42 protein-coding genes and 2 tRNA genes are annotated in these 40996 nt (G+C 47.5%); 13 read left to right on the top strand and 31 right to left on the bottom strand.

Going from position 1 to position 40996, the window contains the following annotated elements; translation table 11 throughout:
* Window positions 1–59 precede the first annotated feature (59 nt).
* The gene (locus METPAY_RS05650) at window positions 60–557 is read right to left on the bottom strand and encodes a pentapeptide repeat-containing protein (protein WP_048150124.1); all 498 of its coding nucleotides are present in this window, start codon (window positions 555–557) and stop codon (window positions 60–62) included.
* Between the two features lie 125 nt (window positions 558–682).
* A complete protein-coding gene (locus METPAY_RS05655; RefSeq protein ID WP_048150126.1) occupies window positions 683–1255 on the bottom strand; it encodes a diacylglycerol/polyprenol kinase family protein in 573 nt (190 codons plus the stop codon).
* A 116-nt stretch (window positions 1256–1371) separates the two neighbouring features.
* Here METPAY_RS05655 and METPAY_RS05660 point away from each other — a divergent pair.
* Window positions 1372–1443 (top strand) — tRNA-Ala (locus tag METPAY_RS05660).
* Window positions 1444–1519: 76 nt separating this feature from the next.
* Here the strand turns inward: METPAY_RS05660 and METPAY_RS05665 are convergent.
* Window positions 1520–1699: a hypothetical protein gene (locus METPAY_RS05665; RefSeq protein ID WP_157199012.1), complete on the bottom strand. Its 180-nt coding sequence runs from the start codon at window positions 1697–1699 to the stop codon at window positions 1520–1522.
* A gap of 259 nt (window positions 1700–1958) precedes the next feature.
* Between METPAY_RS05665 and METPAY_RS05670 the strand changes: the two genes are divergently transcribed.
* The 3 genes from METPAY_RS05670 (at window position 1959) to METPAY_RS05680 (ending at window position 4061) form a co-directional block, all read left to right on the top strand.
* Window positions 1959–2531 (top strand): PGF-CTERM sorting domain-containing protein, encoded by a 573-nt coding sequence (locus METPAY_RS05670; RefSeq protein WP_048150131.1) that lies wholly within the window; start codon window positions 1959–1961, stop codon window positions 2529–2531.
* A gap of 245 nt (window positions 2532–2776) precedes the next feature.
* Window positions 2777–3397: a PGF-CTERM sorting domain-containing protein gene (locus tag METPAY_RS14155; protein WP_052418691.1), complete on the top strand. Its 621-nt coding sequence runs from the start codon at window positions 2777–2779 to the stop codon at window positions 3395–3397.
* 112 nt (window positions 3398–3509) lie between these two features.
* Window positions 3510–4061 (top strand): PGF-CTERM sorting domain-containing protein, encoded by a 552-nt coding sequence (locus tag METPAY_RS05680; RefSeq protein WP_048150133.1) that lies wholly within the window; start codon window positions 3510–3512, stop codon window positions 4059–4061.
* Window positions 4062–4148: 87 nt separating this feature from the next.
* Here the strand turns inward: METPAY_RS05680 and METPAY_RS05685 are convergent, their stop codons facing one another.
* The gene (locus tag METPAY_RS05685) at window positions 4149–4766 is read right to left on the bottom strand and encodes a transglutaminase-like domain-containing protein (protein ID WP_245611536.1); all 618 of its coding nucleotides are present in this window, start codon (window positions 4764–4766) and stop codon (window positions 4149–4151) included.
* 150 nt (window positions 4767–4916) lie between these two features.
* Between METPAY_RS05685 and METPAY_RS05690 the strand changes: the two genes are divergently transcribed.
* Window positions 4917–5234, top strand: coding sequence for a hypothetical protein (locus tag METPAY_RS05690; RefSeq protein ID WP_048150135.1), 318 nt, complete (start codon window positions 4917–4919; stop codon window positions 5232–5234).
* 33 nt (window positions 5235–5267) lie between these two features.
* Here the strand turns inward: METPAY_RS05690 and METPAY_RS05695 are convergent, their stop codons facing one another.
* The 3 genes from METPAY_RS05695 to METPAY_RS05705 form a co-directional block, all read right to left on the bottom strand.
* Window positions 5268–6383 carry a serine/threonine-protein kinase gene (locus METPAY_RS05695; protein WP_052418692.1) on the bottom strand — a complete coding sequence of 372 codons (1116 nt, stop codon included), beginning with the start codon at window positions 6381–6383 and terminating at the stop codon, window positions 5268–5270.
* A gap of 41 nt (window positions 6384–6424) precedes the next feature.
* The gene (locus METPAY_RS05700) at window positions 6425–7240 is read right to left on the bottom strand and encodes an FHA domain-containing protein (protein ID WP_048150137.1); all 816 of its coding nucleotides are present in this window, start codon (window positions 7238–7240) and stop codon (window positions 6425–6427) included.
* 87 nt (window positions 7241–7327) lie between these two features.
* The gene (locus METPAY_RS05705) at window positions 7328–7804 is read right to left on the bottom strand and encodes a DUF6790 family protein (RefSeq protein ID WP_052418693.1); all 477 of its coding nucleotides are present in this window, start codon (window positions 7802–7804) and stop codon (window positions 7328–7330) included.
* A 54-nt stretch (window positions 7805–7858) separates the two neighbouring features.
* Here METPAY_RS05705 and METPAY_RS05710 point away from each other — a divergent pair, with 54 nt between their 5' ends.
* Entirely contained in the window at window positions 7859–8086 is a 228-nt protein-coding gene (locus METPAY_RS05710; RefSeq protein WP_048150140.1) for a hypothetical protein, read from the top strand.
* Between the two features lie 377 nt (window positions 8087–8463).
* Here METPAY_RS05710 and METPAY_RS05715 read toward each other — a convergent pair whose 3' ends face one another.
* The 11 genes from METPAY_RS05715 to METPAY_RS05770 form a co-directional block, all read right to left on the bottom strand.
* Window positions 8464–8907 (bottom strand): tetratricopeptide repeat protein, encoded by a 444-nt coding sequence (locus METPAY_RS05715; RefSeq protein ID WP_048150141.1) that lies wholly within the window; start codon window positions 8905–8907, stop codon window positions 8464–8466.
* A 32-nt stretch (window positions 8908–8939) separates the two neighbouring features.
* A complete protein-coding gene (locus METPAY_RS05720) occupies window positions 8940–9251 on the bottom strand; it encodes a hypothetical protein (RefSeq protein WP_157199014.1) in 312 nt (103 codons plus the stop codon).
* A 786-nt stretch (window positions 9252–10037) separates the two neighbouring features.
* Window positions 10038–10913 carry a hypothetical protein gene (locus tag METPAY_RS05725; protein WP_048150143.1) on the bottom strand — a complete coding sequence of 292 codons (876 nt, stop codon included), beginning with the start codon at window positions 10911–10913 and terminating at the stop codon, window positions 10038–10040.
* 50 nt (window positions 10914–10963) lie between these two features.
* Complete coding sequence (locus tag METPAY_RS05730) at window positions 10964–11266, bottom strand: hypothetical protein (RefSeq protein WP_048150145.1); 303 nt, start codon at window positions 11264–11266, stop codon at window positions 10964–10966.
* Complete coding sequence (locus METPAY_RS05735; protein ID WP_048150147.1) at window positions 11259–11873, bottom strand: hypothetical protein; 615 nt, start codon at window positions 11871–11873, stop codon at window positions 11259–11261. Before METPAY_RS05735 ends, METPAY_RS05730 begins: the two co-directional genes overlap by 8 nt.
* 13 nt (window positions 11874–11886) lie before the next feature.
* Window positions 11887–12324 carry a hypothetical protein gene (locus tag METPAY_RS05740; protein ID WP_048150149.1) on the bottom strand — a complete coding sequence of 146 codons (438 nt, stop codon included), beginning with the start codon at window positions 12322–12324 and terminating at the stop codon, window positions 11887–11889.
* 295 nt (window positions 12325–12619) lie between these two features.
* A complete protein-coding gene (locus METPAY_RS05745; RefSeq protein ID WP_048150152.1) occupies window positions 12620–14323 on the bottom strand; it encodes a hypothetical protein in 1704 nt (567 codons plus the stop codon).
* 149 nt (window positions 14324–14472) lie between these two features.
* A complete protein-coding gene (locus METPAY_RS05750) occupies window positions 14473–15606 on the bottom strand; it encodes a hypothetical protein (protein WP_048150154.1) in 1134 nt (377 codons plus the stop codon).
* Window positions 15607–15666: 60 nt separating this feature from the next.
* Window positions 15667–16905, bottom strand: a complete 1239-nt coding sequence (locus METPAY_RS05755) for a C39 family peptidase (protein WP_048150156.1) — start codon at window positions 16903–16905, stop codon at window positions 15667–15669.
* A 528-nt stretch (window positions 16906–17433) separates the two neighbouring features.
* Window positions 17434–18015 (bottom strand): winged helix-turn-helix transcriptional regulator, encoded by a 582-nt coding sequence (locus METPAY_RS14160; RefSeq protein ID WP_052418695.1) that lies wholly within the window; start codon window positions 18013–18015, stop codon window positions 17434–17436.
* 287 nt (window positions 18016–18302) lie between these two features.
* Complete coding sequence (locus tag METPAY_RS05770; protein ID WP_245611538.1) at window positions 18303–18752, bottom strand: hypothetical protein; 450 nt, start codon at window positions 18750–18752, stop codon at window positions 18303–18305.
* Window positions 18753–19219: 467 nt separating this feature from the next.
* On the opposite strand from METPAY_RS05770, the gene METPAY_RS05775 reads away from it, so the two are divergent.
* Complete coding sequence (locus METPAY_RS05775; RefSeq protein WP_048150161.1) at window positions 19220–19927, top strand: hypothetical protein; 708 nt, start codon at window positions 19220–19222, stop codon at window positions 19925–19927.
* 42 nt (window positions 19928–19969) lie between these two features.
* Here the strand turns inward: METPAY_RS05775 and METPAY_RS05780 are convergent, their stop codons facing one another.
* Window positions 19970–21166 (bottom strand): bifunctional 5,6,7,8-tetrahydromethanopterin hydro-lyase/3-hexulose-6-phosphate synthase, encoded by a 1197-nt coding sequence (locus METPAY_RS05780; RefSeq protein WP_048150163.1) that lies wholly within the window; start codon window positions 21164–21166, stop codon window positions 19970–19972.
* 82 nt (window positions 21167–21248) lie between these two features.
* Window positions 21249–21440, bottom strand: a tRNA-Trp gene (locus tag METPAY_RS14855).
* A gap of 115 nt (window positions 21441–21555) precedes the next feature.
* On the opposite strand from METPAY_RS14855, the gene METPAY_RS05785 reads away from it, so the two are divergent.
* Window positions 21556–23259, top strand: a complete 1704-nt coding sequence (locus METPAY_RS05785) for an AMP-binding protein (RefSeq protein WP_048150164.1) — start codon at window positions 21556–21558, stop codon at window positions 23257–23259.
* Between the two features lies 1 nt (window position 23260).
* Here METPAY_RS05785 and METPAY_RS05790 read toward each other — a convergent pair whose 3' ends face one another.
* On the bottom strand, window positions 23261–23833 hold the full coding sequence (locus METPAY_RS05790) for a TetR/AcrR family transcriptional regulator (protein ID WP_048150167.1): 573 nt from the start codon (window positions 23831–23833) through the stop codon (window positions 23261–23263).
* A gap of 105 nt (window positions 23834–23938) precedes the next feature.
* On the opposite strand from METPAY_RS05790, the gene METPAY_RS14860 reads away from it, so the two are divergent.
* Both METPAY_RS14860 and METPAY_RS05795 read left to right on the top strand, forming a co-directional pair.
* Window positions 23939–24184, top strand: a complete 246-nt coding sequence (locus tag METPAY_RS14860; protein WP_157199015.1) for a hypothetical protein — start codon at window positions 23939–23941, stop codon at window positions 24182–24184.
* Window positions 24181–26442: an efflux RND transporter permease subunit gene (locus tag METPAY_RS05795; RefSeq protein ID WP_048150168.1), complete on the top strand. Its 2262-nt coding sequence runs from the start codon at window positions 24181–24183 to the stop codon at window positions 26440–26442. Before METPAY_RS14860 ends, METPAY_RS05795 begins: the two co-directional genes overlap by 4 nt.
* A gap of 321 nt (window positions 26443–26763) precedes the next feature.
* Here the strand turns inward: METPAY_RS05795 and METPAY_RS05800 are convergent, their stop codons facing one another.
* The 3 genes from METPAY_RS05800 to METPAY_RS05810 form a co-directional block, all read right to left on the bottom strand.
* Entirely contained in the window at window positions 26764–27435 is a 672-nt protein-coding gene (locus METPAY_RS05800; protein WP_048150170.1) for a metal-dependent hydrolase, read from the bottom strand.
* Window positions 27436–27465: 30 nt separating this feature from the next.
* Window positions 27466–28407 (bottom strand): metallophosphoesterase, encoded by a 942-nt coding sequence (locus METPAY_RS05805; RefSeq protein WP_048150173.1) that lies wholly within the window; start codon window positions 28405–28407, stop codon window positions 27466–27468.
* Between the two features lie 141 nt (window positions 28408–28548).
* A complete protein-coding gene (locus tag METPAY_RS05810; RefSeq protein WP_048150176.1) occupies window positions 28549–29184 on the bottom strand; it encodes a helix-turn-helix domain-containing protein in 636 nt (211 codons plus the stop codon).
* Window positions 29185–29409: 225 nt separating this feature from the next.
* On the opposite strand from METPAY_RS05810, the gene glyS reads away from it, so the two are divergent.
* Window positions 29410–31128 carry a glycine--tRNA ligase gene (glyS, locus tag METPAY_RS05815; protein WP_048150178.1) on the top strand — a complete coding sequence of 573 codons (1719 nt, stop codon included), beginning with the start codon at window positions 29410–29412 and terminating at the stop codon, window positions 31126–31128.
* Window positions 31129–31130: 2 nt separating this feature from the next.
* Window positions 31131–33419: a DEAD/DEAH box helicase gene (locus METPAY_RS05820; RefSeq protein WP_048150180.1), complete on the top strand. Its 2289-nt coding sequence runs from the start codon at window positions 31131–31133 to the stop codon at window positions 33417–33419.
* A 419-nt stretch (window positions 33420–33838) separates the two neighbouring features.
* Here METPAY_RS05820 and METPAY_RS05825 read toward each other — a convergent pair whose 3' ends face one another.
* On the bottom strand, window positions 33839–34240 hold the full coding sequence (locus METPAY_RS05825; RefSeq protein ID WP_048150183.1) for an Sjogren's syndrome/scleroderma autoantigen 1 family protein: 402 nt from the start codon (window positions 34238–34240) through the stop codon (window positions 33839–33841).
* A 67-nt stretch (window positions 34241–34307) separates the two neighbouring features.
* Here METPAY_RS05825 and METPAY_RS05830 point away from each other — a divergent pair, with 67 nt between their 5' ends.
* On the top strand, window positions 34308–34571 hold the full coding sequence (locus METPAY_RS05830; protein ID WP_048150186.1) for a UPF0147 family protein: 264 nt from the start codon (window positions 34308–34310) through the stop codon (window positions 34569–34571).
* Between the two features lie 54 nt (window positions 34572–34625).
* On the opposite strand, the gene METPAY_RS05835 is transcribed toward METPAY_RS05830, so the two are convergent.
* From METPAY_RS05835 to truD, 6 genes are all read right to left on the bottom strand, one after another.
* Entirely contained in the window at window positions 34626–35042 is a 417-nt protein-coding gene (locus tag METPAY_RS05835) for a secondary thiamine-phosphate synthase enzyme YjbQ (protein WP_048150188.1), read from the bottom strand.
* 10 nt (window positions 35043–35052) lie between these two features.
* The gene (locus METPAY_RS05840; protein ID WP_048150198.1) at window positions 35053–35688 is read right to left on the bottom strand and encodes a hypothetical protein; all 636 of its coding nucleotides are present in this window, start codon (window positions 35686–35688) and stop codon (window positions 35053–35055) included.
* 56 nt (window positions 35689–35744) lie between these two features.
* A complete protein-coding gene (gene gyrA / locus METPAY_RS05845; RefSeq protein WP_048150201.1) occupies window positions 35745–38222 on the bottom strand; it encodes a DNA gyrase subunit A in 2478 nt (825 codons plus the stop codon).
* Complete coding sequence (gyrB, locus tag METPAY_RS05850) at window positions 38212–40134, bottom strand: DNA topoisomerase (ATP-hydrolyzing) subunit B (protein WP_048150203.1); 1923 nt, start codon at window positions 40132–40134, stop codon at window positions 38212–38214. The genes gyrA and gyrB overlap by 11 nt, the downstream gene beginning before the upstream one ends.
* A 212-nt stretch (window positions 40135–40346) precedes the next feature.
* A complete protein-coding gene (locus METPAY_RS05855) occupies window positions 40347–40655 on the bottom strand; it encodes a hypothetical protein (RefSeq protein WP_048150206.1) in 309 nt (102 codons plus the stop codon).
* 50 nt (window positions 40656–40705) lie between these two features.
* On the bottom strand, window positions 40706–40996 hold a 291-nt coding region (truD, locus tag METPAY_RS05860; protein WP_048150208.1), incomplete at its 5' end, for a tRNA pseudouridine(13) synthase TruD.

Raw genomic sequence — 40996 nt, forward strand, 5'->3', positions numbered from 1 at the left:
AGAGCCCGCGTGCTCGCTTCAATAGAAAATATGATCTGATTTTATTTTTCATTCTATTTTCAGATCGTATAATTTCCTGTTACCCACCTCAGGTCGGTGCCCTCGATCAATGCGTCCGTGAGGTCCGCACCGGAAAGGTCCGCTCCTCTCAGGTCTGCATACCGCATGTCGGCACCGGTTAATACGGCCCCTGAAAGATCCGCATAGTCGAATGCAGCGCCCACGAGATCAGCATCGGTAAGGTCAGCTCCCGTAAAGTCTGCAAGCGAGAATATACCGCCGTGAAGGTCTGCATTCCTGAGATCGGCCCCCTGGAAGACCGCTTTGTATGCATTTGCATCAGAAAGATCGGCGCCTTCGAGCATGACACCGCTGTAATCCATATAGGACATCTCCTTCAGGACTATCTCAACCTCTTCGGTATCGTCGGAAGTCGTGTTACAGCTGCACACTTCCCGGGAATTGTATTCTATGAAGAACAATACGTTTCCTATCGCGGATATTATCAGGAGTATTAAGATGACTATTGTAACTTTTAAAAGGGTCCGCTCATGCATAATATATCACTTGATCATAGCTTTTTTTTGATATATAGTTATACTTGAGGATACGAATCCGGAACTAATTGCAATCGGCCGGTAAAAATATTAGATATGTATGACTGGGGAATCCGGCAGAAAAACTACAGGATCATTCCTCCTGCCAAAAGCCAGAGCAGAACGCCGGTTACTACCGGAATCGTCAGGTTGTCGTCGACGGGAGACACAAGCTCAGTTACTCCCGCGGCTGTCGCGAGTATTATGGCATTCAGCGGTCCGGTAAAGAACAGCATGATTACAAAACCCGCACCGATCCCGCAGAGCGTTCCTTCGAGTGTCTTTTTCCCGAAGATCTTTCTTCTCCCGAAGTTTATCCCGGCAATCGTTGTAGCGCTGTCGAGGACGGAGAGCATCACTATGGCGATGATCGTGATTGTACTGCCGAAGAATGCAAGGCAGAAGAGGGTCGCGATAAAGAAATAAATCGTGCCTTTGCCCGGGAATGTATCCTTTCGTTCGAGTTTTTCGATAAGGAAGGAAAAGAGCGGGACATTTATCCCCCTGTCCACCGCGTCGGCGATGAGGACCCCGACGAATACTACGGCGATTAATGTCAATGTTGCATAAGCCTCGTTGATGAACTGAACATAGTATATGAACCCGGCAATGACAAGGCCGAAGAGCATATGCGCAAACTGCCTGTAGATCTCTTTCACGAATAGTTGTCTCCGGCGGGAAACTAATAATTTATGGGACGAAGCCCGATTCCGGGGAGAAAGAAAACATAACTATATTTATCCTGCAAAATCCAATATATTCAGGCAGTTGTTTCGGGCTGATAGATCAGGGGAAGATCGCTACCTTGGCATGGTAGAGGCCGCGGGTTCAATTCCCGCTCAGTCCATGAATTTTTGTATTTTTTTGTCCAAAAATTTACCTGATACCGAAAAGGGTTAAAGTCAGGTTTTCGGGAAAGAGGATCAGGGGCTATATTTACTGTTTTTTACAACTTCATCTAATTCCTTATTCACTCTCTTTGTAATAGCTTTGACCCTTGAATCCATTAGTTCACGCTCTAAGGTTTTGTTTATTTCTTCATTACCTTCCCTGAGGTAAAGCAGATCTTCATATAATTCATCGGAGATTTCTATGGTCTTCATTTGATCTTTTATCAGTTGCCCGGAATTAAATATTTTTTTGGTCCATATATCCTGCGTAAGAAAAGAATCCAACGATATTACAGAACGTTTTCTGAGTGATCTTCTCCGTCGATTCGTGAAGGTGTCTGTTCTGTGAATTTTCCTTACGGCTTCTTTGACACAACAATCGACATTTGTCACATTAGACTTTTTTATAATCAGATAAATAACAGAAAATATGAATCAAAACCGGTTAATTTTACCTATTTTTATTTTATTTTTGCTTGTATCAGCCGTATCTGCATCAACACCAGTAAAAGAAACAACAATTGATGGTGATTATCCATGGATCAGGGTCGATATGACCGGTGGCCATGAACACTACGTTGGCGAGCAGTTCACAATTTCAGGAACCACAAATCTTCCTGTAGATTATACTCTTATCTTTGAGACAATGTCTATGTCATACTCTCCGGGCGCATCAAATGCCGGAGAATATTCCGGCCTGTCTGAGACCCTCAAAGTCGTAAAGGGAGACCCCTACAACAAATGGTCCGTTGATATCGATACATCAACCTTCGAACCCGACGAATACATTGTAAACGTTGAATCAGTCGAGACCACTTCAACAGCAACAACATCATTCGACCTGCTGGAAAAAGGGGCAACAGCAACCACAACAAAAACAGCGGGGGAAACTGCAACTACTCCCGTACCTCCGACAATTTCCATAACAACAGCAGCCACAACAAATACGCAGACCCCGACCGCGACGGCAGCAGCACCCGGATTCGGGGCACTTGCCGCGTTGATCGCACTCGGTGCAGCAGCACTGATCCTCAGGAAGGAATAATTCCATCATTTTTTTAAAATCTGTCTGGTGACAACGCTTACGGGGTTTCTTTGCGAATACAAAAATCCATTATTTTTCTGTAACTTCAGACAAATTTAACCTTAATTTTCAACCTGACAATTCCCGAATATGCGATAATTTTTTGTCAAATTTCGCACAGAATTCATGTCAGATTTCATAAATTGACACAACAATCGACATCTCTCACATTAGACTTTTTTATATCCGAATAAATAACTGGAAATATGAAAAAAAATCGCTTAATCGTACCCATATTCGTTTTCTTTTTGCTTGTATCCTCTGTATCTGCAGCAGCGCCGTCAAAAGAAACAACCATCGACGGTGATTATCCGTGGATCAGGATCGACTCGATCGGCGATCACTACGTCGGCGATCAATTCACAATTTCAGGAACCACAAACATCCCGGTGGACGAAAGCTTCATCTTTGAGACGGTTTCTTCGTCAAAATGGCAGAACGGAGATTACTCCGGACAGTCACAGATCGTCACGGTAGTTAAGGGCGATACCAACAACAAATGGTCTGTAGATGTCGATGCATCAACATTCAAACCCGACGAATACGTTGTAAACGTCGAGTCAGTAGGTACCGATTCGACAGCGTTAACCACATTCAACCTGCTGGAAAAGAGAGCGACGACAACTACAGTCAAAACAGCAGCAACAACGGCAATTAAAACCACCACTGCAACCATAACCGTACCACCCCCCACATCTTCTGCAACGGCAAAGACCACAACAATCCCCCAGGCCCCGCCGGCGACGACAGCAGCACCCGGATTCGGGGCAATCGTCTCATTGATCGCACTGGGAACAGCAGCGACAATCTTCCTCAGGAAGGAATAATTTCATATTTTTTTCAAATTCCGCGGCGAAGTTATATCAGAATTAATAAATTGACACAAGAATAGTCATTTGACCACTATATTTTATTATATCCTAACAAAAAACTTGAAACATGAATACAAAAAATAGATCAATCATACTCGTATTCATTTTCTTTTTGCTTGCATCCTCTGTATCTGCAGTAGTGACAACAAAAGAAACAACAACCGATGGTGATGATCCGTGGATACGGATCACTGCGAACAGTTATTACTACACCAGTAATCAGTTCACAATTTCAGGAACCACGAATCTCCCTGCGGACGATAACCTCATCGTTGAGATAGTGTCCACGTCATTCTCAACAGAAAGCGGATCGGAAGGCAAAGAATACAGCGGACTGTCGGAGGTGGTCAAAGTTGTAGAAGGTGATTCCGACAACAAATGGTCCATAAATGTCGATCCATCAGGATTCATACCTGATGAATACGATGTCAGAGTTGAATCCGTAGAAAGAGATTCAACAGCGGCAACAACATTCGAATTACTGGGAGAAGTTACGGCAAGTAAAACTCCAACCACTACCTTACCCCCGCCGGCGACGACAGCAGCACCCGGATTCGGGGTAATCATCTCATTGATCGCACTGGGAACGGCAGCCGCACTGTTTATAAGGAGAGAATAAATTTACCATTTTTTTAAATCTGTCTGCAGGTTTCTCAGACAGGTGACCTGCCAAATTAACACCTGAAGCCATCGGCGGAGATGAAAATCATAATCCCGGATATATATCCGGCTCTCCTTCGAGAAAGTCCTGGAGATTATCGATTACATCCTGTATAGTTTTTGAAGAGTCCAGCATCTTCATGATATGCATCTGCGGCGAAGCATAGATCCCGTCCCAGGAATATTCATCATACTCTTCCCGGCACGGAAACGCCAAAACAGGCTCTCCAAGTGAGAACTGTGCATTTACTCCCTCTTTGTTGCCGCGTGCATCAAGGAAGATCCAGTGATCGTCGGGAAAAACCGCATTGTAGCAGTGCACGCAGTACCCATGTGAATCATCGTCTGCGAGTGTTAGGTGTTGGTAGCAGAATCCCGCAGGAATCTCAGCACTCCTGAGAAGGGCGGCAAGAAGATTTGCCTTCGCATGGCATATTCCGGTTCCCGCGGCAAGGACATCCGACGCCTTCGCAGTTATCACTGGAGTGTTGATATCGAAGCTGTGCGGGATCTCGTCGCGGACGAATTCATATGCGATCTTCGCTTTTTCGACAGGACTATTCGCCCCTGAAAAGAGCTCTTCCGCCTTCAACCTGATATTAGGGGAAGAAAAATCCACGTAAGGATGCTCTTCGAGAAAACGATCCATTCCTCCGCCATTCATAATTTCATATATGGAACCGATCGGTTCATATAATAAACCGACTGCATTTTGCCAATATAAAAGGAAAACGGGCCATAGTATAATTTGCAGAAACCGGAAAGGATAGCTGCCCTGAATCAGTGCAGAAATTTCCGGTTCAAAAACTAGGAGATGAAAAAGATGAAGAGAAAGATTGTATTGATTGCAGGTCTCGTGCTCCTTGCGGTGGCACTGGTGGCTATGCCCGCAAGTGCAGGTTATAACCAGGGAGGAAACACAGGCGGATGCCACGGAGCACATGCATGCTCCCAGGACTGTGCCGAATATTCGTATGTTAACGGCCAGTGCACCGGAAATTCATGCCATATCGCTGAAAACTATTGCTTAAGGAATTCCGGGGAGTACTGCCTGAACAACGGTACATGTCTTCTTAACGGAACAGGGAACTGTTACGGAAACGGCAACTCAGGCAACTGCCCCTGTATCTGAGAAGCAAAAAAGATCATTTTTTTATTTTTTCCGTCAGTTCAGGACGGTATTCCCGGAGACAGACATCAATTCGGACAAAAGCTCCTCTGCACTTTCATATCTTTCCCCGGGATCTTTCCGGATGCATTTTGAAACGACAGCCCTGAGTTTTTCATCTTTTATGCAGTCGTCCAGGTATGCACCGGGGTCCTTCCCCAGGTTTTTCTCGAATACCGTTTTCCCGCAGACCATCCTCAGGATGAGCATTCCTACCTGGAATATATCGGTCTTCCCGGTGCACCCGTGAACCCCGGGAGAAACCTGTTCCGGCGCGGCAAAAGCCGGGGTGTAGCCATGAAATTCCGTTCCGCCTCCCTTTTCGGATCTTCCCACCCCCCAGTCGGTGATCTTAGGAGTGAAATCATCATCTATCAGGATGTTCGCCGGTTTTATATCGCAGTGGACTATCCCTTTTTTATGTGCGTAGGAAAGCCCCCTCAAAACTCCGACTGCAACCTGAATCGCTACGTCGCTCTCCATCGGTTTTTCTATCGTCTCTAATGAATCGGGGATATATTCCATCTCGACATACGGGACAGGGAAGACATTGACCGATTTAAGGGAGACGATATTCGGGTGATCGAGCTCCTCCCAGATCTTTACCTCCTGCAGAAACACTTTGCCGGATCTCTCGTCCCTCTTCGCGGGGACCTTTACGGCCACAGTCTCTCCGGTCTCCTTCGACTTCACGGAGTAGACAAACGAAAGACCGCCTCTTCCTGTAAGAACAGCGTCGGAGTACTTTTCATTAAGCTCTGAAGGAAAATCAGCCGCAGAAACTTTTTCATTCCCCCCGGCAACTCCGCAGGAATCACTATCAACCGGAACTGCGGTGCATACCCCTTCATCGCCGGGTTTTTCGCGCCTGTGTCTTATGAAAACAATATAGACGATAATTAGGACAAGAACGACCACAACCGCAAAGAGACCGTATATTAACGGCAGTATTGCCTGAATGCCCGAACCGGAACCTGCATCAGATGACCACGGCATTTCATGAGATTCGTTCTCGTCGTAATGCCCCATCCCCATTGAGTGATCGTTAACGGACGACTGGCTGCCGTAAGCCGCCTGAACCGGGATAAAAATTACGGACAACAGGATCAACATCAGCAAAGCCGGCAATGTTCTGCCAATTAAACGATCTTTATTCATATCTCATCACCGCTATCGTGGTTATTTTCATTCGCGATTTCCGAATTCTTCAGGTGGAAGACAAACGAAGCCATACCTTCACCAGTCCCGAGTTCAATCATGTCACCGTCCGAAAGAACGGTCTCCACGGACTTTTCAACTGATTTGCCGTTTACCGAGGTCCCGCCCGTGCTTCCCTCATCACGGATACACCAGACGCCTTCTTCCAGGATTATTACGGCGTGCGGTTTCGAAATCCTTGTAACGCCCCTGTAATCGTCGTCCAGGACTATGTCATTCTCTTCGTCGAAGATTCCCTTTGCAGACGGATCATATCTCCCGAGTCTCACGGTATTCTTTCGGACCATATAGACCCTGCCGTCATCCGTCCCCCCGAGAAGGACAAGAACGGGCATATCCGACGACAATTCGTCATCAATCATCTTCCTGATCTCGACGAGCCGGCTCGCAAGTTCGGGATTTTTAATCTCCATATTACAGAAACTGCCGACATTCCGTGCAATAAGTTCAAGACCGCCCGGGATCGTTGAATACTTCCAGACTGCATGTATGCCCTTTGAAGTAGGCTTTCCGACACCGGCATCTTTTTTGATCAAACCGATTTTAAGAAGTTTGTTGAGGTGCTTTTTCGTGTTTTCGTAGCTTGTCCCGATCTCATTCGAGATCTCCCGGATGTCCTTCGGATTTCTCTCGATTATCTTTAATATCTTCAGCCTTGTCGGGTTCCCAAGTACGCTCAGGTAATCCGAGAGCCTTTCATAAAACAGGGGCGAGTCATCGTTCAGTATCGTCCTGTAGAGATCATCGGGCATATGTCATCGAAATTATCTTTATTTTATATTATTACATCTGCGGTATATTTGATATTCCGGGTTTCGGCAGTCGCGATCGCCCGCCCTTCAGGTGACAGACACCAGAATCCAGAGGGCGATCAGCACCACAGGCATCAGGATATCGAACGCGACAACAGCTCCGGTGTTATACTCGGATGCATTCTCATTCTTTTTTTGTTCGTATATATGCCCGAAGCCTGCTCCTATCGAGAACACCGAATACATCACGATCACCGCAAGCCAGAAACCGTCCCTAAAGAAGAAGCACAACACACCCGCAATTCCGATCCCGAGGTTCGTAAAGGCGATCTCACGCTGGAACGGATTTCCTTTGGGCCACCCGATCTTTTCGGCAATCTCATCCGCATTGAAAAAATGGCCGGAGAAAGCGATTATGCCTGTGACTCCTACCCCGATTACAAGGAGCCAGAAAAGGAAAACGTATGCAACGTAATGGACAGTCATCGTTCCGGCGAGCAGCAGGCTGATTATCGCGGCCAATACGCTGAGAAAAAGTGTCATCGCCCAGATACTGATCTTCATCAGTTAATCTTCCATATTAATCCTATATTGAATTTACCCGAAATCCGCCGCATAATGAAAAGGAAATTTTATGAGACATATTGCAACCAGACGGGACTGATAGTAAGTTATATAAAACATAATGTAAAATATATTTTACAAGGTGTGGAGAACAACACAACGGTTGTATCCCACCTTGCAAGAGGAGAATCAGAGAAGGAAGATGAAAGACAGCAAAGAGAACACGACCAGATTTTCTTGCAGTCCTTCGCCTTCCCGGTGCATCTTTCCGGTGATCCGTAAAGAATTGAAAGGGTCTCTGTCAAATTCCTGCAGGCAACCATAAATAACCCCCCACGAATGGTGCCTGATAAAAGATAAACGGAGCACTCTTTCACGGCTTACTGAAACCGGACGGAGCAAAATGATGAACTCGGTGCTTCAGTAATGAAATACTGCAGTGATTAAGAAAAGGATGTTTGATCCAAAAAGCAAATTTAATTGAAAGAATCGATAAACAGACAAACCAGACCAGAAAATACAGACCAGACCGAAATCAGAACCATATGAATGCAGCAATAAACGAAATCACCATGACATTCACAATATCAGGGGAAAGAACGGAATCCCCCGTTCCAATCTTTCTCCAAAACATTTTTTTCAACTGAAATTTTCTTAATTCAGTCTCTGACATAAGTCCGCAAATCTTTCTCGACGAGCGGTTTAAAATCAGGATTCAACTCTATCGCTTTTTGAAAACACTCTTTGGCTTCGTCATATCTCTTCAGGTTTAACAGGGAGAATCCCTTCTCGTAATAGACGAATCCAAATTCGAGATCGAGTCCGATTGCGGTATCGTAATATTCAAGCGCTCCTTCATGATTTCCTCCCCAAGCGACGGATGCCATCCCTTTTAATGTCCATTCAAACGGGTTTTCAGGATTGTGCATGTATTTATCCGGGTTTTCATCATGCTGACTGTACCACTGCTGGTGCGTCAGATTGTTGTCCGATATTCGCGTGCCACCGCCGACCGGAGCCATTACGCCTGTGCATCCCGCTGACATAACGACGACTGCAAACGCCAGGCATACAAGAGCCGCATTAATGTATCTTTCATTCATTCTTCAATCACTCGTTGGTTATTTCATCAGCCTTAAGCGTGATCCCGTGCTTCCGAAATCAGGCAACCTCTTTTCGTTTTCCATTCGAAGATCAGGATCAATGCAATAATGATAAGAAATCCTCCTGCGTCGACGAGCATATATGAAATCCCGGACTCCATCAAAAAGAGCCATATCACGATAAGCCAGATTGCAAATCCGATTAAAACGCATTTCAGGGCGATCATGCTACGGGCTGCTTCAACGCCCCCGAATTTCCTGTAATACAACAGGTAAACTCCCAGACTGACAAAGAACGGAATGAGTCCTATGTTTATCCACGAGACCAGGAGGTTATTTGCCATATTCTGACCCGGAAAAAACCATCCTTCGATCAAGATAATGACTGCAAGCCATATGATGCATAAGAGCAGGCCGAACAGGGGACCAATTATTCTGTCATTCTTGTCCGGTTCCATTTTTGATCAGATTCAATATCCGGTTCAATCGTTTATATGATTTTTTATAGCTTCATTTGATAAAAACCGGAAAAAGGAGAAAATTTGGGACTTGTGTGATCTTAGGGTGTTTCATAACTCCTTTGTCCGGTCTTCATGCGGGGACAAAGGTCCCCGGATTTCTGGCAACCGGCACCAGACACCACAATACGTACGATGCCGGCAAAGATGAAGTTGAATGCGTTTATGGGAGATTAATAAGGAGATACTCAGGCATCGGATTGATTGATCCGGCTTCTTCTCTTCCAATAAAGTCTCCGCATGGTTGTATTTAGGAAAGGTAAGAATGGAGGATCACTCCTCCATCCGGCCCCCAATTGAGAATAGGTGTTAACTCTTTAATAATAACTTTCACCATGCTCTTGAACAATGAAATATAATGATCGGAAAAAAACGTCATACTGAAGGATTTCAATTATTGATGCTAACAAATAACGATAAATTTCTCTTTATTGAATCAATTGTCTGTAGTATGCCGCAAAATTTTTCTTTGCGCTGTTGAACTACAGAAAATACCTGCAGCAAACAGTCAATAATTTCTGAGTAATTCCGGAAAAAAAGACGAATAATTATTGAATTAACTCTTTTAAGAACCTGCAACGATATATCCACCGTCCGGGGCGTGGCAACGTTTCATCCTGTGGATAAGATGGTTGTTGCAGACAACAATAGAGAAAGAAAAAAACCTAATACAAAGACTGAAACTTCAATCCATTTTTCAGGGAATTTCGATCTCGCACAGTAGACAGAACCGGCCGACACCAGCGAAACCGCAAGAACGGGAAGAATCCATAACGGATAAATGTTCCGTACACAGGGAAGAGATGCAAGTAACGGCCAGGGCATAATGAAAATGAGTGCCGCAAATATCATAATTACCAAAACCTGAATATCAGGTATTTTATGAACTCCCGTCTTCAGTTCGTTTAAGGATATGAATATTAATACCGAAAGCGACGCAGCGGCCACAGGAACGGCTAACCAGATAATTCCTGGGATCAAAAGAAGCAGGGGAATTAAAAGACGCCTGTCATGTTCAAGATTGTCATAATATCTTCTTAGAAATACCAGGAGAGCCATTGCCGAGAGCGAAAGAATGAGAGAGCCCGAAAAACTTCCTATGTTCCACAGGCCCGGGTATACGAAATCACACATGTATTGTGTTGTACGGAAATATGCAGGATACGTAAGAGCGACTAAGAAAACTGCCGGCAGGACGTCTTTTTTGTCCAGGTATCCCCTGAAGACTATAACAGGCGATATCATTACAAGAACTGCTCCTGCAACACCGACCGCGGAGCCCGCGAGTCCTCCGGAAGGAAAAACAGGAATTACGAGAAGCAAAAACCCCCCGGCAATCCCTATAAAAAGTTGAATTCTTTCGTTTTTGATCTGTGTTAATACTAGGTATACAAGAACCGAGAACGCTGCAAAGACAATTGAGGTCAAAATCAGGGAGTTCAGTACTAAATCCAAAATGCCGTTTGAAATCCCTACTACAAAATCCATTTCAACTCCAAAAATTATCAGATCAGGGCCGTGTATAAACGGCTATTGTACTATTTTCCGGCAATATCTTTTGCGAGCTCCTTAATTTCGGTGATCTCTTCTTTCATCTCGCTAACCGATTCTTTTAACGATTCAAGATCTGATGCAAGTTTCCTGTTTAAATCCTGTGATGTCCGGAAATGTTCCACAATTTTTTGTAAGATTATAAGGATCAAAAATATCGGTATAATAAGAGCGATGAAAGAGAAGATCATTCCCCACTGGAATGTAATTGCGCCGTAAAAAATTACAATGAGACAAAAAACAGCGAATATTATCAGACTATTCCTTTCCCCTGTTCTTAATTCAGTCATAAATCCCCTCCGTATTAATAACTGAATAGGAAGGGTACAGGTATAAGATGTTCGTATCATTGTAGATCATGGCAATTTTTGAATCGGAACTGTTTTCTTGTATATCGAACACATACCACCAGCCTTCGATTTTGTCTTTTGCTTTGTGAAAACCCTCAGGCAGGGGACCGGAGACAGGTCCCGAGATCCATGATACCGCATCGCTGTAGCCCCTGGCAACAGTCATGTCCTGTTCGTCGATTACTATGTAAAACGAAAGATTATCCTTCCTAAATTCCAGTTCTCCAAATTTTGTATCATTTCCCGCCTCATCAACAACTTTCGAAACTGAAACTATGTTCCAGCCGTCTTCAAGCAGTATGCCTGCACGTGAGTCATCCAGTGCGGCATCAATAACCAAGATCGGATCGACTGAAGAATTTTTCATGCCGGTTTTATCAATTGCTGAAATATCGACTGAAATCTGCGAACTGCCATTATTGTAAGAGAAAGTTATGTAACTTGTTTCATTTACCGGAATGTCTTCATGATCATCAGATGAACCAATACATCCCGCCGATATAACGAGCACCAAAAAGATACTAAATATCGGGAAGGATTTCCTCATTATCGTCTCTCCTTTATGAAATTCCCGATAAAAAAAATAAAATCCATGCTATGGATAACAGACCTGCCACAGCCTGGTACATTTTTTCTTTCCCTGAAGCCAGAAAACCGATCATTCCGAGGCCGATCAGCAGAACCAGATGATACCCGACGAATAAAATTATATTGTCTATGTTAAGAGAGTCCTGAAAAGAGATTGACGAAACTGCAAAGAGGATCAGGAACGCATATGAAACGATTCCGGCGAGAGGAGCACGGAACCTGTCGCCTGTTTTGTATCCGTAAAGGAAGGTCCCGACAGGGTATGAAATAATTAAAAAGATCCCGGCTATTCCTGAGTAAAATGAACCTTTCGAGCTTAATATATAGTATATTAAACAGAAAAAGGCAAAAAAAGAGATGTACGATATGAAAATAATATTTTTTCTCTCAAAGACTTCCTTACATCTCATCCTTTATCTCCCGGCAAATGATTTACTCTCCAGCGATAGAAAGGGCCGGCGATTCCTGTTTTCTGCTGCCGGTTTTCTCTCCGTCGCATTTTAAACTTTATATTGATGGTTTTTAGTCCTGCAGGATATATTTGTTATGACCGGATCATCGAAATGTCAACTTTCTGCCGGGAATCTGATATGAATCGGGTTTTAGGGCCGGATGAGTTATCCAGGAATTTTTACAGGAAAAAGAAGCTCAAAAACATGAAATATAGACTGAATCAATCAAAACGAAAAATAAGGAGACATATTATTATATTACCTCTTTTAAGACCCCTGCAACAATATATCCACCGTCCGGGGTTGGATTCAAAGAGAAAACCTGCTTGATACCCGATACATTCTCCGGGTATTCGATAATGAAAATCTTCTCCGATCCGTCCTCCTCTGCTGCAATTACCTGAATACCCTTTCCTTCAATTGGTCCTGCCTGGTATTTCATGGAAAGCGTCACCTTGTGGTCATTTGAATTCGTCTGTGACGAGAGGGATTTTTTGATCAGGACATTTCCTTCATTGTCGAGAATATACTTCCGTTCGCCCTGGCCGCGTAAATTCACCTCGATCGTCCCGTCGTCGAGAGGCTCTATAGAATAGGCTTCTCCGTCGATATTTTCGATGAATCTCGTCTTCCAGAGATAATTCCCCTGGAGATCGAGAGCAACGATCATGTCACCGCTCTGTTCCGGGTCGGAACATGCCGAATCGGGATCGTAACATCCGACAATACAGTCCAGCAGAATATATCCTTCCGGCGCCATCACAGCCTCCCTGCAATAGGGGAATTCCGTCTCTTTCTTCTCCCAAAGAGTGTTCCCTTCACTGTCTGCGCAGAGAATCCACCCGTCGAACTTCTTCCATCCATCGGCACCGTCCTCGTTCACTTCGCCGACCAGGAGATATCCGCCGTTGGGTAAGGCTATGCTGTCAACAATATGTTTCTCGTGAGGGTAGTAACGATGCCACAGTTCGTTCCCGTCTTCGTCAAGCCGGATTACGATTCCGTTGAGCATTATTATGGTATATTCATCTCCTGTTTGAAGTGCCCTTTTGACATCTTGAAGATCTACTTCGGGATAGGCGGAAACGCTCCGGTTGATATCCCAGATCACGCTGCCGTTGTTGTCGAATTTTATCACCCTAAGATTTCGGTTTTTTTCACCGAGAAAGAACATCCCGGCCATTATATAACCGCCATCGTTCGAAGAACATACTTCCTGCGGGTAGTCGCTGTAACCGTTTATCACGGTCTGCCATTCGGTGGTTCCGTTTGCATCGACTTTCGATATCAGCGAGTCTCCGGTTATGACAGGGGCGGGAGTGGAAACCGAAGAGGCCAGCCCGGAAAAAAACATGAAGAACATGGATACCATAAGCGGCCCGAATAGTAAAACAACGGCAAATGCTACCAGCCCGAGAATAAATAACTTTGCCACAAGATAATCGTCCTGTTTCTCGTCTTCAGGTTTAGATATTTCAGGTTCGGCCGCAACGGGTCCAGGTCCGAGTCCGGGTTTTTTTCCATCTTTATTGCCCTCGTCCGAATCCTCCTCCGGTTCATAGAACCGTGCGGCGATGAAGTGGACGACCAGGACAAACAGGAGGATCACCATCAGCACCGCATTAAATATGTTGAACGAATTCACTCCCCCGCTAAGCTCCCGGACAGTTGCCGACGAATCGATAAACCTGAAACTGAAATATAAGATCGACAAAAGGGCGATCACAGAAACTCTTCTAGGGTACCTGAAGAGAAGAAAGGCCAGAATACCAGGCACAAGGAAATAAACGAACAACAGAATTCCTGCATCCAAACCGTCCAGCTTCATGCCGAAGAACCAGGCTTCCCAGTTGAGGATGAATACAAAAAGATACATGAACGAACTTAAAACCAAAACAACCAGCAGAATATAATAAAACGCCTGAACGAGATCTTTTGCCGTTTTCTTAAGATCCATAATAATGATTGAAAATATGACCTTAACTTTTAAATAACGATTTTCACCATGCTCTTGAACAATGGATGAAATTCGCCGGAAAAAAAACCATGAGGGAGATAATAATGCAATTGCAATAAAAAAAAGGATTATTCCAACTAATTTTTTCCTTAATCGGAATATTCACGGTTTAATTTTCTGTTATGTAACTTAAATACCACAAACTGATAGAATATTCCTGCAGCTACTATACCCGACAATGCATTTGTCGCTATTGACAAGAGGGACTGAGGAAGAAGGTCAGGCTGCATGTATATCCCAGCAGAAATAGCAATACCAGCGACGGCGATTAGCACCCCTGCTCCCAAAACAACTCCGAAAATCGTGAGATTATGCAGTTTATCATTTATTTTCTGCATGAAATAAGGTAAGGGGACAAGCATTAAAAGTGCCATAAAGACAAGTGGAAAGACCCATATAGGGAAATATTGACCGACATCAGGTCCAATTGCTGCAAGATATGAACCGATGAACTCACAAAAGAGCCCCATTACGGCCAGGCCGGAAGCCAGGACAATCCGGTTGCCGGGGGCCGAAAATTTTTCTAAGAGGGGCAGGAATATGACGGCATAAACTGCAACTGCGGTTTGATATGTAAGAAAAATCACTGAAAAAGCCATAACAACGGTGAAAATTACACGATATGGCCAGGATTCAAACTGAACAAGAATTTCTGAGAAAACATAGAAATATCCAAAAATTGCAAATGCGATCGCTATCGATGCAATAAATGGGGAGGTTGCAGGAAACAGCCAAGGAATGCTAATATTACTGCCCGGTGTCATCATAACCGAGAAGATATATGTATAATGTAAAATTGTAGTCGCCATTAGTGTAAATAAAAGAAGCAGATATCTCCACATTTTCGCAAATTTAATATTAGGGAGAAGGATTAAGGCAGGAATCAAACCCCCGATAAGAATAGAAATGTATTCCAAAACTCCTGAAAGATCGTTCCTGAACATGTACCACGTCCCGTAGGGTCCTCCTGGAATGAAAAGATCAGGAAACCACACCTCCATAAAATTTTGAACAAGCCAGGCACAAACCGAAAATAACAAGCCGGAAATTATCAGGACAAAATAAAGGGATTTACGGGACTTCATCTGCGAAAGCAGGATAAATAATCCCACTGCAATCACCGCACCTGCCACAAAGACATCTGCAGCAATTACTAAGGACGGGACAGGGACGTTTATGGCATTTAGCTTTCCATCAAACACTTGGTTTATTAAAGAGTACATATAATTCTGTCTCCATGAGATTAAATAAACCCATAAAAAATATAATGGAATCTCCCGGCTTTAGGGCCGAATATACACAGGGTATATAGAATTCCAATTTCCAAAGGCGATATACCTTGTATCTGATGTTGACCAGCCGTCATTGATCTCTATGGCATCAAATGAACCATCAGCCCACCCGACAGCCGCGACGGAATGATTACCATATGCTGTTGAACTACCTATTGCAGTTCCGGCTCCATGCATAGCAAGATGCATCGGACGATCTGCCGTGACCTCTGATTTAACTTCTGAGAAATAGAAACCCCAGCCATCAGGTACAGCATCTATATCATATCCATAATCATCGCATACACTTTCTATACCCGGCTCGATATTAGAATCATATGTCCCATTAACAGGGTCCGTATCCATTGCAGAGTATAACTCAAGGATTAAAGTGTCTCCATTTGATGGGAAATTAGGATAACCATTATTTCGCCAATAGGATAAAATCATACCTGAAGCAGTAGGGGCACATGAATTAGTATAGCCTGTTGGCTGGTCAAAGAGAGGAACCCAATATATCGTATCGGCTCCGCGAACTGAAGTAGGGACTATTGTTCCTCTGCTTACAAGTCCAATGTTTTCATCGACAATCGTCCATTCATCCTCAACTGAAATTGCATCAGATTCTGATTTTCCATTAGTTGAGACCATGGAAGTATTTTCATCTTTTAGATCTACAACAGCATCGTTAAAGAGATCAACAATAACATCCTGCTTTGTATTTTTAAGTGGATCTCCAAATGTATATTGGGCATAATAGAATGTCGCTCCAAGATAGAGATATTTTATAGAATTCAGTTTATAATTAGTGTCTCCAATAGATTTCTCTGCACTGAGTTGTGCATTTTCTTTTGTTTTTCGGGGGATAATGTCCCCTTTCCCAAATTCCAAAATTGGATAATTATCTTTGTTTCCAGAAACTAGAATGAATCCTAAATAATCTCCACCTTTTATAATAGAGAATGAATACGCGGCAATATTTCCATCGAGATCATAAAAAGTCAGATCAGATTCAACATTAGCCCCACTCCATTCAGAAAATTCACTTATACCTTGAGATACATCATTAAGTTGTAATTGCGCTACCTTTTCAGCATAATCCGATGTAATTAAAGTACTGTCCTTTTGTTCATTTACAGAACTACTAGCACTAACAGCCGGAACGAAAATCGCTCCTGCGAGTGCCAATACTAAAAACAGGCTTAAGGCCTGCATACCTACAATTCGTTTCATTTTTTCACCTACATTCATAAATTAGAACCCGAAAAAAAGAAGAAAATTGGACTTGTGTGATCTTGTGGTTTCCTGAGACTTCTTCGAGATTCCGGGTTCAGGTGGGGGATTAATCCCTGAACAGAACAACCAGTATGCAAACCTTAATCTGCATTGATGTCGACAAAGATGAATGCCGGTCTTATTTGCCGGCGGACGATCGGGGAGAGAAAGGAACGAAGTTGACTCCTCTGACTTTTCTTCCCTAATGTCTTCAACTGGTTAATAATCCAGGAAAGGTTCGGGTGGAAGATCACTCCTCCACCTTAGACCCCCAATTGAAAATGGAGCTAGCTCTTTAATAAAAACTTTCACCATGCTCTTGAACAATGAAATATAATGATCAAAGAAAACGTCATTCTGAAGTATTTCAATTTTTGATATTATGTATAACGATAAATATCTCTTTATTGCATCAATAAACAACCATATTCCATAGAATTTTCTTCGCGCTTTCAACCTGAAAAGTATTACCTGCAGGAAATAATTCAATTCAAGTAATTAATTTTAGACAGAAAAACCGTAATTTTTCCTCATTTCTTCGGGAAGATTTTCAACTATGATCCTCTCAAGTCCCGATCTGATATAATAATGCCTCGCAGTCCCGGATTTCCTGCAGGAAAGGAGACCAGCACTTTCAATTTTGCCGACATGCCAGCTCACTGCACTTTTTGAGATCCCCAGTTCGTCTTTCAGATCTACGTTTCTTATGCCCGGATATTTCGTTATGAGTGCAAGAATCTTCAGCTGCGTAGGATTATGGCTCATGCTGATGATCTTTCTTTCAAGTCCGGAGAATGTGCCGTGATTGGGAAATACTCTCCTCGAATTATCGGTATTCTCTATGACAATGTAGTCCCCCTGGCTGAGGCGTTTTATATGATAGCGAAGACTGTCGCGCTTGATATCCATCGCCGATGCGATCTCTTCGAAACATCTCCCGGGATTTTCGCAGACGTACTCCAGTATCTCCTTTCTCTTTTTATTATCGAGAATCGACCCGATCCTTCCCGCAATAGGAGGGAAAAACTTAATTGCGGCTAAAAATCCACCGATTAGAGCAAGGATAAAGGATATTTTGATCCACATAGGTAAATCCTGAAAGGAATTGAAACCCTTTGCACCTGAATCATAAAAATATTGGTTATCATCATCACCGAAGGTTGTACTATATTCACATGAACCTGGAAATACACAATATATAAACAATAAAATTATGATTAGGCATACCTTGCGGCAAATTTTCATATAATTATTTTCATCGATTCTAGAATATAATAATCTTATGTAGTTTAAGATAAATTTTCCAGAAAATGCACATAATAAGATTAGGAAGAGATCCCTTCCAGAAAGAGAGAATCTTATTAAAAAAATAATTAAATGGTATAGCTTTGTGTTCCTGTCACGCTATATCCATAGATCTCGTAATACCATCTTCCTTCGGCAATACCATCGCCATTATTAATATTCACCGAAATATTTCCATCAATAATTCCATCAGAACCATCATAGTAATAGCCGAAGGTATGTTGATCAGGTGAATAGACCATCAATCTCAACGAATTAGAAGTGTCTCCCCAATGTAGGCGAACACGAAGCTGCGTATAATAACCACTAATATCGGCGTAAGCCCAATCAGTTTCACCCTGCGTTATGGTGCCGGACACGGTCTTTACTCCAACATTGCCTTCAACGATCTTGGGAATAGTTACGGTATAACCACCCATATCGATCTTTTCTGCGTCAAAGAGATTCATCGATGCCGAAGCACACGATACGAGCATAGCCAAAGCTATCGCTATTAGAAAAATTCCAAATTTTTTCATTGTTTTCACCATAGACCCCGGAGGGCCTATAATTGATAATATGAAAAAATGAGATGAAAAATACTTTCACCATGCTCTTGAACAATGAGCCCTTTGTTCAACCTGACAGTGATAAAATTTATATAAAACATACCCATCTCGCGAATAAATACAGATGTTATTGTAATATTCTTTCACCATGCCCTTGAACAATTTTCATGACAACGACAAATTCAACATTATTTGTTGTCATTGGAATTTTATAGAATTTAAATGAAAAGAACAGGTAATAATTGAACAGTCGACGATAATTATTTACTCACTTATGAATACTTATTCAATCAGGGAATATGATTTGTCTTTTAATTTACTCATCAGTTTTTTATTTATTTATTTTCACAAATCTATTATTAGCAATTGACTTTCTTCTTAATGAATGTAGCTTATCTGAAAAAATTAATTTATTTACATGTTTAGGCACGTTAGTAATGGCTTATTTCATTTATTTAACAGTTATAGAGATGAAAGAACAACGAAAAGAGGCAATAAAGCCTTTTATATCATTTCCATATAGTCAAATTTTTTTTATTGAATTTGAGAATTATGTTGAGGACCGATATTTCCCATTAATAAGGAATTTTTCTACAATAAACCAAAAAAATCAAAATGATAATACTATTCTTTATCCTTTTATTGAAATTGAAAATGTTGGAAGAGGAATGGCAAAACAAATTTCTTATTCTTGGGAATATGATTTTTCAGAATTAATTCAAGCAATAGGAAATGCAATTGAAAACTCTAAATTTAGATTTGAAAATAAGGACAATCAATTTATAATCTATTTAGATGAAGAAGAAATATATAACTGGGTAAGAATTACGAAAAGGGATTCTGGAGTTTTACCTCATATAGTAGAAGGATCAAAAGGAGCAAAAATTGAATTACCCATATCTTATACATTGGCATTAGCGTGTTTAATATATATTGCATTAAAAGAGACAACAGACGTAAATCAAACAATAGATTCTAATTCATTGACTCTAAATCTCGAATATCAGGACATTTCGAGAAACACATATAAGACGAAATACGAATTTAAATTATTATTGGCTCGTTATGATACTAATTCGGAAAAACAGCTTAAATCAGCTAGTGGAGAAATGTTTGTCAAAAATATAATTGATTTTGACAGATAATCGTGTATTTAATTATTTTTAATTTGATAAAAAAATGATTTATCAGAAATCGGTCATAATCCTGAACTGATCGATCTCAGGATTATTGATCTCTTCTATGAACTGCTCGGCAGCGTTCTTGATATTCTTGCTTGCAGTGATAGCACGTCCGACGACGACGATGTCTGCACCCGACTTGAGAGCGGTCTGGACAACATGCTGCCTGATTCCGCCAGCAGTCGCGACAATGAGCTTTCCGCCTGCCGCCTTCTTGATCGCCGGGATGTCTCCCCAGTTGTATTCGTCTCCCTCGGTGTCGATCGCACGGTGCATCTCGACGATATCCGGAGCCGCTCCCTTCTTCGCAAGCTCCTTGACCAGTTCGGCAGGCTTTGCAACGTTGAGCATATCGATGATCGAGTAGATTCCCGTCTTCCTTGCCTCAAGGATAAACTTCTCGATGGTGGATATTGGTGCAAGACCGGATACCACAACAGCGTCGGCGGATGCGTTTGCAGCCATCCTTGCCTCGAGGTTTCCTGTGTCGAGCGTCTTTAAGTCCGCAATGATGAACGCATCCGGGCGGATCTTCCTGATCTCGTCGATAACCGAAAGACCGAACTGTTTGATCGTCGGTGTTCCCGCCTCGATCAGGACATGATCGTTCTTCGGGACTTCTTCGAGAACCCTCCTGACCGCATTCATATCCACGAGGTCGAGTGCAACCTGCAGGTACGGCGGGTTCCAGAGCCTCTGGACCTTGAATCCCATAACCGCGTGGCTTGCACGATCCTTCTCGTCCATAAGTGTCGCTTTGTCAGGGAACTTGTCGAGCGCATGTTTTATTGCAAGCTTGGTCGACCCGTAGTTGTAGCGGTAGATGCGGTTGTAGTCCCTCGCTTCGGGGTGAAGGAATGCGCTTGCGAGAATTACAATATCCTCAGGATCATACCCGCAATCGTCAAAGACGCCCTCTTCGTATGAGTCTGCGACAGCCTTCGCAATTGCCGCCTGGACCGCTCCGAACATCGCATTTACCTGACCCTCGGTCTTCAGTGTGACTTTAGGAATAATGAGCGTTGCGGGCTTTGTAAGCAGATTCGGCCTGATTACCGCAAGAAGCGGGGTGTGGCCCGGAGCCAGCTGGGATGCTGCGTTTGCAAAAGCCATTCCCACAGGGCCCATCTTGTCTCCGATTAAAAGATCTATGTGCGCAAGTTCTGCGCCTTCTCCTTCTAGTGCTTCACCAATCAAATACATGGAATATTTCCTTCCTGCCTTATTTATTGTTTTAATGATAAAAATAGATGCTTACGACACTTGTGTAGATGTCAAAAATCAGTGGGGTCGGTGAGATTTGAACTCACGATCGACGGGTCTCTCCGAACATGCGTTTGAGCGCGATTAAGAGAAATCAAGGTTTTGCATCAGCGCTCCAACGGATCATCACTAGGTTTCCCTTCAGCAGACCCATTGTTCATCATACGCAAAGACCGCTGGAGCCCGTCGCCATGCCGGACTAGGCCACGACCCCGGTTAAGCCATCAATATAAGGTCATATTCTAATTTAATTATTTGGTTTTAACCCGGATTTCGGAATCTGCAATTCACATCAAATATATTTCGTTATAAATTCAACATTTCTGGATATGGCTATGATAAGCTACGCAAGCGGGACATCCTGCGAACCCCTTATCGGCGAGACCGTCGGGGAGATGCTGGAGAGGATATGCGCAACTTATCCGGATAATGAAGCGCTGGTTTCCGTTCAACAAAATATCAGATGGACTTACAGGGAATTTCTGGACAGGGTTGAAAAAATCGCATGCAGCCTGATGGCTCTCGACGTCAACAAAGGGGACAGGGTCGCGATATGGGCGATGAACTACGCCGAATGGACGCTCCTGCAGTTTGCAACCGCGAAATGCGGTGCGATAATGGTGAACATCAATCCGGCGTACAGGACCTTCGAGCTCGAATATGCCCTGAAACAGGCGGAGATCCACACCGTATTCCTCCAGGGAAGATTCAAGACGTCCGACTACGTGGGAATGTTCTACGAGGCGTGCCCGGAGGCTGTCGATGCAAGACCCGGAAAGAAGATCAGCACCGAGAAGTATCCGTTCTTAAGAAACGTCGTTTTCATGGGAGATGTCCCCTACAACGGGATGTACACGTGGAACGAGTTCCTGGACAAAGGTGCAAACATCAGCAGGGACGAACTCAAAGAGCGTGAGACGCACCTGACCTTCGACGACCCGATCAACATCCAGTACACCAGCGGAACCACCGGGTACCCGAAGGGAGTCGTCCTTACCCACCACAACGTAGTGAACAACGGCTATACGATCGGAAACGGAATGAAGTTCACCGAGAAGGACAGGCTCTGCATCCCCGTCCCGTTCTATCACTGCTTCGGGATGGTCCTCTCGAACTTCGCCTGCGTCACCCACGGCTCCACGATGGTCCTCCCGTCACCCGCCTTCGATGCGGAGACGGTGCTGAAGACGATCGACGAGGAGAAATGCACGGCCGTCCATGGCGTCCCCACCATGTTCATCGCCGAACTCAAACACCCGAACTTCAACAAATACAGGTACGACACCCTCAGGACCGGCATCATGGCCGGATCGCCCTGCCCGATCGAGGTCATGCGTGCGGTAAACCAGAAGATGCACATGACCGACATCGTCATAGTCTACGGCCAGACCGAGACATCGCCCGGCGTAACCATGACGACGACCGACGATCCGCTGGAAAAGAGGGTTACAACCATCGGAAGGGTCTTCCCGCATGTCGAACTCAAGATCATCGACCCGGTGACACAGAGGATCGTCCCACGCGGCGAAACGGGGGAGATCTGTGCACGCGGCTACGTGGTAATGAAGTGCTACTACAACAACCCGAGCGCAACAAGGCAGACCATAGACTCGGACCGCTGGAACCACACCGGAGATCTCGGGATCATGGACGACGACGGCTATTTCCGTATCGTCGGAAGGCTGAAGGAGATGGTCATCCGCGGCGGAGAGAACATCTACCCGCGTGAGATAGAGGAGTTCCTACACACCAACCCGAAGATCGAGGACGTCTACATCATCGGAGTTCCGGACGAGAAATATGGCGAGGAGCTCATGGCCTGGGTGAAAGTGAAGGACAAACAGCAGCTGACCGGAGACGAGATCAAAGAGTTCTGCGACGGCAAGATCGCGAGATACAAGATCCCGAGATATTATAAATTCGTAGACGACTTCCCGATGACTGTGGCGGGAAAGATCAGGAAGCACGAGATGCAGGAGATCTCGATAAAGGAACTCGGTCTGGAAAAAGAAGCGAAGATCGAGACAGCCTGAATCATTTTTTCATCATTCTTTCAATTGAGGTTTTCCATATAATCTTTGCCTCCTCCCGTTCAAGGCCCACAACAGAAGCCATCTTTATACCAAGAGTAAGAGACTGAATGGTCCCCGCAGCAAGGACAGGATCGACATCCCCGGAGATCAGACCATTATTTTTCTGCTCTTCAATAATTTTTACAATCATTTCCCGCATCGATCTGTAATTATCTTTCATTACAGCATTCATCTGTTCGTCGCGAACAGCCCGGGCAAACATCTCGATTATACTCTTTGTACCGAATCCATCGGCAGGATAAATGAAATTGTCAAAAATCGCAGAGAAGACATCCTCAAAATTCTCTTCATTGAAAGCATTGTTCAGGCCGTCGGAGATGCTTCTGCGAAGTGTCCTGTGTGCCTGTGCAACGAGGTCCTCACGATTTTTGAAATAAAGATATAAAGTCGCCCTTGAGATCCCAAGCTGTTTTGCAACATCTTCCATTCGGATATTTGCAAGACCGTCTTTATCGCTCAGTCCGATTGCCGCACGGACAATCTTTTTCCTGACTTCTTCTTTATATTCAGGCATCACTTTGGGCATGATTACTCGAACCTAACTTTGTCTGGAAATTATAAAAAACCGACACACGCGTCAGTATAATTTATTTACAATCGTGACATACACGTCAGTATAATGACGCATGCGTTATCTTCCCGAGATTCGGGCCTTGCAGGCACTTTAAATATTCAAAATTCGTCATTAGACCGTATAGTGGAAGACTACTGCGGCATTACGATAAACGAACTGGCTGGAAAGGACTTTTCGGATTATGAAACCGGGCTGTTATGGAGTGAGATGAAGGCAGCCAAACCGACGACGCTTGAAAAGATGCTCGTGGAGATGCTTCATCTCGCCTATACAAGAGGAGAAGAGCTTTGAAACCGGCCTTCGGGCTTCTGGCGGACGCAATCAACCGCCACCCCGGAATAATCGCGGGAATTCTCGTGGCGGTGATTCTGGTATCGCTCACCGGCCTCCAGAACCTGAACTTCAAAAGCACGGGATATGACACGTTCGTATGGGAGGATTCGCAGGACGGACGCAATATCGAAAACTACAACGAACTCTTCGGTTCCGAGACAATCATCCTTATTGTAAACGGAGATGACATCCTCTCAACCGAAAATCTCAGGTATATCGACACGCTCGTATCGGATCTTGAAAACGAAAATTCGGTGGAATCCATCAGCGGTATAACCGGGATTTTAAAGGCATACAACAACGGCAGAATACCCTCTTCAAAAGCGGAAACTGATCGCATCCTTGAACAGATTCCGGAGGATTACAGGGAACTTTTCCTCCGGTCGCAGATGACAACGCTTCTCACCGTCACATATGAAGGGGACCTGACCGATAAAGAAGAGGCAAAGGCGCTGGACAATATAGAATCTGTTATCGAAAATTCAGACCCGCCCACAGGAATTTCAGTGAAGATCTCCGGCGAACCGGCGTACAACAGGGACCTGCAATCCGAGATCCAGAAAGAGATGAAGACCCTGATCGCCGCAACGCTTGCGCTGATGTTCTTCTCCATCGTGTTCCTCTTTTCATATGTAAGATACAGGATGCTGCCCGTTGCAATAATCGCAATCGGAATCCTTGTCACTTTCGGGGTTATCGGCCTTTTGGATATGCCCATCAGCATGCCGGTAATCGGCTCGTTTCCCGTGATAATAGGACTCGGGATCGACTACGGCATTCAGTTCCACTCCCGGTTCAACGACGAGATAGAGGATAAAACCGTCAGGGAGGCGGTCTATGCAACACTAACCAAATCAGGACCGGTCCATCTCGTCGCGATGTGCACAACATGTCTCGGATTCCTGGCCCTGCTCTCTTCATCTATCCCGATGATTGCACAGTTCGGAACAGCCTGTACCATAGGGGTTATTGCAAGTTTTTTCACGGCACTGATCATAGTTCCCCTGACCTTCAGGATTACAGGCTACAAACCGAAGACCGCAAAAGAAACCGAAAGTGCATTTATGGAAAAATACAGCAGATCACTAGGGAAATTCGCCTGGAGGATTGCGGAAAATCCTGTCCCGGTCATTCTCATATTCCTCTCGGCAGCCGTGATCGGCATACAGCTTGACGATAAGGTGCATACGAATATCGACACAAATACATTCGTGCCGCAGGACATGTCTGCAAAGATCGACCTCGACAATGTCAAGGAGATTGTCGGGGAGACCAGCACATTTACCGTAATGATCGAAGGGGATCGGCTCACCTCGCACGAGGTTCTAAGCTGGATCGATGAATTCGGGAGATACGCGGACAATACTCACGAGGAGATCACGGGAGTGGAAAGCCCTGCGACCCTCGTGAAGAAATACAACGACGGTGTGATACCGGAAACCGATTACGAAATAGATCTCTTATTGCAAAATATTCCCGAAAATGAAAAAGCGGCTGTAATCGAAGGCGGAATGACTGCCGTGATCGAATTCGAGACGAGAGAACTCAGTGTTCCGGAGAAAAGCGATCTCGTCAGCCAGCTCAGGACGGACATCAGGTGGCTGGACCCGCCCGCGGGAATTTCTGCCTACCCAACGGGAATGTCTCAGATTTCCGGGGATCTCGTCGACGAACTCGGGATCACGAAGAACCAGATGACCACGCTGGGATTCATGATGATCCTCATCTTCCTCGTTCTTGTATACAGGAGATTTTCCTCTCTCCTGCCGGTGATCCCTGTGGCGATGATCCTCGGCTGGAACACGCTCGTTATGTATATCATGAACATCGAGTATACGCCGCTGACGGCCTGCCTCGGATCAATGACCGTCGGGCTTGCGATAGATTATACGATACTTATTATGGAAAGATTCGAAGAAGAGATGGAGAAAGGCGAGGAATTCTTCGCGGCCATCGAAACCGGGGTCAGGAAGATGGGATCTGCGATCACGATCTCCGGTGCGACCACCCTCCTTGGCTTTTCGACCCTGATCCTTTCGGACTTCAATATCATAAAGATGTTCGGGGAGACCACGGTATTAACCATCTTCTTCTCGCTCGTCGGCGGAATAGTGCTGATGCCCGCGATAATTTCATTGCTTTACAGGAGATGCCGGGCTGCCGATAAATGGCTGTATGGAATATTTGGGAAAAAGAAAGTTTCATTGGGCAAATAATTTCAGGATAGCACAGATCTTATTCTGGCAACCCCGGCACCGGCGGCCAGGCCGCCGGACGGCCCCTGCCCAGGGGCCTTGCCTTAGGATAATCTTCTCACGGCACGCCCAGGGGACCGGCAAGGGTCCCCCGGGCTGTTGAATTTGGTTTTCTTTGATTCTACTCAATGAACTCACCGCGTCTCTCCGCTCAGGGGATACTCGTCTATCCTCTGGGCGGTTTCGCAAAAGAGAGGCCCCGGGGTCGGGGCCGGTCCGCGGCGAGGGGTTGTCAAAAGTTGTGAACTTTTATTACACCCACACAGATAAAAGACGGGAAGATCACACCGCCTTATAATCGTCCGTATCTATCTCCTCCCCCGGTTCCATCACAACGACCTTCATCGGGGTTACTTCCTCGATCGACCGCTTGAACTCACCCGCGTCCTGCTCGATCAGCGGCGACGTATTGTAGTGCATCGGGATTACGAGCGGTGCACCGATGAATCCCGCAGCCATCATTGCCTCGGAAGGTCCCATTGTGAACCGTCCTCCTATCGGGAGCATAGCGACATCCGGGTGATACAGATCCCTGATGAGCTTCATATCCGAAAAAAGACCGGTATCTCCGGCATGATAAACCGTCACCCCGTCCATCCTGATTACGAATCCCGACGCAGGCCCCCCGTAAAACCCTTCTCCTTTAACCTCCAGCCAGGACGAATGAAGCGCCGGAGTCATCGTAAAAGAAACGCCGTCCCTCACGATCGTCCCGCCGATATTCAGCGGTTCCGTATCAAAACCCTCGGAAGACAGGTACTTCGCGATCTCGTTCGGGCATACAACCGGCTTTTTGAACTTCATCGCATCCCCGAAATGATCCCCGTGCCCGTGCGTCACCGCGACGATATCCGGAGTGCAGCCGAAATCCCCGTGGGGCATATAAGGGTCGATAATAATCTTCTTCGAGCCTTCAAGACAAAAACATGAATGGCCGAGCCATTTGATCCTCATGGATCACAATTCTATCTGAAAAATAATAATTCAAATGGTTTCGGAAAAGCCGCCCAACATTTCTGCGGTCTCTTCCGAAGGATTGATTATAACGATCTCCGGGGTGCACTGGAACCTTAATTCAATTCCGTAGAAGGGCGACGAACCGAGGCCTCTCGTGATATATGCAGGAACGCCGTCGCCCACGTAACCGCTGAGTTCGACGATCCCGTTCTCGTTTAACGCCTGGACAAACGCCGGAGTGAACTGGCCGCCATGAGTATGACCGGAAAGGATGAGATCCGCATCAGGCCAGTCCGCCCTGCACTCGGGCTCATGAATCAGATATATCGTAAAGGCGTCGGTATCCGGGATGTCCGGCGGATCTGCAAGCCCTGCCCATCCGTCGTCGAGTCCGACCAGCAGAAGCTCCGTTCCGTTGATATCGAGAGTCACGTATTCGTTCCTCAATACATTGACACCCACATCTTCCAGCTTCTGCTCCAGTGCATCGCCGAATTCTATATTGGTATTCTCGTCGGTCAGCATGCTCATGTCATAGCCTTCGACCGAAGTATTGGCATCCTGCGCCACCTCGAGCATCTTTATCTGGCCGTTTACCCCGTGTATCCCCGACTCGTAATCGTGGTTGCCCATGACAGCATAAACCGGGGCATCGATCCCCGCCCAGACATCCTGCAGCGAGAAGTCCGTCTCCTCTCCGTTCACGAAATCGCCGCCGATCAGGACCACCGACGGATTCAGGCTGTTGATCGTATCGATCGATTCGCGGATGAAATCTATATTTCCGTCCTGGAGATGGGGATCGGAGATGTATACTATCCCTTCCGGTGCGCCGTCGATATAGAGAGCGGTTATACTGACATTCTCCGCCTCCCATGACATGTACCCGAAGGACCCCGGGACCAATGCAAGCAGAATGACGAATACAAAATACCGTTCATAATCAATTTTCTTCAGGCGGCGGATCATAAGTTACTCTAAAAATTTATCTTCGGAATATAAATGATACAGTTTTGCGGCAGAATATTTTTATACTTTACGGCAACACGCGCAGCAGGAATTTGGCTTAGAAAAAAGAGACTGAACAACTGAAAACGAAGCCGTAAAAAATTATGAGAGGTCGGCCAGTTCGGCCTCAGTTGCATCCAGGGCCTCGGAAAGTCCGTCGTTCACAAGGCCGCCGGTCATCGATTCTGTCAGGTCGCGATCCTCCATGACATCTTTGATGCGCTCAAGGAACGGATCGAGGGTCGTATCTCTCTCCTGCTCTATTACATGACGGTACTCGCGGAGTGTCGACGGGCTTATTCCAAGCTCCTCGCTGATCTCCTTCATCGTCTTCTCCGACAGGAGCAGGCTCTCCATCACGTCCCTTTCGAAGGGCATCTTGAAGTCGAGTTCCCTGAAGAGCTTCAGTCTCACGCGGGCTCTTGCGACTGTCTTCGAGAGCTTCTCGTCCCCGAGTTCGCGGGCGATCTCGGTATCGTTCCTGCCCTCGTAGTATCCGCATACGAGACATGCAAGTTCGCGGGGCTTTAATTTCGTTTTGAAGTAGCCCTGGTCGAGGATCTCCCTCATAATTAAGGCGATCTCCCTCTCTATTGCATCCTTGTCACGCAGGGTACCGTGGATTTTTTTCATCGGCTCAACAATCTCGGTCTTCCCGGAAATATCCGTGAAAAGGTTTAAAAGCGCCTTTTTCCGGTCGGTAGAGTTTATTTTCTTTTTCCTCTTTGCAACTGCCATTAAGATCACACAAGGTTTCGAATATAAAGGTCTGTATAAGATAAAAGTTTTCTGTTACTTACACTCCCGGTTAATACATTTATTCAAAAAGATACATCCTGCTGACAAGGCATAAACCTTTTGCATACAGCCCCGGCAGGGATGTCAATTTTTTCCAAATGACCCGCGAGAATTACCTTTTATAGCCTTCGGGTCGAATCATATGATATTTATTGTGTGATAATAATGCCCGATATATATGACAAGATAATTGAACTCGCCAGGAGAAGGGGTTTCGTCTGGCCCACATCGGAATGTTACGGATCTGTCGCCGGGTTCATCGACTACGGCCCTCTCGGCGCCATGATGAAGAGAAAGATCGAGAATATCTGGAGATATTTTTACGTCATCCAGGACGGCTACTACGAGATCGAGTGCCCGACGATCGGAGAAGAGTCGATTTATCTTGCATCGGGCCACGTCAAGGGCTTTGCCGACAAGATGATCCAGTGCCCGCACTGCGGAGAATATCACAGGGCGGATCATGTCGCTGAAGACAACGGAATAGAGAATGCAGAGATCATGTCTCTTGAAGATCTCACGGCGGCACTTAAAGACCTGGAATGCCCCGCGTGCTCCGGGGCCTTCGACGGCGCGGAGGTATATTATTTCAACCTCATGTTCCAGACGACCATCGGACCGGGATCGCAGAGGAAAGGCTACCTCAGGCCCGAGACCGCACAGGGAATCTTCACGGATTTCAACAGGCTTCTCAGGTTCTACCGCGACAAACTTCCCTTCGGAACCGTCCAGATAGGCAAATCATACAGGAACGAGATCTCGCCGAGGCAGGGGATGATACGCCTCAGGGAGTTCACGCAGGCGGAGGCGGAGATCTTCATCCACCCGGACCACAAGGACCACCCGGCATTTTCGAGATACGCCGACCGGAGGGTTCCGCTCTTCAATATCGCCGACCAGGAGAACAAGGGATGCCCGAAGGAGATGTCGATGAAGGACGGGGTCGCCTCCGGCATCATCGCAAACGAATATGTTGCATACTATATCGCCCAGACTCACGACTTCATGCTGACGTGCGGTATCTCGCCTGACAAGGTCCGGTTCAGGCAGCACCTCCCGGACGAGCGGGCCCACTATGCAACGGACTGCTGGGATGCCGAGATCTTTTCGGAAAGATTCGGATGGGTCGAGATGGTCGGGATCGCGGACAGGACAAACTACGATCTCAACGCCCATGCAAAGCAGAGCGGCGATCCGTTCACTGTATTCATCCAGTACGAAGAACCGAAGAGGATCAGGGAGACGAAGGTCGTCGCGAACATGGGTGCGCTCGGACCGAAGTACAGGAACCGTGCGAAGGCTGTCGCAGATGCACTCGCAGTATCCTCACCTTCGGAGAACGGTGCGGAGATCGAGCTCGACGGCGAGAAGATCCTTGTCCCGCCGGAGTTCTACGAGGTCAAAGATGTAGAGACGGAGATCAACGGCGAATATGTCATGCCCCATGTAATTGAGCCGAGTTACGGTATCGACAGGATACTCTACGCGGTTCTCGAACATTCCTTCGAGGAGGAGATGGTCGACGGGGAAACGAGGAATGTCCTCAGGTTCCCGCCGAAGGTCGCACCGGTTCAGGTCGCGGTTCTCCCGCTGATGGCACGCGACGGACTCGACGATATCGCGAGAACTATCAGGTCAAAACTCCAGGAAGAAGAGATCCTCACCGAGTACGACGATTCGGGAGCCATCGGAAGAAGATACAGGAGACAGGACGAGATCGGAACCCCGTTCGCAGTGACTGTCGATTACGATACTAAGGAAGACAATACTGTAACTGTCCGCGAACGCGACTCCATGATGCAGATCAGGTACGATATCGACAAGCTCCCCGCCCTTCTCTCCGACCTGATCAAGGGAAGAAAATCATTTGAAGAATATCTCTGAACATGAATTATATCAGCCACCCGTTGATAAGGCCCGAATCGATTGAAGAGAGGCAGTACCAGTTCTCGATAGCACTGAGGGCACAGGATGGCAATACGATGGTCGTCCTGCCGACGGGTCTCGGCAAGACCGCCGTCGCGACGATCGCGGCCGCCGCGAGGATAAAGAGCACGGGCGGGCGCTTCCTTATGATGGCGCCCACGAAGCCGCTCGTCGACCAGCACTTAAAGACATTCGAGAGAGATTTCATCGATCCCGAAGACGAAGCGTTCTCGGGGTTCGCTCTTTTTACAGGCGAGACGAAGACCTCGGAGAGGCAGAGGCTCTGGCGGGAGAAGAGGTTCATCTTCGCGACCCCCCAGATTATCAAGAACGACATCATCGCAGGGAGATACAGCCTGAAGGATGTCTCGCTCCTGGTTGTCGACGAATGCCACAGGGCTGTCGGGAATTACGCGTATGTATTCATCGCACAGGAATACATGAAGACCGCCAGGCACCCGCTCATCCTTGCGATGACTGCTTCGCCGGGAAGCCAGGAGGATAAGGTCGCCGAGGTCTGCTCGAACCTGGATATACAGATCATCGAGACGAGGACGGAGGAGGACCCGGATGTACGGCCGTATATCCACCAGAGGGATCTCAAATACGTGGACGTCCCTCTTCCCCCCGGAATAAAGGTCGTCACGGACGGCCTGAAGACGATCCTCCAGAACAGGCTCGATACCCTTACGCAGATGGGCTTCGTCGTCCCGAAGGCGGACAGGCTGACGATGAAGGCGCTAAACGGCCTGAAAGGTCAGATCAATGCGTCGATGAGGACAAACACCCGCGATGCCTACCAGGCGATGTCGATACACGCGGAGCTGATGAAGATCAAACACGCGATAACGCTCGGCGAGTCGCAGGGGAGCATGGTCCTGAAGAATTACCTCTTCAAACTTCTCTCTGAAGGAACCTCTCCTTCGGGGACGAAGGCTGGAAAGAGGCTCGCGGCTGATCCGCTCTTCGGCGAGATCATCGACGAGGCGTCTTCATGGGAGAACGAGATTCACCCGAAGCCGGAGATCGCGGCGGAGATTGTTGAAAAGCAGCTCGAAGAGTTCCCTGACAGCAGGATAATCATATTTGCGAATTACAGGGACAGTGTCAACCTGCTCGACGAATACCTGAAGGGCAGAGGAGTCGACTGCAAAAAGTTCATCGGGCAGGCGTCGAGGGACTCGGAGAAAGGGCTCTCGCAGAAGAAGCAGATCGAGACCCTGACCGGGTTCAGGAACGGCGAGTTCAGGGTTCTCATCGCAACATCGGTCGGCGAGGAAGGGCTCGACGTTCCTTCGACCGATCTCGTGATATTCTACGAGGCTGTTCCGTCGGAGATCCGGAGCATCCAGAGGAAAGGCAGGACGGGACGACACGGGAGCGGGAGTATTATCGTTCTGGTGACCAAAGGAACATCGGACGAGACCTTCAGGTACGTGAGCCAGAACCGCGAAAAGACGATGAAGAAGGGCATCGCAGGACTTGCATCAGCGACATCAGGGTCGTCCCACGCAGGGGCGGCTGATGCGGGATTTGGCTCACCAACAGAAACTGACTCCCCGGAAACTTCACGAAAGGGGCAGATCTCGATCGACTCCTTCATTCAGGCGGGACCGTCCATAATCGCCGACGACAGGGAGACATCGTCGAAAGTGCTTGAACTGCTCCATGTCAAAGGTGCGTCGATCAGCCTTGAACGGCTCGAATACGGGGACTACGCGATCGGCGACCGGATCATCGTCGAGAGAAAGACGACAAGAGACTTCGCCGATTCACTGATTGAAAGGGATCTCCTCGGGCAGGTCAAAAGAATGGCCGATATGTGCATGAAGCCCGTTGTAATCATAGAAGGCGAGGAGCTCTATTCGCAACGCAACATCAACCCCAATGCAATCAGGGGAGCTCTCGCCGCGATGTCGATCGGAATGGGGATCTCGATTATCCAGACGAAGGATGCGGAGGACACCGCGGAGATGCTCTACGTCCTCGCCGGAAGGGAGGAGAGCGAGTACGGTTCACGGAAGAGCCCACACTTCCACAAGACATACAGGTCCGAGAGGGAATCGCTCGAGTACGTGATCTCTTCTTTCCCCTCGATCGGCCCGAAGAATGCAAGAGATCTCCTCGATCATTTCGGCAGCATCCAGGCCATCATGAACGCAGAAATCGAACAGCTGAAGGCTGTACCGGGGATCGGGGACAAGATCGCGAAATCCGTCTTCGAACTTTCGAGGAAGAAATACCAGTGATTTTTTTCAAACGTAAGTTACGTTAATTTTTTTTTGGATTTTTTTGAGGAATTTTTTTGGGTGTAAGCCCCTGTCGGTATTATTCTGATTTTGAATTTTTTTCTTTGGAATTGATTCGGGCCTAAGCCCCTACGGGGCAACCCTATGCTCAGTTCGCTCCGCAGGCTCCGCGAACTTTCGCAATGATGATAACCCGGCCTGGACGCTACCCTCCGGGTAGCCTCGGCCGGGGAGAGGATGAATTAAGACCGAAGTTAAATCAGGAAAAAAGTCAACCATAAATTCCAATCGGAGATTTTTCTTTCCCGGAGCAAAAGGGGACGCTTGCCCGTCCCCTTTGCGACCTATCACGATTTGCGTGAGTTGCGCAGCAACTTACGCACCGGGCTGCCCCGAAGGGGCTTACGCCCCATCAAAGACTATCGGCCCTTCAAAACATCGTCCGCGATCCTGATGCACTCCATAATCATAAGGCAGTCCTTCGGCTTCGACTCCTTCCTCGCCTTTTTGCAAAAATGAATCATCGTCTTTTCAATCTCACCCCTGAGATCGTCGGAAACCTCCGGCTCGTCATCCGCATAGACCACTTCAGCATAATCCTCCGGTGCGGATTCGGGGAAATCAGGCAGTTTCTGTCCCGACTCAGGTGCAACTTTTTTGACATCCGCCTGCGCTTCTTCCTGCGCCTTATTGCAGACGACGCACATAGTCTCCCCCTTTACTAAAAAGAGCGGCGAACCGCATGAGGGGCAGGTTTTATCCAGCATTTTCCCGCCTTTCAGCAGGTATTCGGCCATAATGTCCTCCGGATTCGATGGCATATTACTTATCTACTCCTTACCAATTATATATGCAGATACCCAATTAATAATAGGATGGTGATAAACGATGGCAGAACCGCAAAGCACAATAAATTACTGCATTCAGATGCTTCAGGCCATAATGGACGATTCAACGATTCCAAGAAATATTCGCAGAGTTGCAGATGATACAAGAAAGGTTCTCATAGACGAATCAAAAGGTCTCGGTCTTCGTGCAGCCACTGCAATATCGATGATAGACGAGATCTCGAACGACCCGAACATGCCCGTACATGCAAGAACCCGTATCTGGGAGCTTGTTTCACAACTTGAAACAGTACCTCTCGACTAAAAACTTAAAAAACTAAGAACAAATAATTCGAGTTTTATCCGGAGATTTCCGGAGCTATTCTCCTATTACAGTACAATGAACAGTCCTCGATCTGGACGCTCTTATATCCAGTTCGAGAAGAACAACCTGCTGCCAGGTCCCCAGCTTCATCGCGCCTTTTCTCACCGGCACGGTCAGCGAAGGACCGACAAGCGCAGCCTTTACATGCGAACGGCCGTTCCCGTCGCCCCAGGCCAAATCATGCTCGTAAGGCAGATCGTCCGGGGAGATCGCCGAAAGCGAACGTTTGAGATCCGAGAGAACACCCGGCTCGTATTCTATAGTAGTAATCGCCGCAGTGGAACCTTCGACAAAAAGGTTGATTATTCCTGATAAAACACCGCTTTCGGCGACAATCCTGTTCGCCTGCGGGGTGATATCAATTATATCCCCTTCGCCCGATGTCTCCAGGGATATTTCAGCCGTATACATCAATCCCTGCTCAGGCCTTCGGCCAAAGGAAGGTTTCATACGCCTCTATAGTCCCGCCGGTCGGAAGCGACGCACTCATCTTGATCTGGCCGATACCGAGATCAGAAGACGGGATAGAGATATCCGAATATGGGATTCTTATTCCCCCGTAAGGTGTGTTCTCTCCTTCATCGGAGGACGTAATTGTCGTATATCTTTTGTAGAAAATCTTCCTCGGACTTATCGTCTGGCCGTTTTTATCGATCGACGGGCTGTATACCGTAATCTGGGTGCTTATCGGCGTGTCGCTGAATATCACCTTTCTTCCGTATGCATCATAGAACGTGAAATGAAGCACGATCCCGTCATTCCCGAGATTTTGATCCCAGTCCAGCGGCTGGGCATAGATATCGAGGGCCTTTATATTCGAACTTGTACCCAAAACCTCACCGTAATAGACGAAATCCTCTGACGCATCGGTGACATACACCGTCTCACCCGATCCCCCGGATTCCGTCGATGTAGTTCCGTCACCCGATGAAACATAATATTGCGTCGTGCTGCTGCTCCCTTCTAAAAGAGGCGGGTATTTGACAAGAAGAATATACCCCCCGCCTGCGATTATCACTAGAAGAAGGATAATTATTATCGCATTGCCTTTTTCCATGATCTCAATTCGGCAATAAACAATATAATTCTGTTCGTAAAAAAAGAGAAGGAAATTTATTCTGTTATTTCGTCCGTTCCGGTTTCATCGCCTTCGTCGGAATCGAGAATCGTGAAACCCACGACACTGTCGCCCTCGTCGAGCTTCATTATCCGGACACCGCGGGTACCGCGTTTCTGGATCGAGATCTCCGAGACCTTCGTCCTGATCACGATGCCCGACCTGCTCATGAGGATTATATCCTCCTCATCGGAGACAGCCTTAGACGAGACGATTCCGCCGCTGACATCCGTCTGGATGTTCCTTACACCCATCGTCGCCCTTCCGTGGCCCCTGAACTCATCGAACTCGGTCCTCTTGCCGTAACCTTTCTCCGTTATCGTCAGGAGGTGATCCTTCTCAACTGGCGTTACATCCTGGAGCTCGTCCATGTATCTCAGCTTGATTCCCTTGACACCAAGGGCGTTCCTGTGCCTGAGCGAGATCGATTCGATCCCGAAACGCAGGCTCTGGCCCATGCGGGTCGTCAGGATTATCTCGCCGCTGTCGACCGCCTTCATGACATGTACCAGTTCGTCCCCGTCCTTCAGCGTTATCGCATAGATTCCCGACTGCCTCGGGCGGGAGAACTCGATCTGCGGGATCTTTACGACCATACCGTTCAGGGTTGCGAAGAGGAAGAACTCGTCCTCCTTAAACTCGGATACCGGTATAACCGCCGTCACCTTCTCCTCGTCGCCGAGCTCCAGCAGATTTACAATCGCCTTTCCGCGGCTCTGCCTCGTAGCCTCCGGGATATCGTAGACCTTGAGCCAGTAGACCCTTCCCGAGCTCGTGAAGCACAGCAGGTAATCGTGGGTGGATGCGACGAAGACCGACTTGACGAAATCCTCGTCCTTCGTAGACATCCCTATGATACCCCTTCCGCCCCTGTGCTGTCCCTTGTAAGTATCCAGGGGCATCGACTTGATGTAGTTATGCGAAGTCAGTGAGACAAGAACCTGCTTGTTCTCGATCAGGTCCTCCTTGTCCAGATCCGAAACGTCGTGGCTGATCTTCGTCCGCCTCTCGTCTGCGTACTTCGCGGAGATCTCCTCCGTCTCCCTCCTGATCTCGGCGAAGATATGCCCGTCGTCGGAGATGATCAGCTTAAGCCTCTCGACCTCTTTTAAGAGACCGTCACGCTCGTCGATGATCTTCTGGTGCTCGAGAGCCGCGAGACGGCGAAGCTGCATCTTGAGAATCGCATCGGCCTGGATCTCGTCCAGCCCGAAGTTCTCGATCAGCTTCTGCGAAGCCTCTTCGGTAGTCGAAGAGCCGCGGATCGTCGCGATGACAGCATCGATATTATCGAGTGCGAGAAGGAGACCTTTCAGGATGTGCAGCCTCTCCTCCGCCTTCCTCAGCTCGAAGATCGTCCTCCTGTATATGACGCTCTTCCTGTGTTTGAGGAACTCGTGAATTATCTCCTTAAGTGTGAGGACCTTCGGCTGGTTGTCGACGATTGCAAGATTGATAACTCCGAACGTCGATTCGAGAGGCGTATGCTTGTAGAGCTGGTTTAAAACGACCATCGGGACGATAGACTTCTTCAGCTCGACTACGACCCTTATTCCGTCCTTATCCGACTCGTCCCTGATATCAGAGATACCGTCGATCTTCTTGTCGCGGACAAGATCTGCAATAAGCTCGATCAGCCTCGCCTTGTTCACCTGGTAGGGGATCTCCGAGATGATGATCCTGCTCTTCTTCGAGCCCTCCTGGTCCTCGATCTCCGCAACACCCCTCATGCGGATGCGGCCTCTTCCGGTCGTATACGCACTCGCGATGCCGCTCCTGCCGAGGATTACTCCGCCTGTCGGGAAGTCGGGGCCCGGCATATACTCCATGAGACCGGCCGGCGAGATATCGGGATCGTCGATCATCGCACAGACCGCATTGCACACCTCTTTGATATTGTGAGGCGGCATCTTCGTTGCCATACCGACCGCAATACCGTCCGAGCCGTTGACAAGAAGGTTCGGGACCTTTGCAGGAAGTACGAGAGGCTCCTGCAGCGACTCGTCGAAGTTCGGGCCGAAGTCGACGGTCTCCTTGTCGATATCCTCAAGCAGCGATTCCGAGACCGGATCGAGCCTCGCCTCGGTGTAACGCATCGCTGCCGCAGAGTCCCCGTCGATAGAACCGAAGTTACCCTGTCCCTCGACGAGCATATACCTGTACGAGAACGGCTGGGCCATCTTGACAAGCGTATCGTAGATCGACGAATCGCCGTGCGGGTGGTATTTACCCATGACTTCTCCGACGATACGGGCGCTCTTCTTGAAGGGCTTGTCGTGATAATTGCCCATCTCGCCCATCGCGTAGAGCGTGCGCCTGTGGACAGGCTTCAGGCCGTCCCTTACATCGGGGATCGCCCTCCCGACGATAACCGACATCGCGTAGTCGAGATAAGACGACTTCATCTCCTCTTCGATCGAGACCGGGAGCACTCTCTTTACGACCTCGCCGGACGGATTCTCTTCAGATGTCAAGGTTCGTCACCTCCTTCGAATGGCGGATAATAAATTCTTTTCTCGCTTCCACGTCGTCTCCCATAAGTTTGCTGAATATCTCGTCCGCGTAGGAGGCTTCGATGACGCTGACCTGCTTTAAGACCCTTGATTCGGGGGCCATCGTGGTGTGCCACAGCTGGTCGGCGTTCATCTCACCGAGACCCTTGTAGCGCTGGACGGTCGTGCCCTTATCGCCGAACTCCTTCACGTATCTCTTCATCTCTTCCTCGGAGAAGGCATACTTCTCGTTCTTGCCTTTGGCGACCCTGAAGAGCGGGGGCTGGGCGATGTATACATATCCTTTCTCGATAAGCTCAGGCATGTACCTGTAGAAGAAGGTAAGAAGCAGCGTGCAGATATGAGCGCCGTCGACATCAGCATCGGTCATGAATATTATGTGATGGTAACGGGCCTTCTCCACGTCGAAGCTCTCGCCGAACCCGCATCCGATCGCGGAGATCAGGGTCTGAATTTCCGCGTTCTTCAGGATCCTGTGGGGATTCGCCTTCTCGACGTTGAGGATCTTTCCCCTGAGCGGAAGGATCGCCTGGAACTGCCTCGACCTTCCCTGTTTGGCCGAACCGCCTGCGGAATCTCCCTCCACGATATAGATCTCGCTCTTCGAGGGATCGCGTTCGGAGCAGTCGGCAAGCTTTCCGGGCAGACCGCCGCTCTCAAGCGTGCTCTTTCTCCTTGCAAGCTCCCTCGCTTTCCTCGCGGCCTCGCGGGCCCTTGCCGCACCGACGGCCTTGGAGACAATCGCCTGGATGACCTTAGGGTTCTCCTCGAAATATTCGGTCAGCGACTGGTAGACGAGCGAGTCGACGATTCCCTTCACGTTGCTGTTGCCGAGACGCATCTTGGTCTGCCCCTCGAACTGCGGGTTTGCGACCTTCAGGCTGATTACAGTTACAAGACCTTCGCGGACGTCCTCTCCTTTCAGGGACTCCGACATCCCCTTCATAAGGTTGTTGTCCTTTGCAGACTTGTTGATCGCACGTGTAAGCGCACTCCTGAAGCCCTCGAGGTGCGTTCCGCCCTCCCTCGTATTTACGCTGTTGACGAAGGTCATCATCGTCTCGGAGTAGGCAGTGGAATACTGGAGCGCCACCTCGACCTCGGTCATGCTCGCGGCATCCTTCGTATCGAAATATATTACATCGGGGTGGACGGTCTCCTTTCCGGTTATGAGATATGTCACGAACTCGCTTATCCCACCCTCGTAATTGAAGACATCCGCGTACCCGCTTCTTTCGTCGGATATCTCTATTGTAATTCCGCGGTTCAGGAACGCGAGCTCACGCATCCTGTGGCTGAGGATGTCATAGTCGAACGTTACGGTCTCGAAGATCATCTGGTCGGGCTTGAACCTGATCTTCGTGCCGTGCTTCTCGAATGCGTCGGGGGCTGCATTCTTCCTCGACGTCAGGTCGCTCTTCAGCCCGCCCCTGGCAAAGCCCATGTCGTAGATGTAGCCGTCCCTGAAGACCTCGACTTCGAGGAACTCAGAGAGGGCGTTTACCACCGAGACACCGACCCCGTGCAGTCCGCCGGATACCTGGTAGGTGTTCTTGTCGAACTTTCCGCCGGCGTGAAGGACGGTCATTACGACTTCAAGAGCGCTCTTTCCGTCCTGCTCTTCCATTATATCGACAGGAATACCACGCCCGTTGTCTTCGACGGTACAGGTTCCGTCCCTGCCGAGAGTTACGATGATATGATCGCATACGCCCGCGAGCGCCTCGTCGACTGCGTTATCGACCACCTCGTATACGAGATGGTGCAGGCCGCGGACATCGGTGCTGCCGATATACATGGCCGGCCTCTCCCTTACGGGTTCGAGGCCTTCAAGAACAGTAATATTTGATGCATTGTAATTATTCTGAGCCAAAATTATCCCCCATTAGAAGGTGGAAACCGTAATTTCCAAGATATTTTTTCTGCAAACTGCGATGCCGCCTGAGGACAAAAAACAGCATCTGCGTTTTGATAAATTGCACATATATTATTGTCCCTGCAGGCACTTAAATTATCGCAAAACAGGGCCCATATAGATTTCAGGGAAAATATTATAGGATTAAGAGAGCCGGAGCAGGCCGGCGTTCAGTCGAATTTCCCGACTGCCGGATCTTCGATGCCGAGCTCGCGATCGATGGCGAGAACGAGTCTTTTCAGCGATTTATTCAGCGATTCGAGATCTTCGGCGTCCATGTTCCCGCTCTGGTGCCAGTTGGCCTTCTGGCGAAGGTCGGTCAGGTGCTCCTCGACCTCGGTTCCCCTGAACTGTTCGGGGACCTGCATCTCGATAAGATGATCCGCAAGGCCGATCCACGCCCTCTCCGGCGGAAGACCGATGTGCTTTGCAACAAGCATGATGTTCGTTATGAAACCTCTTCCGAAACGGCTTTCCATGTTTGAGTTTTGGAGATTTTCCCTGAAAAAAGTATGGATTTGGGAGACGATCAGACCATTTTTTCCGGGTCGGTCTTCATGATCTCGCGGGAGAGTGTCGTCGCATATGTTCCCGGCGGAAGGCTGAATTCGAGAGTGACGGCGTCCCCCGAGACTTCATATTTCATCTCTGTCCTGATGGATGCGGCCCGCAGAGCGCCCCTGAAGGCGGTCCCGGTGATCTCTGCAGCCAGCCCGAAGCTTTCGGGGGTTATGCCGGAATCGTCGAGAAGTCCGGCGATATAGCGATCTGTCTCACCGGCGGGCCTGAACTCCTCGGACCCCGGCATGAATATCGCGGG

Origin of the sequence: Methanolacinia paynteri (assembly GCF_000784355.1) — an archaeon.
In the GTDB taxonomy this organism is placed as follows: domain Archaea; phylum Halobacteriota; class Methanomicrobia; order Methanomicrobiales; family Methanomicrobiaceae; genus Methanolacinia; species Methanolacinia paynteri.

Coding starts and splice junctions, on each gene's coding strand:
- METPAY_RS05825 (WP_048150183.1), bottom strand. CDS start 34,240: ATGCCATCGAATCCGGAGGACATTATGGCCGAATACCTGCTGAAAGGC.
- METPAY_RS14160 (WP_052418695.1), bottom strand. CDS start 18,015: ATGTGGATCAAAATATCCTTTATCCTTGCTCTAATCGGTGGATTTTTA.
- METPAY_RS05830 (WP_048150186.1), top strand. CDS start 34,308: ATGGCAGAACCGCAAAGCACAATAAATTACTGCATTCAGATGCTTCAG.
- METPAY_RS05820 (WP_048150180.1), top strand. CDS start 31,131: ATGAATTATATCAGCCACCCGTTGATAAGGCCCGAATCGATTGAAGAG.
- METPAY_RS05680 (WP_048150133.1), top strand. CDS start 3,510: ATGAATACAAAAAATAGATCAATCATACTCGTATTCATTTTCTTTTTG.
- METPAY_RS05800 (WP_048150170.1), bottom strand. CDS start 27,435: ATGAGGATCAAATGGCTCGGCCATTCATGTTTTTGTCTTGAAGGCTCG.
- METPAY_RS05685 (WP_245611536.1), bottom strand. CDS start 4,766: ATGAATGGCGGAGGAATGGATCGTTTTCTCGAAGAGCATCCTTACGTG.
- METPAY_RS05790 (WP_048150167.1), bottom strand. CDS start 23,833: ATGCCTGAATATAAAGAAGAAGTCAGGAAAAAGATTGTCCGTGCGGCA.
- METPAY_RS05775 (WP_048150161.1), top strand. CDS start 19,220: ATGGCTTATTTCATTTATTTAACAGTTATAGAGATGAAAGAACAACGA.
- METPAY_RS05730 (WP_048150145.1), bottom strand. CDS start 11,266: ATGACTGAATTAAGAACAGGGGAAAGGAATAGTCTGATAATATTCGCT.
- METPAY_RS05805 (WP_048150173.1), bottom strand. CDS start 28,407: ATGATCCGCCGCCTGAAGAAAATTGATTATGAACGGTATTTTGTATTC.
- METPAY_RS05755 (WP_048150156.1), bottom strand. CDS start 16,905: ATGAATGTAGGTGAAAAAATGAAACGAATTGTAGGTATGCAGGCCTTA.
- METPAY_RS05810 (WP_048150176.1), bottom strand. CDS start 29,184: ATGGCAGTTGCAAAGAGGAAAAAGAAAATAAACTCTACCGACCGGAAA.
- METPAY_RS05770 (WP_245611538.1), bottom strand. CDS start 18,752: ATGAAAAAATTTGGAATTTTTCTAATAGCGATAGCTTTGGCTATGCTC.
- METPAY_RS05665 (WP_157199012.1), bottom strand. CDS start 1,699: ATGAAGACCATAGAAATCTCCGATGAATTATATGAAGATCTGCTTTAC.
- METPAY_RS05735 (WP_048150147.1), bottom strand. CDS start 11,873: ATGAGGAAATCCTTCCCGATATTTAGTATCTTTTTGGTGCTCGTTATA.
- METPAY_RS05695 (WP_052418692.1), bottom strand. CDS start 6,383: ATGTTGATCCTGTTGTCCGTAATTTTTATCCCGGTTCAGGCGGCTTAC.
- glyS (WP_048150178.1), top strand. CDS start 29,410: ATGCCCGATATATATGACAAGATAATTGAACTCGCCAGGAGAAGGGGT.
- METPAY_RS05750 (WP_048150154.1), bottom strand. CDS start 15,606: ATGTACTCTTTAATAAACCAAGTGTTTGATGGAAAGCTAAATGCCATA.
- METPAY_RS05690 (WP_048150135.1), top strand. CDS start 4,917: ATGAAAAAGATGAAGAGAAAGATTGTATTGATTGCAGGTCTCGTGCTC.
- METPAY_RS05710 (WP_048150140.1), top strand. CDS start 7,859: ATGAAAAGGAAATTTTATGAGACATATTGCAACCAGACGGGACTGATA.
- METPAY_RS05725 (WP_048150143.1), bottom strand. CDS start 10,913: ATGGATTTTGTAGTAGGGATTTCAAACGGCATTTTGGATTTAGTACTG.
- METPAY_RS05720 (WP_157199014.1), bottom strand. CDS start 9,251: ATGGCAAATAACCTCCTGGTCTCGTGGATAAACATAGGACTCATTCCG.
- METPAY_RS05715 (WP_048150141.1), bottom strand. CDS start 8,907: ATGAATGAAAGATACATTAATGCGGCTCTTGTATGCCTGGCGTTTGCA.
- METPAY_RS05855 (WP_048150206.1), bottom strand. CDS start 40,655: ATGGAAAGCCGTTTCGGAAGAGGTTTCATAACGAACATCATGCTTGTT.
- METPAY_RS05745 (WP_048150152.1), bottom strand. CDS start 14,323: ATGGATCTTAAGAAAACGGCAAAAGATCTCGTTCAGGCGTTTTATTAT.
- METPAY_RS05785 (WP_048150164.1), top strand. CDS start 21,556: ATGGCTATGATAAGCTACGCAAGCGGGACATCCTGCGAACCCCTTATC.
- METPAY_RS05740 (WP_048150149.1), bottom strand. CDS start 12,324: ATGAGATGTAAGGAAGTCTTTGAGAGAAAAAATATTATTTTCATATCG.
- METPAY_RS05840 (WP_048150198.1), bottom strand. CDS start 35,688: ATGGAAAAAGGCAATGCGATAATAATTATCCTTCTTCTAGTGATAATC.
- METPAY_RS14860 (WP_157199015.1), top strand. CDS start 23,939: ATGACGCATGCGTTATCTTCCCGAGATTCGGGCCTTGCAGGCACTTTA.
- METPAY_RS05705 (WP_052418693.1), bottom strand. CDS start 7,804: ATGAAGATCAGTATCTGGGCGATGACACTTTTTCTCAGCGTATTGGCC.
- METPAY_RS05835 (WP_048150188.1), bottom strand. CDS start 35,042: ATGTATACGGCTGAAATATCCCTGGAGACATCGGGCGAAGGGGATATA.
- METPAY_RS14155 (WP_052418691.1), top strand. CDS start 2,777: ATGAAAAAAAATCGCTTAATCGTACCCATATTCGTTTTCTTTTTGCTT.
- METPAY_RS05700 (WP_048150137.1), bottom strand. CDS start 7,240: ATGCCCGATGATCTCTACAGGACGATACTGAACGATGACTCGCCCCTG.
- METPAY_RS05650 (WP_048150124.1), bottom strand. CDS start 557: ATGCATGAGCGGACCCTTTTAAAAGTTACAATAGTCATCTTAATACTC.
- METPAY_RS05780 (WP_048150163.1), bottom strand. CDS start 21,166: ATGTATTTGATTGGTGAAGCACTAGAAGGAGAAGGCGCAGAACTTGCG.